This window comes from Modestobacter sp. SYSU DS0904, assembly GCF_054051115.1.
The window spans coordinates 168,137-220,142 of record NZ_JBJHAQ010000003.1 but is presented as its reverse complement, the minus strand read 5'-3'; the positions used below and the strand labels follow the sequence as shown (position 1 = coordinate 220,142).

The following is a 52,006-nucleotide window of genomic DNA, read 5'->3' as shown; positions in this document are numbered from 1 at the left end:
GGGCGCCCACCCGGCACCGGTTGTTTCCCGTCGGCCGGTCGGTGGGCAGGGGGGCGCGGGGGCCGCGGGCGGGGGGGGGGGCCCCCCCCCCCCCGCCGGGGGGGGGTGGGGCCCGGACCCCGGGGTTCGCCGTGTTTGGGCGCCGGGGGGGGGGGGGGGGGGGGGGGGGGCGGGGGGGGGCGGGGGGGGGGCGGCGGGGGGGGGGGGGGGGGGGGGGGGGGGGGCGCCCCCCGCCCCCCCCCCCCAGGGAACCCCCGCGCAGGCCACCCCGGCGCAGGCCACCCCCGCGCAGGCCACCCCCGCGCCGTCGGCCGCTGCGCCGCGACCCGGTCAGCCGGGTGCGGCCCCGGCCGGTGGTGGGATCACCGTCCCGCCGCTGCCGCCGATGCAGGGCTCGACGGGCGGCAGGGGCCAGAGCCGTCCGCTCGCCACGGACGACTTCGAGGAGGAGCTCGACATCCCCGAGTTCCTCCGCAGCCAGTAGCGCAGTGAGTCACGGTCCGGCCGCCCGGCCGGCGGTGCGCCCCCGACGGGTGGTCACCGACCGGCGGGGCGGCCGTTCCGCGTCGCCCTGGGAGTCGTTCAACCTCGGCGGTCACGTCGGTGACGACCCGTCCGACGTCGCGGCCAACCGGGAGCGGTTGGCCGCGGGCATCGGGGTGCCCGGGCGCCAGCTGGTGTGGATGACCCAGGTGCACGGCACCGGGGTCGCGATCGTCGAGGACGCCGAGGAGAACCCGGTGGCCGACGTCGACGCGCTGGTCACCGCCACGCCCGGCCTCGTGCTGTGCGTGCTGGTCGCCGACTGCGTGCCGGTGCTGCTGGCCGATCCCGTCGCCGGGGTGGTCGCCGCGGTGCACGCCGGGCGGGAAGGGGTGCGGCGCGGCGTGGTGCCGGCGGCGCTGGCGGCGATGACCCGCCTCGGCGCGCGCCCGGCAGACGTCGAGGCGCTGCTGGGTCCGGCCGTCTGCGGCGCGGACTACGAGGTGCCGGCGGCGATGCAGGCCGAGGTGGCCCGCGTCGCCCCGGCCAGTGCGGTGCGCACCCGCACCGGCACGCCGGGGCTGGACCTGCGCGCCGGCATCGCCGGGGTGCTGCGCGATGCCGGGGTCGGTCAGGTCGTCCACGATCCCCGGTGCACGGTGGAGGACCGCAACCTCTTCTCCCACCGTCGCGAGGGCGTGACCGGGCGGCAGGCAGGGCTGGTCTGGCTGGACCAGCCACCGGGTACGTCACCGGGCACGGGGTGACCGACGCCGGACGGCTGGCGGCCAACCTGGCCGCCGTGCGGCAGCGGATCGACGACGCCGCCCGGGCCGCCGGGCGGGATCCGGCCGAGGTCCGCCTGCTCGCGGTGAGCAAGACCTGGCCCGCCGACGACGTGCGGGCCCTCGCCGCCCTCGGGCAGCGCCACTTCGCCGAGAACCGGGTGCAGGAGCTCCTCGGCAAGGCCGGGGAGCTCGCCGACGACCCGGCTGTGCCGGCCCTGCACTGGCACCTCGTCGGACAGCTGCAGCGCAACAAGGCGGCGGCGGTGGCCCGGCTGGGGGCGACGGTGCACTCGGTCGACCGGGCGTCCCTGGTCCAGGCGCTGGCGCGGGCGGCCGAGCGGGCCGACCGCGTCCTCGACGTGCTGGTCCAGGTCGACCTCGGCGGCCCGGCGGGGGAGCTCGGCGCCCGCGGTGGCGCCACCGTGCCCGACGCGCCGGGGCTGGCCGACGCCGTCGCGGCGGAGCCGGCGCTGCGCCTGCGCGGTCTGATGGCGGTGGCCCCGCGCGACGCCGACCCGGCTCCGGCCTTCGCCCGGCTGGCCGAGCTCGCCGTCCGGATCCGCGGCGATCACCCTGCTGCCACGGAGCTATCGGCAGGCATGAGCCAGGACCTGGAGGCGGCTGTGACAGCTGGGGCCACCGTGGTGCGTGTCGGTACCGCGTTGTTCGGTGCTCGCGCCCTAGCCTCCGATCGGGGTGGTGACGCGGGACCCGTGTCCCGTCCCGAGTCACACCAGCACCACCCGTGACACCGCAGGACCCGAGGACATCACCGCACCAGCGCGCGCGACTCGCCCAGCGCACGAGACCAGAGGGAGACGCCGGATGGCCGGAGCCATGAGGAGGATGGGGGTCTACCTCGGCCTCGTCGAGGACGACGACACCCGCGGCGGGTACGACCGCTATGCCGCGCGGCAGTCCGACTACGACGCCGACGAGCGGCGCTACGACCGCTATGCCGCGCGGGACGAGCCCGGCTACGACGCCGAGGCGCGGTTCGCCGACGACGAGTACCCCGCCGGGGACTACGGCTACGAGTCGGAGTTCGCCGACAACTACGCCGCCGAGGAGCCCTTCGAGCCGGCGGCCCAGGCCACGCCCGAGCCGGCCGTCTCCCTGGGTCGTCGTCCGGCCGCCCGGCCGCTGAACCTGGCCGGCTCCACCGGTTCCACCAGCGCGTCCTCGCGGCTCGCCGCCGGCGCCGCGCTCACCTCGGCCGGGTCGGTGCGCAGCAGTGGCATCTCCGCCGGAGGTGGCGGTGGTGCGGGCTCCGCGGGGCTGGCCATGCGCGAGCCGGTGGCCGCGCCGGTGCTGGCGCCCGCGCCGGAACCCGCCCCGAAGCCGGACTCGTACCGGATCACCACCGTGCACCCGGCCTCCTACAACGAGGCGCGGACCATCGGCGAGCGGTTCCGCGACGGCATGCCGGTGATCATGAACCTCACCGACATGGAGCACGCCGACGCGAAGCGACTGGTGGACTTCGCCATCGGTCTGACGTTCGGGCTGCACGGTAGTATCGAGCGGGTCACGGCCAAGGTGTTCCTGCTCAGCCCGCAGGACGTCGACGTGACCGCGGAGGACAAGGCCCGGATCCGCGAGGGCGGGTTCTTCAACCAGTCCTGACCAGTCCGCCTCCCGGCCTCGCGGCCGTGGGGTGACCCGAACGAGCGAGGACCGTGTCACTTCTCCTGCAGATCGTCTCGTCGATCCTGCTCGTCTTCCTGATCCTGCTCTTCGCCCGGTTCGTCGTGGACTGGGTGATGGTGCTGGCCCGCAGCTGGCGTCCGCAGGGTGCGGTCGCCGCGGGGCTCGAGGTCGTCTACGCCGCCACCGACCCGCCGCTCAAGGCGGTGCGCAAGGTGATCCCGCCGCTGAACCTGGGGTCCATCCGCCTGGACCTCGGGTTTATGGTCCTGCTGATCGCGGTGATCCTGCTGCGCAGCCTGATCGAGAGCCTGGCCTACTCCTACGCATGACCCGATCCACCGAGCCGGCGAGGGGCGTGGGCCGCAGGCGGCCCGCCGCCGGTCGGCACCCGTCCTCGTTCCTCCCGTCCGACCTGAGGTGAGCCGTATGCCACTGACTCCCGCCGACGTGCACAACGTCGTCTTCAAGAAGCCGCCGATCGGCAAGCGTGGCTACGACGAGGACGAGGTCGACGCCTTCCTCGACGTCGTCGAGGCCGAGCTGGCCCGCCTGATCGAGGAGAACAACGACCTGCGTGCCACCGGCGGGTCGGCCGGGCGCGACGAGCGCGCCGAGTCCGCGCCGATGGCGGTCACCGCACCGCCGCCCCCGCCGCAGACGGCCCCTCCGCAGTCGACCCCGCAGTCGCGGGAGGACGAGGCGGTGCGGGCGTCCCGCATGCTGGCGCTGGCCACCGAGACGGCCGAGCGGCACGTCAACGAGGCGAAGGCCCAGGCCGACCAGATGGTCGGCAGCGCCAAGAGCACCAGCGAGCGGATGCTCTCCGAGGCCCGCACCAAGAGCGAGCAGATGGTCGGTGAGGCCAAGCAGCGCGCCGACTCGATGCTCGGCGACGCCCGTACCCGGGCGGACACCATGGAGCGCGAGGCGCGCGCCAAGGCCACCGCCCTGCAGCAGGACGCCGAGCGCAAGCACGTCGAGGCGATGGGCTCGCTGGAGGAGAAGCGCGCGAGCCTGGAGCGCAAGGTCGACGAGCTGCGCACGTTCGAGCGCGAGTACCGCACCCGGCTGCGCTCCTACCTGGAGTCGCACCTGCGTGACCTGGACAGCCGCGGCTCCGCCGAGCCGTCGTCCAACGCCCGCCAGAACCAGCACGTCAGCGCCTGAGGAACGGCCCCTCCGCCCCCACCGCCCGCCTGCGCGTGGGCGGGTCCCGGCGGAGGGGCCCTCCCAGCGGCGACGGAGCCCCTCCGGACCTCGGTCCGGAGGGGCTCCGTCGTCGTCGGGGGGCAGGCGCGCGGCCGCCGGTGCCGGATAGCATCCGGGGGTGGTCCTGGTCGCGGCGTTGCTGGTCCTGGTCGCCGTCGGGCTGCTCGTCGCCGGGGTGGCCCAGGGCTCCCCGGCGCTGCAGTGGAGCTCCTTCGCGGTCAGCGCACTGGCCACCGCGTTGATCGGGATCGGGGCGCTGCGCCGCCGGGTGCCCAGGGAGCGGCCGGCCGAGACCCGCACGCCGTACCACCCGCAGGAACCGTCGGCGGAGCCCACGCCCCCCGTCGACCCGCCCCCGGTCCGTGGGTCGCGGCCCGGCAGCTCACTGGCCGGCCTGGCGCGGCCGGGGGAGGACGAGGTCGTGCGGCGGGTGTCCCCACCCCCGGTGCCGCCCAGCTCCCCGATGCTGCCCCGGGTGAGCGGCTCGACGCGCTGGGGGGACGGGCCGCCCCCGGCCGCCCCCGCTGAGCAGGTCCCCGGGCCGGGTGAACCCCCCGTGGAGGAGGTCGAGTTCTCCGACCTGCTGCTGATCATGGACCTGACCGACGAGGTGCTCGTCGTCGATGAGCACCCGCGCTACCACCTGTCGCACTGCCCCCGGGTGGCCGGCGTGGCGACGATCCCGATCCCGATGCTGCAGGCGCGCACCGACGGGTTCACCCCGTGCGGCGTGTGCACCCCGGACCGCGAGATGGCCGAGCGCGAGCGCGCGCGCCGCGGCTGAGGGCGGACCCCCCGCCGGGGCAGGGGGTCCGGCCGCTCAGGCCTCGGCCTTGGCGATCCAGAACCGGGAGCCGGCCGGGCCCTCGAGGCCCGCGCCGGTGCCGGCGGTCTGCGGGTGCACCGCGGTGGCCAGCACCTCGCCGGCCCACGTCCCGCCGGACTCGGTCAGCGCCTCGGCCAGGCCGTCCTCCCCGGTCCACCAGACCTCGATCCGGTCGCTGACGGCCAGACCGCTGGACTTGCGGGCCTCCTGCACCAGGCGGACCACCTCCCGCACCAGCCCGGCCCGTTCCAGCTCCGGGGTCAGCGTGAGGTCCAGAGCGACGGTGAGGCCACCGGCCGCCGCGACCGTCCACCCCTCGCGCGGGGTCTCGGTCACCACCAGGTCGCCCTCGGCGAGAGCCACCTCGGCGCCGTCGACCGGGACGGTCGCGGTGCCGGCGCGGTAGGCGGCGACCAGCTCGGCGGCGTCGGCCGCGGCGACCGCCTGTGCCACCGCCTGCACCTGCTTGCCCAGCCGGCGCCCGACGGCGCGGAAGTCGACCTTCACCGAGAGGTCGACCAGCTCGCTGCCCACGGCGCCGGAGAGCTCTGCCACGTCGACGACGTTGAGCTCCTCGGCCACCTCGGCGACCAGGTCCCGGGGCAGCTGCGACCAGCCGGGGGCGGAGACGAGCGCCCGGGCCAGCGGCTGGCGGGTGCGGACCTTCGACGCCGTGCGCGCCGACCGGCCCAGCTCCACCAGCCGGCGCACCAGGGTGACCTGCTCGACCAGGGCGTCGTCGCGGGCGTCGGCGTCCACCGCCGGCCAGGAGGCCAGGTGCACCGAGTCCGGCGCCGCGTCGTCGGCCCGACCGCCCAGACCGGGCAGCACCGCGCTGCGCCACACCCGCTCGGTGATGAACGGGGTGAACGGCGCCATCAGCCGGGTCAGCCCGTCGAGCACCTCGTGCAGGGTGCCCAGCGCCGCCGGGTCGCCCTCCCAGAAGCGCCGCCGGCTGCGCCGCACGTACCAGTTGGACAGGTCGTCGACGAAGGTCGCGAGCAGCCGCCCGGCGGTCTGGGTGTCGAACTGCTCCAGCGCGTCGGTGACCCCGGCGGTGACCGAGGCCAGCTCGGCGAGCGCCCAGCGGTCCAGCAGCGGCCGCTGGTCGCGGGGCGGCGCCGGCGTCGCGGTCGCGTCCCAGCCGTTCGTCTCGGCGTAGAGGGTGAAGAAGCTGGCGGTGTTCCAGTAGGTCAGCAGGACCTTGCGGACCACCTCGGACAGCGTCTCGTGACCGACCCGACGGGCCGCCCACGGCGAGCCGCCGGCGAGCATGAACCAGCGGACGGCGTCGGCACCGTGCCGGTCCATCAGGGGCATCGGCTCGAGGATGTTGCCCAGGTGCTTGCTCATCTTCCGGCCGTCCTCGGCCAGGATGTGCCCCAGGCACAGCACGTTCTCGTAGGAGCTCTGCTCGAACACCAGCGTGCCGACCGCCATCAGCGTGTAGAACCAGCCGCGGGTCTGGTCGATCGCCTCGGCGATGAACTGCGCCGGGTAGGCCGCCTGGAACTCCGCCTCGTTCCGGTGCGGCGCGCCCCACTGGGCGAAGGGCATCGAGCCGGAGTCGTACCAGGCGTCGATGACCTGGCGGACCCGGCGGTAGGTGCCCTCCTCGCCGGGCACGGTGAAGGTCACCTCGTCGATGAACGGGCGGTGCGGGTCCAGGTCGGACAGGTCGGTGCCGGTCAGCTCCGACAGCTCGGCCAGCGAGCCGACGACGACCATCCGGGACGGGTCGGCGTCGTTGCGCCAGATCGGCAGCGGCGTGCCCCAGTACCGGTCGCGGGACAGCGCCCAGTCGACGTTGTTGTTCAGCCAGTCGCCGAAGCGGCCTTCCTTGATGTTCTCCGGGTACCAGTTCGTGCGCTCGTTCTGCGCCAGCAGCTGGCCCTTGATCTCGCTGGTGCGGATGTACCAGGAGGGCTGCGCGTAGTACATCAGCGGCGTGTGGCAGCGCCAGCAGTGCGGGTAGCTGTGCTCGTACCGCAGCTCCCGGTACAGCACGCCCCGGTCCTGCAGGTCCTGCACCAGCGTCGGGTCGGCGGCCTTGAAGAAGTGCCCACCGACCAGCGGGACGTCGGCGGTGAAGTGCCCGGTCGGGTCGATCGGGTTGACCACCGGCAGGCCGTACTCGCGGCAGACGGCGAAGTCCTCGGCGCCGAACGCGGGGGACTGGTGGACCAGCCCGGTGCCGTCGTCGGTGGTGACGTAGTCGGCCAGCAGCACGTAGTGCGCGTCGCCCTCGGGGAACTCGACGAGCTCGAACGGACGCTGGTAGTGCACCCGCTCCCAGTCGCGCCCCGTGGTGCGCGCCAGCACCTCCGCCTCCTCGCCCAGCACCGCGGTCAGCAGCGGCTCGGCCACGACGAACGTGCCGGCGTCCGTGCGGGCCACCACGTAGGTGACCTCGGGGTGCACCGCGACGGCGGTGTTGGACGGCAGCGTCCACGGCGTCGTCGTCCAGATCAGCAGGTCGGCCTTGCCGGCCCACTCGCCGCTGGTCACCGGCAGCCGAACGTAGACCGAGGGGTCGGTCAGCGTCTCGTAGCCCTGGGCCACCTCGTGGTCGGAGAGGCCGGTGCCGCACCGCGGGCAGTACGGCGCCACGCGGTGGTCCTCGACCAGCAGGCCCTTGCCGAACACCTGCTTGAGCGACCACCAGACGCTCTCGATGTAGCCGGCGTCCATCGTCCGGTAGGCGGTCGACATGTCGACCCAGTAGCCCATCCGGTGGGTCAGCTCGGCGAAGGCGTCCACGTGCCGCTCGACGGACTCCCGGCACTTCGCGTTGAACTCCGCGATGCCGAACCGCTCGATGTCCGGCTTGCCGGCGAACCCCAGCTCCTGCTCCACGGCGATCTCCACCGGCAGGCCGTGGCAGTCCCAGCCGGCGCGACGGGGCACGGAGAAGCCCTGCATCGTCTTGAACCGCGGGAAGACGTCCTTGAACGCACGCGCCTCGATGTGGTGCGTGCCGGGGCGGCCGTTCGCCGTCGGCGGGCCCTCGTAGAAGACCCACTGCGGCCTGTCCGCCGTGTTCTCCATCGACCGGGCGAAGACCTTGTCGGCCTGCCACTGCTCCAGCACCTCGTGTTCGAGGGCCGGCAGGTCGACCTGGGGGGGAAGGGCCCGGAAGGGCCCGGAAGGCGCACTCACGTCACCAGTGTCTCAGTTCCGGGACGCGGTCCACCGACAGCGGCTGCACGGCCCGGTGCACCCCGTACGGGAGACTGCCCGCATGGGGGCGCGCCGATGAACACGACGGTCACCGTCGCGCTGGCCGTCGGTGCCCTGGTGGTGCTCGTCGCGGCGGTCGCCCTGCGCCTGGCCGACCGGATCGGCCTGCCCTCGCTGCTGCTGTACCTCGCGCTGGGTGTGGCGCTGGGGGAGAGCGGCGTCGGCATCCAGTTCGAGGACATCGCGCTGACCCAGACCCTCGGCGTCGCCGCCCTCGTGGTCATCCTGGCCGAGGGCGGTCTCACCACCCGGTGGAGCGACGTCCGGCGGGCGATCGGCCCCGGACTCACGCTGGCGACCGTCGGCGTGGCCATCAGCGTGTCGCTGACCGCGGCGATCGTGGTGTGGCTGCTCGGCTACGAGTGGGGCTTCGCGCTGCTGCTGGCCGCGGTGATCAGCTCCACCGACGCCGCGGCCGTGTTCGCCACGCTGCGCCGGCTGCCGCTGCCGCGGCGGCTGGCCGCCTCGCTGGAGTCCGAGAGCGGCCTCAACGACGCCCCGGTCATCCTGCTGGTGCTGGCGCTGTCCGAGGCGCTCACCGGTGGGCCGGTGAACCCCTGGTACCTGGTGCTGGCCGAGGTGGTCGGGCAGCTCATCGGCGGCGCCGCGATCGGCCTGGCGATCGGTTTCGGCGGTGCCTGGCTGCTCAAGCGGGTGGCGCTGCCGCTGGCCGGCTTCTACCCGCTGGCGACCCTCGCGCTGTGCGTGCTGGCCTACTCCGCCGCCACGCTCGCCCTGACCTCCGGGATCGTCGCGGTGTACCTGTGCGGGCTGGTGCTGGGCAACTCCGCGCTGCCGCACCGCGCGGCGAGCATCGGGTTCGCCGAGGGCATGGCCTCGCTGGCCCAGATCGGGCTGTTCGTGCTGCTCGGGCTGCTCGTCTCCCCGTCCCGGCTGCCCGAGGCGGTGCTGCCGGCGCTGCTGGTGGGCGGGGCGCTGCTGCTGGTGGCCCGGCCGGTGTCGGTGCTGCTGAGCCTCAGCTGGTTCCGGATGCCGCTGCGGCAGCAGGCGTTCATCTCCTGGGCCGGGCTGCGCGGCGCCGTCCCCATCGTGCTGGCGACCTTCCCCGTCGCCGCCGGCGTGCCCCGGGCGGCCGGGCTGTTCGACACCGTCTTCGTGCTCGTCGTGGTCTTCACCGTCATCCAGGGGTGGGGGCTGCCCACCGTGGCCCGGTTGCTCCGGATCGCGGCCCCGGTCACCCCGCGGGACGTCGACGTGGAGTCCGCGCCGCTGGAGGAGTTCGACGCCGAGCTGATGCAGCTGCGGGTCTCGGACACCTCGCGGCTGCACGGCGTCTACCTGCCCGAGCTCCGGCTCCCCGAGGACGCCGCGGTGGTGCTCGTGGTCCGCGAGGGCCGGCCGTTCGTGCCCGACCGGTCGACCCGGCTGATGCACGGGGACCAGGCGCTGCTCGTCTCCGCCCGCGGCTCCCGCGAGGAGGCCGAGCGGCGGCTGCGCGCGGTCAGCCGGGCCGGGCGGCTCGCCACCTGGCGCGGCGAGCAGGGCGCGCCCAACGAAGCCGATTAGATCGCGACCCTCCGGGCCGCACCGCGGCCAGGAGCCGTCCCCGTCTCTTGCTGAGCCGCTGCGGGTCCTCCGGTCGGGAGCCTCCGGCCCCGCGACGGGAGGACCCAGCGGCCCTCCGGGCCGCACGTGCCCGCTTCGGCGCGCCTTCGAGCGCCCCGGTCGGGAGCCCTCCGGGCCCCGCGACCGGGGCGCTCAGCCCTGCAGCTCCAGGGTCTTCGTCGTGTCGGCGCGCACCTGGGCCAGCAGCTCCGGCTCGTCGGACAGCTTCCGCCCGTAGGACGGGATCGCCTCCTGCAGCTTCGGTCGCCAACCGTCGATCCGGTCGGGGAAGCAGCGCTCGAGCAGGGTGAGCATCGCCGAGGTCGCGGTCGAGGCGCCGGGGGAGGCCCCCAGCAGCCCGGCGATCGAGCCGTCCGCGCCGACGATGAGCTCGGTGCCGAACTGCAGCACGCCGCGGCCGGTCTCGTCCTGCTTGATGACCTGCACCCGCTGGCCGGCGGTGATCAGCTCCCAGTCGTCGGAGTCTGCGGTCGGCACGAACTCCTCCAGCGCGCGGAAGCGGGCCTTCTCCGACTGCAGCACCTGGCCGATGAGGTACCGGGTGAGCGGGATGTTGGCCCAGCCGGCGCCGAGCATCGAGCCGAGGTTGCCGGCCCGCACCGAGCGCGGCAGGTCCCACATCGACCCGGCCTTGAGGAACTTGGGCGAGAAGCCGGCGTAGGGGCCGAACAGCAGCGCCTGCTCCCCGTCGATGAGCCGCAGGTCCAGGTGCGGGACCGACATCGGCGGGGCGCCGACCTTCGCCTGGCCGTAGACCTTGGCCTGGTGCCGGGCGACCAGCTCGGGGTTGCGGGTGCGCAGGAACTGCCCGCTCACCGGGAACCCGCCGAAGCCGCGGATCTCCGGGATGCCGGCGCTCTGCAGCAGCGGCAGGGCGCCACCACCGGCACCGACGAACAGGAAGCGGCTGCGCACCGTGCGCTTGCGGCCGGTGGTCAGGTCCTTGACCGTGGTGGCCCAGCGCCCCGCGGAGTCGCGGCGGACCCGCTGCACCCGGTGCTGCAGGTGCAGCTGCACGCCCCGGGAGACCCCGTTCTCGACCAGCAGCCGGGTCAGCGCCCCGAAGTTGACGTCGGTGCCGGCCAGCGAGCGGGTCGCGGCGACGGGCTCACCGGGGGAGCGCTGCGCCATCATCAGCGGCACCCAGGAGTCCAGCTCGGCCGGGTCGTCGGAGAACTCCAGCCCGGCGAACAGCGGCTGCGGGGCCAGCGCGTCGTAGCGGTTGCGCATGTACCGGTGGCCGTCGGCGCCGGTGACGAAGCTGATGTGCGGCACCGAGGTGATGAACGTCTTGGGCGAGTCGGTCAGCCCGCTGCGCACCAGGTGCGACCAGAACTGCCGGGACACCTGGAACTGCTCGTTGATGCCGACGGCCTTGGCCGGGTCGACGGTGCCGTCGGGCCGGGCCGGGGTGTAGTTCAGCTCGCACAGCGCCGCGTGCCCGGTGCCGGCGTTGTTCCACGGGCCCGAGCTCTCCCCGGCCACCTCGCTGCCGGCCTCGAAGACCTCGACGGTCCAGTCGGGGGCGACGATGCCCAGCAGTGCGGCGAGCGTGGCGCTCATGATGCCGCCGCCGACGAGGACGACGTCGGGGTTCGCGGGACCGTCCGTGCTCAAGGTCTTCCTCCGTGCAGTTCGGGCGTGCAGTTCGAGCGTGTGGTTCGAGCGTGTGGTTCGGGCCTGTGGTTCGGGCACCGTGCAGATCGGGGCGTTCGGACCCCATCGTCGTCCGCTGTCGCCGGGTGGACGGCCCGAGGGGGGCGTTCCCCCCGAACTGAGGGCGAGAGATGTCTCACATCCGGGGTTGGGACGCCGTCGGCGGGGACCCGGACGTCCGCTGAGCCTGACAGACGGCACCGCATGGCCGGAGGGGTGCCGGGACGCCGCTATCGTCGTGGGGGACGTGGCCGCCCGGGCCGCGACCGGGAGGACGGCGACGGTGTCCGAGCAGCCCGACCGGCCGACGGCCGACCCCGCCGCGACGCAGCCGCCGGGCGCGAGCGCGGCGGGCACCCCGCCCCGGCGGTCCCGCGCCCGGCTGCTGCTGGCGCTGGCCGCGGCCGTCTTCGTCCTCGACCTGGCGACGAAGCTGCTGGTGGTCGCGACGCTCTCGGACCGGGAGCCGCTGCGGCTGCTCGGCGGGGCGCTCTACCTCACCGAGGCCCGTAACACCGGGGCGGCGTTCTCCCTCGCCGAGGGCGCCACCATCGTGTTCACGCTGATCGCCGCGGTGGTCGTGGTCGTCATCGTGCGCGTCGCCCGCAAGCTGTACTCGACCGCCTGGGCGGTCGCGCTCGCGCTGGTGCTGGGCGGTGCGCTGGGCAACCTGGTCGACCGGGTGTTCCGCGACCCGGGCTTCCTCCGGGGCGGCGTCGTCGACTTCGTCTCGCTGTTCGACCCCTACGGCCAGGTCTGGCCGATCTTCAACGTGGCCGACTCCGCGATCGTCTGCGGTGGCGTGCTCGGCGCGGTGCTGGCCTTCCGCGGCGTCGAGTTCGACGGCCGGCGGAGCGACGAGCCGCCCGTGGAGCGCACCGACGGCACCCCGGGCTGAGCGTGCTGCCGCCGGACCGTCGGCGGCAGCGGTCACAATGGACGCCGTGACCAGCAGCCCCTCCCCGGCGCCCCGGGGCGAGATCCGCGCGCTGCCGGTGCCCGACGGGCTCGAGGGCCAGCGGGTCGACCAGGCCCTGTCCCGGCTGTTCGGGGTGTCCCGCGCCGTCGCCGCCGACCTCGCCGACGCCGGCTCCGTGCTGGTCGACGGCCGCCCCCGCGGCAAGGGCGACCGCCTCGTCGCGGGCAGCTGGCTGGAGGTCGAGCTGCCCCCGCCGCCGGGTGAGCCGGTGGCGCCGCGGCCGGTCGCCGGGCTGACGGTCGTGCACGACGACGACGACGTCGTGGTCGTCGACAAGCCGGTCGGCGTCGCCGCGCACGGCAGCCCCGGCTGGGACGGGCCGACGGTCACCGGCGGGCTGGCGGCGGCGGGCTACCGGATCAGCACCAGCGGCGCCGCCGAGCGGCAGGGGGTCGTCCACCGGCTCGACGCCGCGACCACCGGGTTGATGGTGGTGGCCAAGAGCGAGCGGGCCTACACGCGGCTCAAGGCCGCGTTCAAGGAGCGCACCGTCGACAAGGGCTACCACGCCCTGGTCCAGGGCCACCCCGATCCGTCCAAGGGCACCATCGACGCCCCGATCGACCGGCACCCCAAGCACGACTGGCGCTTCGCCGTCGTCTCCGGCGGCCGCCCGTCGGTCACCCACTACGAGGTGGTGGAGGCCTTCCCGGCCGCCAGCCTGGTCGACATCCACCTGGAGACCGGGCGCACCCACCAGATCCGGGTGCACTTCTCCGCGCTGCGCCACCCCTGCGTCGGGGACATGACCTACGGCGCCGACCCGACGCTCGCCGCCCGGCTGGGGGTCTCCCGGCAGTGGCTGCACGCGCGGCGCCTCGGCTTCGCCCACCCGGCCGACGGCCGTTGGGTCGAGTTCACCAGCGACTACCCGGCCGACCTCGCCGGCGCCCTGGCGCTCCTGCGCGCGGAGAACTGAGCGGTCCCGCGTGCCGAGAACCGAGCTGCCGCGCCCGTGACGACGGTGCCCGACCTCCCCGACGCCTTCGCCGACCTGGGTCCGGCGCAGTTGGCGTCGGCCATCATCGCCGTCTACCTGGTGGTGGGCGAGCCGTTCGTGGGCTGGGTGCTGCACCGGAGGTTCGAGAGCCGGTTGCGCACCGACCCGGCCGCCCGCCGCTCCTTCTACCGGCGGCTGCTGGTCCTGGAGTGGGGGCTCGCGCTCGTCGCCGCGGTCGTGTGGCTGGCCGCCCCCGGCGTCGGCGCGGCCGCGGTGGGGCTGGTCTGGCCGCAGCGCTGGCCGGGCCCGGTCACCTGGCTGGCGGTCCTGGCGCTCGCCGCGCTGATGGTGGTCTCGGTCCGGGCGCTGCGCGCCGGTGCGCTGGTCGGGCCGCCGCCGGAGGTCGTCCGGCCGCACGTCCCCGGCACCCCGCGGCACGCCGAGCCGACCGGGGAGGGCACGGGGCAGGCGACGGTCGCCCTGCTGCCGCGCAGCCGGTCGGAGCGGCGGCTGTTCGCGCTGGTCGGCGTCTCCGCCGGGCTGTGCGAGGAGTGGCTGTACCGGGGGTTCTTCCTGGCGGTGGTCGCCGCGGCGCTGCCCGGGCTGCCGTTCGTCCTGCTCGTGCTGGTCGCCGCGGTCGCCTTCGGCCTGGCCCACGCCTACCAGGGGGTGCCCGGGGTGCTCACCACCGGCGTGCTCGGCGGTGTGCTGGCCGCGGTGTACCTGGAGACCGGGTCGCTGCTGCTGCCGGTGCTGCTGCACGCGCTGATCGACCTGCGGTTCCTGCTCGTGCCGGCGTCCGCGCTGCCGCCCGGCCCGGCGGTGGTGACCCGGTGAGCCGCCCGGTCGCCTCGCTGGCCACCCCGGCCGACCTGGCCGAGATCGGTGACCTGCGGCACCGGGTCTTCGTCCTCGAGCAGGGGGTGCCGGCCGAGCTGGAACGCGACGCCGCCGACGCCACCGCGGTGCACGCGCTCAGCCGGGACGGCGCCGGCCGCGTCGTCGCCACCGGCCGCCTGCTGCTGGACGCCGCGGGCCCCGGCCGGGCGGTGATCGGCCGGATGGCCGCCGACGCCGGGGTCCGCGGCCGCGGGCACGGCGCCGCGGTGCTCTCGGCGCTGCACCGCGCGGCCGCCGAGCGCGGGCAGACGGAGGTCGAGCTGCACGCGCAGCTGACCGCGCGGCGGTTCTACGAACGGGCCGGCTACGCCGCCGTCGGCGAGGAGTACCGGGAGGCCGGGATCGCCCACGTGACGATGCGCCGGGGCCTGGTCGCGGCGGACGCGACACCGGCGTGACGGAGTGGTCCGGATCGCGGAGACACGTCCTGTCGGACCCTCGGCGTAGGACTGTCGAGGTGCGAGGATCAGGTCGCCGGTCCGCGCGCCGGAGCCGCGTCCAGAGCAGCAGTTCCTGAGAGCACCAGTTACTGAGCAGTACCGAACGGCCTTCCCCGCCGGTCACACCAGATCGACCCGCCGCCCCTGCCCACCCGCTGGTGGACAGGCGGCCGCACGACCCGTGAGGAGCACCCCGCACCGTGAGCAGCGCCCCGTCAGAGAACTTCGTGCACCTGCACGTGCACACCGAGTACTCGATGCTCGACGGGGCCGCGAAGCTCGGCGAGGTGACCACCGCTGCCGCCGAGGAGGGCATGCCGGCGCTGGCGATGACCGACCACGGCAACGTCTTCGGCGCCTACGACTTCTACAAGCAGGCGAAGTCCGCCGGGGTGAAGCCGATCATCGGCATGGAGGGCTACTACACGCCCGGCTCCCGGTTCGACCGCGCCCCGTTCGACTTCGGCGACAAGCTGATCGACGAGGAGGGCGACGGCGGGTCCAACCGCGGCAAGGCCGCCTACACCCACATGACCCTGCTGGCCCGCACCACCGAGGGCATGCACAACCTCTTCCGGATCTCCTCGCTGGCCAGCCTCGAGGGGCAGTACCGCAAGCCGCGCTTCGACCGCGACCTGCTGGAGAAGTACGGCACCGGCCTGATCGCCACCACCGGCTGCCCGTCCGGCGAGGTCAACATGTGGCTGCGCGCCGGCAAGGTCGACCGGGCCCGCCAGGCCGCCGCGGACTTCCAGGACATCTTCGGGCGGGAGAACTTCTACGCCGAGATCATGGACCACGGGCTGTCCATCGAGAAGAAGACCAAGCCGGCGCTGCTGGAGATCGCCAAGGACCTCGGGATCCCGCTGCTGGGCACCAACGACCTGCACTACACCCGCCGGGAGGACTCCCAGGCGCACGACGCGCTGCTGTGCATCCAGACCGGTTCGCGGCTCAACGAGCCCAACCGCTTCAAGTTCAACGGCGACGGCTACTACCTGAAGTCCGCCGCCGAGATGCGCGCGCTGTTCCGCGAGCACCCCGAGGCCTGCGACAACACCCTGCTCGTCGCCGAGCAGTGCGAGGTGCACTTCACCGAGGGCGCCGACCTGCTGCCGCGCTTCCCGCTGCCGGAGGGGGAGGACGAGACCTCCTGGTTCGTCAAGGAGGTCGAGCGGGGGCTGCACAAGCGCTACCCCGGCGGCATCCCCGACCACGTGCGCAAGCAGGCCGACTACGAGGTCGGGATCATCACGCAGATGGGCTTCCCGGGGTACTTCCTCGTGGTCGCCGACTTCATCAACTGGGCCAAGGACAACGGCATCCGGGTCGGCCCCGGCCGTGGCTCGGCCGCCGGCTCGCTGGCCGCCTACGCGATGGGGATCACCGACCTCGACCCGCTGGCACACGGGCTGATCTTCGAGCGGTTCCTCAACCCCGAGCGCGTCTCCATGCCCGACGTCGACATCGACTTCGACGACCGCCGCCGCGGCGAGGTCATCCAGTACGTCTCGCAGAAGTACGGCGAGGACCGGGTCAGCCAGATCGTCACCTACGGCACCATCAAGGCCAAGGCCGCGATCAAGGACGCCGCCCGGGTGCTCGACCGGCCGTACTCGGTGGGCGACGAGCTGACCAAGCTGATGCCCCCCGGCGTCATGGGCAAGGACATCCCGCTGTCGGGGATCTTCGACCCCAAGCACGAGCGGTACAAGGAGGCGACGGAGTTCCGCGCCCGCTACGAGTCCGACCCGGGCGCGGCCGAGGTGGTCGACCAGGCGCGCAAGCTCGAGGGCCTGAAGCGGCAGTGGGGCGTGCACGCGGCCGGGGTGATCATCGGCCGCTACCCGCTGATCGACAGCATCCCGATCATGCGCCGGGAGGCCGACGGCGCGGTCATCACGCAGTTCGACTACCCGACCTGCGAGACGCTCGGCCTGCTCAAGATGGACTTCCTGGGCCTGCGCAACCTCACCGTGATCGACGACGCGCTGCGCAACATCGTGATCAACGGCAAGGAACCGGTCGACCTCGACGAGATCAGCAAGGACCTCACCGACCCGGCCACCTACGCCCTGCTGTCCCGCGGGGACACCCTGGGCGTCTTCCAGTTCGACGGCGGGCCGATGCGCTCGCTGCTGCGGCTGATGCGCCCGGACAACTTCGAGGACATCTCCGCGGTCGGTGCGCTCTACCGGCCCGGCCCGATGGGTGCGAACTCGCACACCAACTACGCGCTGCGCAAGAACGGCCAGCAGGAGATCACCCCGATCCACCCGGAGCTGGCCGAGCCGCTCTCGGAGATCCTGGGCCAGACCTACGGCCTGATCGTGTACCAGGAGCAGGTCATGGCGATCGCGCAGAAGGTCGCCGGGTACTCCCTCGGCAAGGCCGACCTGCTGCGCCGGGCCATGGGCAAGAAGAAGAAGTCGGTGCTGGACGCCGAGTACGTCGGCTTCGAGGCCGGCATGAAGGCCAACGGCTACTCCGCCGCCGCGGTCAAGACGCTCTGGGACATCCTGGTGCCCTTCGCCGACTACGCCTTCAACAAGGCGCACTCGGCCGCCTACGGCCTGGTCTCGTACTGGACGGCCTACCTCAAGGCCAACTACCCGGCCGAGTACATGGCCGGGCTGCTCACCAGCGTGGGCGACGACAAGGACCGCCGCCCGATCTACCTGGCCGAGTGCCGCCGGATGGGCATCAAGGTGCTCCCCCCGGACGTCAACGAGTCCTCCTGGGACTTCACCGCGGTCGGCAACGACGTCCGCTTCGGGCTGGCCTCGGTGCGCAACGTCGGGCACAACGTCGTCGACTCGATCGTGCGGGCGCGGGAGGAGAAGGGCGCGTTCAAGGACTTCGCCGACTTCATGCGCAAGATCGACACGGTGGCCTGCAACAAGAAGGTCATCGAGTCCCTGGCCAAGGCCGGGGGCTTCGACTCGCTGGGCCACTCCCGGCAGGGCATCGCCGCGATCCACGTGCAGGCCGTCGACTCCGCGATGAGCCTCAAGCGCAAGGAGGCCGAGGGGCAGTTCGACCTGTTCGGCAGCTTCGGCGACGGCGACGGTGACGTCGCCGACCCGCTGAGCGCCGCGCTGGACATCCCGATCCCCACCGCCGACTGGTCCAAGGCCGAGCGGCTGGTGTTCGAGCGGGACATGCTCGGCCTCTACGTCTCCGACCACCCGCTGCACGGGGTCGAGCACGTGCTCACCTCGCACGCCGACACCCCGATCGCCGAGATCGTCGGCGGCGGGGTCGAGGACGGCGCGAACGTCACCATCGCCGGCATCCTCACCGCGGTCGGGCCGCGCACCAACAAGCAGGGTGCGCCGTGGGCCATCGCCACGCTGGAGGACCTGGAGTCCGGCATCGAGGTGCTGTTCTTCCCCAAGACCTGGGCGGAGGTGTCGGACAAGGTCGTCCGCGACCAGATCGTCGTGGTGAAGGGGCGGATCAGCCGCCGCGACGAGACGCCCTCGCTCTTCGGCTCCGAGGTGACCATCCCCGAGCTCACCGAGGGGCCGCGTGGTCCGGTGCTGGTCTCCATGCCGGCCGCCCGGTGCACCCCGCCGGTGGTCGAGCGGCTGCGGGAGGTGCTGGGCAGCCACCCCGGCACCACCGAGGTGCAGCTGAAGCTGCTCAACGGCGGCCGGGAGACGGTGCTGCGCCTGGACCAGGGGCTTCGGGTCCGCCCCAGCACCGCGCTCATGGGGGACATCAAGGCGCTGCTGGGGCCGACGAGCGTCGCCCTGCTGTGACGAAGGACCCCCGTGGCCCCCACCACTCGCGAGTTGGCGGCGGGACCCTGCACGGGGGCCGCCGGCCGCGGGTGAGGATGGTGGGGTGACCGCCTCCACCCCGGGCCCCGTGCCACCGTCGTCGTGGGCACCGCCGGCGGGGCCCGGCGTCTCGCTGGCCCCCCGCCGGGCCGGGGTCCCCGGGCTGCGCGGCAGCCGCGCCGACCTGCCCGGCGCGCTCGTCGTCGTCGGTGTGCTGACGGTCGCCGGGCTGCTGGTCGGCGGGTTGTGGCTGTGGCTGGCCCCGCGCGCGGAGTTCCGGGTCACCGAGACCCAGGTGGTGCCGGTCGGTCAGGCGCCCTCGAACGAGCTGCTCATGGCCGACGACGGCGTCCTCGTCCTGCTGCTCGCCGGTCTCGGCCTGGTCGCCGGGATCGCCGGCTGGCTGTGGCGGCGCCGGCGGGGCGTGATGCTGCTGGCCGGCCTGGCCACCGGCACGCTCAGCGCGGGCGTGGTCGCCTGGCAGCTGGGGGAGGGGCTGGCGCCGGGGCCGACCGAGGAGCAGCTGGGCCAGGTGGGCACGACGGTGACCACCGGCCTCGAGCTCGGGGCGACCGCGGCGCTCGCGGTGGGCCCGTTCCTCGCCGTGCTCGCCTACCTGGTGGCCACCGCGCTCACCCCGCGCGACGACCTGGGCCGCGACGAGCCGGCCGAGCAGCCCGTGGTCGGGCTCCCGCCGGGCGGCCGGCCGCCGCTGCCCCCGGTCCCGCCGCCACGCCCGCGCGGCTGACCTGTCACCGGCCCCGTCCCGAGGGTCGCCCCGAGCGTGCGAGGGGTGCGGAGGACGGGCTCCTTCGTCAGTTGGGGGTCATCGGGCTGGAGAACTGCGCCAGCGGCACGGGCACCGCGCCGAGGGTGCGCAGCAGCGTGAGCTCGCGGCGCAGCAACCGGGACTCCATGGTCAGCCGGCGCCGGGTCGCCGACTCCGCCAGCAGCGCCTGGCGGTCCTCGGTGGTGAGCAGGGCCGCCGAGGCGACCAGCCAGGACAGCCCCCGGGCGTCGTCGCTGACCTCGCGGAGGGCCGCCGCGGTCGGCTCGAGGTCGTCGTCCTCGTCGTCGTCGGCGTCACCGGTCAGTGCGTCCAGCACGTCCTCCGGGAGCGCGCCGACCCCGCCGCCCTGGCGCACCGCGACGTCGGCGACGTAGCGGGCGAACAGCTCCCGGACGTTGCCGGCCAGCAGGTCCAGCGAGCCGCGGACCACGTCGGTGACCACGTCGTCCGCGGGGTCGTCGCCGTGGTCGTCGGTCGGGGCGACGGCGGCCAGGGCCGACGCGAACCCGTCGCCGGCGGCCTCGGAGTCCCCGGCCGCCTCCTCGGCGGCCTCCTCCTCGACCAGCCACTCGACCTCGGCCCGCAGGTACGGCGGCTCGCCGCTGTCCGGGTCGGGGAGCAGCACGTCGAGCAGTCGGAAGCGCTCACCGCCCACGGCCACCACCCGGTAGCCGCCGTCGGGCCGCGGGGAGATGAGCCGGACGACCGCGGTGCAGCCGACGTCGAACAGGGCCTCGGCCGGCGCCACCTGCTCGACCTCCCAGCCCTGCCGGATCGCGACCACGCCGAACCGCCGGTCGGGACCCTCGGGCAGCGTGGCCAGCTCGGCGATCAGCCGGCGGTACCGCGGCTCGAAGATCTGCAGCGGCAGCACCACACCGGGGAACAGCGGGGTCCCCAGCGGGAACAGCGGGATCACCGCACGGCTCGGCACCCTCTCACCCACACCCGGGAGCCTAGGGGCACGACCGCCCGGACACCCCGTGGTGCCCACCGGCGCCGCCGCGGGCGGGCGCCGACCGGCTCCGCCGGGGGTGTCCGACCCGCCGACTACCCTCGACCCGACGTCCACCGCTCCCGGAGGTGCTCCGTGCTCGCCCGCATCGACCTGCGTGGGTCCGCTCTGCCCGGGCCACGCGAGCTCGCGGCCCTGCTGCCCCGGGCCACCACCGACATCGACTCGGTGCTGGCCGTCGTCCGCCCGATCTGCGACGACGTGCGCCTGCGCGGCGCGCAGGCCGTCCGGGAGATCACCGCCCGGTTCGACGGGGTCGACGCCGAGGACTTCACCGTCCCGCAGGCCGCCCTCGACGAGGCGCTGGCCACGATCGACCCCACGCTGCGCGCCGCGCTGGAGGAGTCGATCGCCCGGGTCCGCACGGTGCACGCCGACCAGCGCCGCACCGACGTGACCACCGACGTGGTCCGCGGCGGCACGGTCACCGAGCGCTGGGTGCCGGTGCGCCGGGTCGGGCTGTACGTGCCCGGCGGGCTCGCGCCGCTGCTGAGCTCGGTGGTGATGAACGTCGTCCCGGCGCAGATCGCCGGTGTGCAGTCGATCGCGGTGGCCACCCCGCCGCAGCGGGACAACGGCGGCCTGCCCGACCCGGGCGTGCTGGCCGCGTGCGCGCTGCTGGGGGTCACCGAGGTGTACGCCGTGGGCGGGGCCCAGGCGATCGCCGTGTTCGGCTACGGCGCGGGCAACTGCGCGCCGGTCGACCTGGTCACCGGACCGGGGAACGTCTACACGACCGCGGCCAAGCGGCTGCTGCGCGGGCTGATCGGCATCGACTCGGAGGCCGGCCCGACCGAGGTCGCCGTCCTGGCCGACGACACCGCCGACCCGGTGCACGTCGCGGCCGACCTGATCAGCCAGGCCGAGCACGACCCGCTGGCCGGCGCGGTGCTGGTCACCACCAGCGAGGAGCTCGCCGACGCCGTCGTCGGCCTGCTGCCCGGGCAGGTGGCCGCGACCAAGCACAGCGACCGGATCACCACGGCCCTGGGCGGCAGCCAGTCCGGCGTCGTCCTCGTCGACGACCTCGACGCCGGCCTGGCCGTGGTCGACGCCTACGCCGCCGAGCACCTGGAGATCCAGACCCGCGACGCCCGTGCCGTGGCGATGCGCGTCCGCAACGCGGGCGCGGTCTTCGTCGGGCCGTGGGCGCCGGTGTCGCTGGGCGACTACGCCGCCGGTTCCAACCACGTGCTGCCCACCGGTGGCTGCGCGCGGCACTCCAGCGGGCTCAGCGTGCAGACCTTCCTGCGCGGCATCCACCTCATCGAGTACGACGAGCAGGCGCTGGCCGAGGTGGCCGGGCACATCGACGCCCTGGCCAACGCCGAGGACCTCCCGGCGCACGCGGCCGCCGTCCGGGCCCGCGGCCGATGACGTCCCTGGACGACCTGCCGCTGCGTCCCGAGCTCCGCGGCCGCACGCCCTACGGCGCGCCGCAGCTGCCCGTGCGGTACGCGCTGAACACCAACGAGAATCCGTACCCGCTGCCCGCGCCGCTGCTGGCCGACCTGGCCACCGCACTCGCCGAGGCGGCGCCCGGGCTCAACCGCTACCCCGACCGGGACGCCACGGCGCTGCGGGCCGACCTCGCCACCTACCTGACCCGCACCAGCGGCGTCCCGGTCGACCCGGCGCAGGTGTGGGCGGCCAACGGCTCCAACGAGGTGCTCCAGCAGCTGCTGCAGACCTTCGGGGGCAGCGGGCGGACGGCGGTGGGGTTCACCCCCTCGTACTCGATGCACCCGATCATCAGCGCCGGCACCGCGACCCGCTGGGTCGACGGGCACCGCCGGGCCGACTTCACCATCGACCCGGCGCGGGCCGCGGCCCAGGTGCGCGAGGTGGCCGCCGACGTCGTCTTCGTGACCAGCCCGAACAACCCCACCGGCACCGCGGTGGAGCTGGACACCGTCGCCGAGCTGTACGAGGCGACCAGTGGGGTGCTGGTGGTCGACGAGGCCTACACCGAGTTCGCCCGCGCCGGCACCCCGTCGGCGCTCACCCTGCTGGCCGGGCGGCCGCGGCTGGTGGTCAGCCGCACGATGAGCAAGGCCTTCGGCATGGCCGGGCTGCGGCTGGGCTACCTGGCCGCCGACCCCGCGGTCGTGGACGCCGTCCAACTGGTCCGGCTGCCCTACCACCTGAGCTCGCTCACCCAGACCGCCGCCCGGACGGCGCTGGCGCACACCGACGCCCTGCTGGCCACCGTCGACGCGGTGAAGGCCGAGCGCGACCGGATCGTCGCGGCGCTGGCCGGCCTCGGCCTGACCAGCGTGCCCAGCGACGCGAACTTCGTGCTCTTCGGCCGGTTCGCCGACGCGCCCGCGGCCTGGCGGGCGCTGCTGGACCGGGACGTGCTGGTCCGCGACGTCGGGCTGCCCGGCTGGCTGCGGGTCACCGCCGGCACGCCCGAGGAGACCGACGCGTTCCTCACCGCGCTGGGTGAGATCGCCGCCGACCACCGCACCACTGAGGGAGACTCGAGCTCATGAGCCGCACTGCACGCGTCGAGCGGGCCACCAGCGAGACCAAGCTCGTCGTCGAGCTGGACCTGGACGGCACCGGCACGTCCGACATCGCCACCGGGGTCGGGTTCTACGACCACATGCTCACCGCGCTGTCCAAGCACAGCGGCATCGACCTGACCGTGCGGGCCGACGGCGACCTGCACATCGACGCCCACCACACCGTCGAGGACGTCGCGATCGCGCTGGGCCAGGCCTTCGCCGAGGCGCTGGGCGACAAGCGGGGGATCACCCGCTACGGCGACGCGACCATCCCGATGGACGAGGTGCTGGTGCAGGCCGCGGTCGACCTGTCCGGCCGGCCGTACTTCGTGCACGCCGAGCCCGAGAACATGACGCCGATGATCGGGCCGGACTACCCGACGTCGCTCACCAAGCACGTGCTGGAGTCCTTCGCGTTCAACGCCCGGATCAGCCTGCACGTGCGGGTGCTCTACGCCGGCCGCGACGCCCACCACATCGTGGAGGGGCAGTTCAAGGCCCTGGCGCGGGCGCTGCGCACCGCCGTGGCGCTGGACCCGCGGGTCGGCGACGTGCCCTCCACCAAGGGCGCGCTGTAACCGGATGAACTTCGGGATCGTGCTGATGATCGTCGGCGGCTTCCTGCTCGGCGGCGCCTACAGCATCTTCAAGGCCGACTCCGACACCGACGGGCGGACCGGCGTGCAGATGGGGTTCGCCGGGCTGCTGCTGCTCGCCGCCGTGCTGGCGACGGCGGCCGGCGTCCTCCGCCTGGTCTGAGCCGTTGCCTGACGGCGAGGCCCGCTTCCTGGAGCTGGTGCCGGCCAACCCGACCGTGGCGACGGTGCTCGATCGCGCTCCCAGGCTGGGGCTGGGGGAGTGACGAAGGACCCTCGTGCCCCCCAGCCCTCGCCCGCTCGGGCCGGGGCCCTGCACGAGGGCCGGTCCGGGACGCCGACCTGTTCTGCTTCGACCCGGACACCTCGTGGGCGGGCGAGGATGCGGTCATCCGGCGCGGTGCCGAGCTCTTCGCCGACCTGCCGGTGCCGGTGGAGATCCGCAACGAGGCGCGGGTGCACCTCTGGTACGCCGACAAGTTCGGGGGGCCGGCACCGGCGCCGTTCCGGAGCTGCACGGACGCGATCGACGCCTTCGCGGCGGTCTGCTGCATGGTCGGTGTCACCGTCGGGCGGGACGGTGGGCTGCGGGTCCACGCGCCGTCCGGGTGGGACGACCTGTTCGGGATGGTGGTCCGGCCCAATCCGCGGCTCGCGCCCCCGCACGTCTACGAGACCAAGGCCGCGCGCTGGGCGTCGGAGTGGCCGCAGCTCACAGTGCTCCCCTGGAATGCCGGCGGGGGCCGGAGGGCTGGTGGGTAGCGTGGCTGCTGTGAAGAACGTCGTCGTGCTCGACTACGGGTCGGGCAACCTCCGCTCGGCGGAGCGGGCGCTGTCCCGCGTCGGTGCCGACGTCACGGTGACCGCCGACCCGCAGGCGGCGCTGGACGCCGACGGGCTCGTCGTCCCCGGCGTCGGTGCGTTCGCCGCGTGCATGGACGGGCTGCGTGCCGTCGACGGCCCCAAGGTGATCGGCCGGCGGCTGGCCGGCGGCCGGCCGGTGCTCGGCATCTGCGTCGGCATGCAGATCCTCTTCGAGCGCGGCGTCGAGCACGGTCAGGACGCCGACGGCTGCGGCGAGTGGCCCGGTGTGGTCGAGCCGCTGCAGGCCCCGGTGCTGCCGCACATGGGCTGGAACACCGTCCAGGCGCCGGAGGGCTCCACGCTCTTCGCCGGCCTCGAGGACCAGCGCTTCTACTTCGTGCACTCCTACGGCGTCCGCGAGTTCCCGCTCGCCGAGGCCGGGGTCACCGGGCGGCTCACCCCGCCGGCGGTCACCTGGGCCGAGCACGGCGACCGGTTCGTCGCCGGGGTGGAGAACGGCCCGCTCTCGGCCACCCAGTTCCACCCGGAGAAGAGCGGCGACGCCGGCGCCCAGCTGCTGACCAACTGGCTCGCCAGCCTCGACTGAGGCGCTGTGGGAGGCGCTGGCCGGCTCACCCCTAGGGTGATCCGGCCCACGTCTGCCGGAGGTGTCCCGTGCGGTCCGCCCGCCTGCTCGGCCTGGTCGTCCTGCTGCTGCTCGGTGCCCTGGCCGCGCTGAGCATCGCGGTCCTGCAACCACCGGACCCCGCGCCGGCGGACGCGCCCGCCGGTGAGTTCAGCGCGGCGCGGGCGTTCGAGCACGTCGAGACGGTCGCCGCCGAGACCCACGTGACCGGCAGCCCGGCGAACGACCGGGTGCGCGACCACCTGGTGGACACCCTCACCGACCTGGGGCTCGACCCCCGGGTGCAGGACGCGGTGGGGGCGAACCCCGGCGGCCCGGGAGAGCTCGAGGTCGCCCGGGTGCGCAACGTGGTCGGCGTCCTGCCCGGTACCGACCCCACCGGCCGGCTGTTCCTGGTCGCCCACTACGACTCGGTCGAGAACGGGCCGGGCGGCAACGACGATGCGGCCGGGGTCTCCACCGTGCTGGAGACGGTCCGGGCGCTCACCGTCGGGCCCCGGCTGCGCAACGACGTCGTGGTCGTGTTGACCGACGCCGAGGAGGCCTGCCTCTGCGGCGCCGAGGCCTTCGTCCGGGACCACCCGCTGGCCGAGGACGGTGGGGTGGTGCTGAACCTGGAGGCGCGGGGCACCGGCGGCCCGCCGGTGATGTTCGAGACGGCCACGGGCAACGCCGCGCTGGCCGGGGTGTTCGCCGACGCCGTGCCGCACCCGGTGGCGACCAGCTTCGCCGTGGAGGTCTACCGGCTGCTGCCCAACGACACCGACTTCAGCCCGTTCCTGGACAGCGGCCGCTTCACCGGGCTGAACACCGCCTACATCGACGGGTCGGCGGTCTACCACACGCCGCAGGACACGCCGTCCCGGATGAACCGCGGCAGCCTGCAGGCGATGGGTGACAACACCCTGGCGCTGACCCGCGAGCTGGGGGAGGCCGAGCTGGGGGAGCTGGCGCGGCCGGCGGCGGGGGACGCGACCTACTTCCCGGTGCTGGGCGGGCTGCTGCGGGTGCCCGGCTGGACGGTGTGGCCGGTCGCGCTCCTCGCCGTCGGCGCGGTCGGCGCGCTCGCCGTCGTGCTGCGGCAGCGCGCCGGCACGCCGCTGCGGCGCACCGTCGCCGGGTTCGCGCTCGCCGCGATCCCGGTGGTCGCCGCGCCGCTGGCCGCTCAGGGGGTGTGGGCGCTGCTGGTGGCGCTGCGCCCCGGGTACGGCGGGATGTCCGACCCGTGGCGGCCGGGCTGGTACCGGCTGGCCGTGGTGGTGCTCGTGCTCGCCGTCGTCCTGGCCTGGTACGCGCTGCTGCGCCGGCGGGTGGGCGCCGGCGCGCTGGCCACCGGCGGGCTCGGCTGGTTGGCCGTGCTGGGCGTGGTGCTGGCGGTGGTGGCCCCCGGTGGCTCCTACCTGGCCGCCGTCCCGGCGCTCGCGGGGGCGCTGGTCGGCGTCGTCGCGGTGCTGGCCCGGCCGGGCTGGGTGCGGCCGGTGGCGGCCGTGGTGGCCGGTGCGGTCGCCGTGCTGGTGCTCGCCCCGACGATCGCGCTGTTCTTCCCGGCGCTGGGCCTGGCCACCGGTGCGGCACCGGCGGTGTTCACCGTGCTGCTCGTCCTCGTGCTGCTGCCGGTGTTCGAGCTGCTGTTCCCCGTGGGTCCGGCCCGCCGGCGCAGCGCTGCACTGGTGCCCGGGGTGGCCGTGGTGCTGGCCGTGGCCCTGCTGGTCACCGGGTTGGTGGTCGACCGGTTCGACGCCGCGCACCCGGCGCCGACCCAGCTGATGTACGCCCTGGACGCCGACTCCGGGGACGCCTGGTGGATCAGCACCGAGGACGACCCGGTGCCCTGGACGGCGGGGTACGTCGCCGGGCCGGACGCCGACCCGGACGAGCTGACCGAGGTCTTCCCGGTGTTCTCCGGCGACGTCGCCACCGGTCCCGCCGACGCCGCCGGTCTGCCCGCACCCGACCTGACGGCCACCAGCACGCCGGCGGCCGGCGGGCGGGAGGTGTCCGTGCAGGTGACCTCCCAGCGCGACGCGCGGCTGCTGGTGCTCGACGTCTCCGGCGCGGAGGTGACCGGCGGCGGGGTGCTCGGGCGGCGCTTCCCGGAGGGCGTGCTGGGGGAGCAGCGGCTGACCGTGACGGTGCACGCGCCACCCGCCGACGGGGTCACCGCCACCTTCCGGGTGACCGGCGACGGTCCGGTGACGGTCCGCGCGCTGGACGGCACCGACGGGCTGGCCGAGGTGCCCGGTTTCGCCGGCCGACCGGACGACGTCGGCATCGCCGGCACGCACACCTCGGACCTGCTGGTGGTGTCGACCTCCGAGCAGCTGTGACGCTCAGCTGCGCAGGTAGCTGGCGCCGTTGACGTCGATGATCGTGCCGGTGGAGAACCGCGCCCCCGGAGAGGCCAGCCAGAGGACCGCGGAGGCGACCTCCTCCGGGCGGGCCACCCGGCCGTAGGGCGACTGGGCACGCACGGCGTCCCCGCCCGGGCCGTCGAGCACCTCGCGGGCCATCTCGGTCTGCACGAAGCCGGGCGCGACGGTGCCCACCGAGATGCCGTGCGGCGCCAGGGCGAGTGCCATCGACTGGCCGAAGGCGTTCAGTCCGGCCTTCGACGCGCCGTACGCGGGGGTGTTCGGCTCGCCGCGGAAGGCGCCCCGGCTGGAGACGTTGACCACGGCGCCGCCGCCGGCGGCGATCAGGTGCGGCAGCGCGCGGAAGGTGGCGTTGGCCGGACCGAGCAGGTTGACCGCCAGGGTGCGCTCCCAGGCCTGCTGCCACTGCGCGTAGTCGACCTCCAGCGGCGGGTGGGCGGCGAAGACCGCCGCGTTGTTCACCAGCACGTGCAGCCCGCCGAGCGCCACGGCGGCCTCGTCGACGGCGCGGCCGATCGCCTCGGCGTCGGCGACGTCGGCGGTGACCACGGTGTGCCCGTCGCCGGGCAGCTCGGCGCGGACCGCCTCGGCCTGCTCGCGCGAGGTGTTGGCGTGCACCGCCACCCGGTCGCCCTGCGCGGCGAAGGCCAGCGCGATGGCGCGGCCGATGCCGCGGGAGGCACCGGTCACCAGGACCGCGCGGGAGGTCGTGGGCTGCTCGGTCTCGGTCACGCGGCGAGTCAACCAGTCACCACTGCCCGCGGTGCACCACCTCGTCGAGTCCACGCCGGCCGCGCTTCAGCGACGGTGACCGCTTGTCCTCCCCGCCCGGCCAGCCGATGGACAGGCAGCCGACCGGGGTGTGGGTGTCGGGCACCCCGAACGCCGCGCGCAGGGCGGTGACCCGCTCGGGCGGCACCCCGAAGAAGCAGGCGCCCAGGCCCTCGTCGACCGCGGTGAGCAGCATCAGCAGCGAGGCCATCCCGGTGTCGACGTGCCAGTAGGGCACCGGCCAACGGGCCTCGTCCCGGTCGGTCCAGCCCTTGTCCGGCTCGGCGTAGCGGTCGAGGTAGGCCTCCTTGGACGAGAACGGCACCACCAGCAGCGGGGCCCGGCGCATCCGGGTGAGCCAGCCGTCGGGGGTCCCCCCGTCGGTGGTGGCGGCCCAGAAGCGGTCGCGCTCCTCGGCGGACTCCAGCACCAGGAAGGCCCAGCCCTGGCTGAACCCGGCCGACGGGGCACGGATCGCGTGCTCGAGCAGCCGGTCGCGCACGTCGGGCGGCACCGGCCGGTCGGGGTCGTAGTCGCGCACCATGCGCCGCCGGCGGACGACGTCAGCGAACTCCACCGGAAACACCTCCCCGGGACTCCATGCACGTCACCCTGCCGCAGTGGTCCGACAGGACCGTCGGCGGCGTTCCCTAGGCTGGGCCCGTGCCGAAGCTGGAGCTGCTCCCCGCCGTCGACGTCGCCGACGGCCTCGCCGTCCGTCTGGTCCAGGGGGAGGCCGGGAGCGAGACCTCCTACGGCGACCCCCTCGAGGCCGCGCTGGCCTGGCAGCGCGACGGTGCCGAGTGGGTGCACCTGGTCGACCTGGACGCCGCCTTCGGGCGCGGCTCCAACCGCGAGCTGCTGGCCCGGGTGGTCGGTCAGCTGGACGTCGACGTGGAGCTCTCCGGCGGCATCCGGGACGACGAGTCGCTGGCCGCCGCGCTGGCCACCGGCTGCCGGCGGGTCAACCTGGGCACCGCGGCGCTGGAGTCACCGGAGTGGTGCGCCCGGGCCATCGCCGAGCACGGCGACCGGATCGCCGTGGGCCTCGACGTCCGCGGCACCCGGCTGGCCGCCCGCGGCTGGACCAAGGAGGGCGGCGAGCTCTACGAGACCCTCGCCCGGCTCGACGAGGAGGGCTGTGCCCGCTACGTCGTCACCGACATCACCAAGGACGGCACGTTGCGCGGCCCCAACCTCGACCTGCTGCGCGAGGTGTGCGCGGCCACCCCGCGCCCGGTGATCGCCTCCGGTGGCGTCAGCTCGCTGGCCGACATCCGCGCCCTGGCCGGGCTGACCGAGATCGGCGTCGAGGGCGCGATCGTCGGCAAGGCGCTGTACGCGGGGGCGTTCACGTTGCCCGAGGCGCTCGCGGTGACCGCCGAGTGAGCGACGCGCGGATGGGTGCACGGCGGATCGGCTCCGGTGCGCCGTGGGAGGACGTCGTCGGCTACAGCCGGGTCGTCGTGCACGGCGAGACCGCCTGGGTGAGCGGGACCACGGCCACGGTCGAGGGCGCCGTGGCCCACCCCGGGGACGCCGCCGGTCAGACGCGGGTGGCCCTCACCGGCATCCAGCGGGCACTCGGCGAGGCCGGGTTCGCGCTCGGCGACGTCGTCCGCACCCGGATGTACGTCACCGACATCAGCCGCTGGGAGGAGGTCGGGCGGGTGCACGGGGAGTTCTTCCGCGACGTCCGGCCGGCCACCGCGATGGTGCAGGTCGCCGCGCTGATCGACCCGGCGATGCTGGTGGAGATCGAGGCCGATGCCGTTCGGGGTGCAGCGGTGCGGGGTGCGGCATGAGCCTCGCGGTGCGGGTGATCCCGTGCCTGGACGTCGACGCCGGGCGGGTCGTCAAGGGGGTCAACTTCGTCGACCTCGTCGACGCCGGTGACCCGGTCGAGATGGCCCGGGTCTACGACGCCGAGGGCGCCGACGAGCTCACCTTCCTCGACATCACGGCCAGCTCCGGTGACCGGGAGACCACCTACGACGTGGTCCGGCGGACCGCGGAGAGCGTCTTCATCCCGCTCACCGTCGGCGGGGGCGTGCGCAGCGTCGGCGACGTCGACAAGCTGCTGCGCGCCGGGGCGGACAAGGTCGCGGTGAACACCGCCGCTGTCGCGCGGCCGGAGCTGATCGCCGAGATCGCCGACCGGTTCGGCAACCAGGTGCTGGTGCTGTCGCTGGACGCCCGTCGGGTGCGCGACGGCGCGGTGACCGACTCGGGCTTCGAGATCACCACGCACGGCGGGCGCCGGGGCACCGGCCGGGACGCCGTGGAGTGGGTCGTGCAGGCCGCGCAGCTCGGGGTCGGCGAGGTGCTGCTGAACTCGATGGACGCCGACGGCACGCGCGCCGGGTTCGATACCGACCTGATCCGCGCGGTGCGCCGCGAGGTGAGCGTGCCGCTGATCGCCAGCGGGGGAGCGGGGGCGGTCGACCACTTCCCGCCCGCGGTCGAGGCCGGCGCCGACGCGGTGCTCGCGGCCAGCGTCTTCCACTTCGGGCAGCTGCGGGTCGGCGACGTGAAGGCCGGGCTGGCCGCCGCCGGCGTGCCGATCCGCCAGGAGACCGACCACCCGCTGGGCTGAGCGGGAGTTCTCCACAGGCGCACTCCGACCGCTCGTGGACCGGGCGCACCGCCGGTATCATCGAACACATGTTCGAACAGCTGCTCCGGCTCTTCGAGGAGCGGGACGACTCGCTCGTCGAAGCCGAGCTGCGCCGGCTGTTCGACGACGTCGTCTTCGAGGTGGACGGCGAACGGCACGGCACGCGCCGGCGCCCGCTGGCCGTCGAACCCGAGCCCGCCGAACCCGAGCCCGCCGAACCCGAGCACGCCGAACCCGAGCCCGTCGAAGCCGAGCCCGCCGAGGCAGCGACCGGCTGTCCGCTGGAGGGGAACGCCGAGCGGCTCGACCGGTTGGTCACCGCCGGGCATGCCCATCTCGACGCCGCGCGGGGTGCCCAGCGGCAGCAGGCCCGCGCGGCTGCCGAGCAGGCGCGGGCGCTCGCCGCGTTCGCGCGGACCCGCCCGTCGTCACTCGATCGGCCCGACACGGAGATCGGCGCGGCGGCGGCGCAGACGCGGGCAGCCAGGCACTCGGCGCTCGCATCGGTCAGCGAGTGGGCCGTCGACGAGGTGATGGTCGGGCTCGGGCTCACCACGGATGCGGCAACCTGCCTGCTGGTCGACTCGCTGCTCCTGGTCGACCGGCTCCCGGCGACGCTCGATGCGCTGTCGGACGGCCGGATCACCTGGGCGCACGCCCAGGTGATGACCGACCTGATCGCGCCGTTGCCGGACGACGTGCGTGCGGCGGCCGAGGAGCGACTGCTCGCGAAGGTCGACGGCCGGACCCGGACGCAGCTGCGGGCCGCCGCCCGCCGGATGGTGCAGAAGCTGGACGCTTCCGCGGTGGCCCGGCGGGTCACCGAGGCGGTCCGCGACCGGCGGGTCACCGTCCACGCCGGTGACGACGGGATGGCCACCCTGGGCGCCACGCTCCCCGCGCCGGTGGCCCGAGCGGTGCAGGACGCGCTGGGCCGGTACGCGGATGCCGCAGCCGTCGAGGGGGACGAGCGCACCCGGCAGCAGCGCATGGTCGACTGCCTGGTCGACCTCGTGCTGCGGCCCGGAGAGCACGGGCTGGCGCCGGTGCAGGCGCAGATCACCCTGGTCGCCGCGGTCGAGACCCTGCTGGGCGGCAGCGAGCCGGGTGAGGTCGACGGCGACCTGGTGCCCGCTGAGATGGTCCGCGAGCTCGCGATCGCACTCGGGCTGATGCCCCGCCTGGAGGCGGATGCCCCCGAAGTGGGCGCAGAGGGGCCGGCAGAACCAGAGGCGGCCGGGGCGTCGGTGGACGCTGGCGACCACAGTGCCGGTGACGACTGCCCCGGCGGCGACGACGTTGCCGATACCGCTCGGGCGGATGGCCGCCGAGCCGCGCTGGCCGACCTGCTCACCACCCGCGCGGTGCGCGGCACCGCGCTGGCGCACCGGCCGCACATCACGCTGGTCGACGAGCTCAGCGGACAGCTGGTCGCGCTCACCGACGCCTTCGCGCTGCGCGCCGGCGGGGCGCTCGGCCCGCCACCGGAGTCGCCCGGCTACTCGCCGGGTGCCGAGCTCGACCGGTTCGTCCGGCTACGCGACCGACGCTGCCGGTTCCCGGGCTGCCGGGCCCGGCCGATCCGCTGCGACCTCGACCACACGGTTCCGTGGCCGCTCGGCCCGACGTCCCACGACAACCTCTGCAGCCTGTGCCGGCACCACCACCGGCTGAGCCACCAGGCGCCCGGGTGGCACATGCGCGGGCTGCCCGGCGGTGGGCTGGAGTGGACGACGCCCTCGGGCCAGGTGGTCACCACCCACCCGATCCGGTTCGGCGCGGACGACTGGCTCGACCACCCGCCGCCGGAGAGCTCCCCGGCGGCGGACCCACCGCCCGCCGATCCACGACCACCGGATGCCCCGCCCGATGACCCGCCACCGTTCTGAGCGCGGGTCCGGCTGGGACGGCGATCAGGAACGGGCGATCGAGGACTGGGGCGGCAGCCGAGCGACCTGTCCGAGGCAGCTGGCCCCGCCCGAGGCAGCTGGCCCCGCCCGAGTCGCCCGAGAGCGGTCCGACTCACCCAAGCCGTCCGGGTCGTCCGAGCCGTCCGACTCACCCGAGCCGGCGGGCCCGTCCGGGGCACCCGGCGGTGGCGCTCACCCGGCGGTGATGCTCACCTGACGGGGGGGGGCTCACTCGACGGTCAGGTCCACGCAGGCGACGTCCTGGCGGCCACTCACCCAGAGGAGCACCTCCAGCGGGGCGCCCACCACCGTGGTGGTCGGCGTGCCCTTGCGCAGTCGCCGCTCGCTGCCCGGAGCGCCGTCGGCGACGTCGCTGCGCCGCACCATCAGCCCACCGTCGGGGCGGGCGGCCTCCCGGCCGCGGGCCAGGAACGGGACGGCCTTCCACAGCTGGTCCTGCACGTCGCCCGGCAGGTCCCGCGGTGACCAGTCCGGCTGGGCGCGCCGCACGTCCTCGTGGTGGATCACCATCTCCGTGCTGTTCAGCAGCCGGTCGACCACCGGCCAGGACCCGGGCAGCCACGCCGGGGGGCCCGCGCGCAGCGCGGCCACCAGCTCTGGCCAGTCTCGGGCGGCACCGGTCCGCTGCTGCACCCGCTGGGTCCACCCCGCGAACGGCCCGCCGAGCGCCAGCCCGGGCATCGAGTCCGGGCGACGGTCGCGGACCACCAGATGCGCGGCGAGGTCGCGGGTGGTCCACCCGGCGCACCGGGTCGGCTGGTCGGGACCCAGCTGCTCGAGCAGGTCCGCCAGCGCCGCTCGCTCCGACCGGGACACGGGCACGGCAGAGGTGGGCACACGTCGAGGCTATGCCAGCTCGGCGCCCGGCGGGGCCGGCAGCGAGACGACCCCGCCCGCAAATCGATTAGGCCGGTTAAGCAACCCGGGTAGGCTGCGGACACCGCCCGCACCATCGACTGGAGGCACCGTGCCGCGCCGCAGAGACGCCGTGGTCCGCCGCGGCGTCCGTCACATCGGGCGCGCCATCGCCGGGCAGCCGGGCATCTTCGCCCTCGCCTTCCTGGGCAGCAGCCTCTACGGCGGGATGACCGTCGCCAGCGCCTACGTCATCGGCGGGATCACCGAGCGGGTGCTGCTGCCCGCCTTCGACGAGGGCGACACCACCGCCGGCGCGCTCGGCCTGGCCGCGCTGGCCATCGTCGTCGTCGCGCTGCTGAAGATCGTCGGCATCCTCGGCCGCCGGCTCTTCGCCGGCATCATGAGCTACCGGCTGCAGGCCGAGTACCGCCGCCGGGTCACCGGCCAGTACCTGCGCCTGCCGCTGTCCTGGCACCAGCGCCACCCCACCGGGCAACTGCTGTCCAACGCCAACTCCGACGTCGAGGCCGCCTGGTTCTTCGTCTCCCCGCTGCCCTTCGCCTGCGGCGCGCTGGTCATGATCGCGATCACCATCACCGCGCTGGTGCTCACCGACCCGCTGCTCGCCGTCGTCGGCTTCGTCGTCTTCCCGCTGGTCTTCGTGCTCAACGCCGTCTACAGCCGGGTGATGAGCCCGCGGATGGCCCGCGCCCAGCAGCTGCGCGCCGAGGTCAGCGAGATCGCCCACGAGAGCTTCGACGCCGCCCTGGTGGTGAAGACCCTCGGCCGGGAGACCGACGAGACCGCCCGGTTCGGCGCCCGCGCCGACGAGCTGCGCGACGGCCTGATCGCCGTCGGCCGCGTCCGCGGGCTGTTCGACCCGATCATGGAGACGCTGCCCAACCTGGGCACCCTCGCCGTGCTGCTGATCGGCGCCGAGCGCGTCGCCGCCGGCGTCACCGGCGCCGGTGACCTGGTCTCCATCGCCTACCTGTTCACCCTGCTGGCGCTGCCGATCCGCGCGATCGGCTGGGTGCTGGCCGACCTGCCGCGTGCGCTGGCCGGCTGGGACCGGGTCACCCCGGTGCTGGAGGCCACCGGCGAGATCCCGCACGGCCCGGACGCAGCCCCCGGCGGCGACCGCGGCGCCGCAGTCGGCCTGCGCGGCGTGGGCTTCGGCTACGCGGATGCCGCCCGGCCCACCCTGGAGGACGTCACCTTCGACGTGCCCGCCGGCCGCACCCTGGCCGTCGTCGGCCCCACCGGCGCCGGCAAGTCGACCCTCGCCGGGCTGCTCGTGCGCCTGGTCGACCCGCAGCGCGGGGACGTGCTGCTCGACGACGTCGACCTGCGCACCCTCCGTGAGGGCGAGGTCAGCGACCAGGTCGCGTTCGTGGCCCAGTCGACCTTCCTCTTCGACGACACGGTGCGCGACAACATCACCCTGGGCGGCGACTTCACCGACGAGCAGGTGCACCAGGCGCTGCGGATCGCCGCCGCCGACGACTTCGTCGCCCGGCTCCCGCACGGCCTGGACACCCGGGTCGGGGAGCGCGGGGCCAGCCTCTCCGGCGGCCAGCGCCAGCGCCTCGCCCTGGCCCGCGCCGTCGTCCGCCGGCCCCGGCTGCTCATCCTCGACGACGCCACCAGCGCCGTCGACCCCTCCGTGGAGGCCCGGATCCTCGACGCCCTGCGCGCCGCCGACCGCCCGGCCACGGTCGTCGTCGTCGCCTACCGCCAGGCCACCATCGCCCTCGCCGACGAGGTCGTCTGGCTGGAGCGCGGCCGCCTGGTCGCCCGCGGCACCCACGCCGAACTGCTCGCCCAGGTGCCCGGCTACGCCCGGCTGGTGCGCGCCTACCAGCTCCCCGACGCCGGCCCGCTCAACGCCGGATCGGCCGACCGGGCGCCCGTGGAGGCCCAGGCATGAGCAGGGTGGACCGAGCGTGAGCACCATGGACACCGTCGGCGACGGTGACGTCGTCCTGGCCGCCGACCGCCGGCCGGAGAGCGCCACCGCCACGCTGCGTCGCGGCCTGCGGATGATGCCCGAGTTCCGCCAGGGCCTGCCGGTCACGTTCCTGCTCGCGCTGATCGCCACCGCCGGCCGGGTGGTCGTGCCGATCGCCGTCCAGCAGGTGCTCGACCGCGGGCTCGGCGCCCCCGGCGGCCCGGACATCCCGCTGGTCCGGGAGCTGGTGCTGATCTCCGCCGTCGTCGTGGTCATCACCGGCGTCGCCGTCTACCGGATGAACGTCCGGCTGTTCCGCACCACCGAGACCGCGCTCGCCGGGCTGCGGGTCCGGGCGTTCCGGCACGTGCACGACCTCTCGGTGCTGCACCAGCAGGGGCAGCGACGCGGCTCACTGGTCTCCCGGGTCACCAGCGACGTCGACCAGCTGTCGGTGTTCATGCAGTGGGGCGGCGTCCTAGGCCTGGTCAGCATCGGTCAGCTCGTCGTCGCCACCGCGGTGATGGCGGTCTACTCCTGGCAGCTCACCCTGCTGGTGCTCGCCTGCTTCGTGCCGCTGGCGATCGCGGTCAAGTGGTTCGCCCAGCGGCTGGCCGCGGTCTACGGCGTGGTGCGCGAGCGGGTCGGTGACGTGCTGGCCGCCGTCGGGGAGTCCGTCGTCGGCGCCCCGACGGTGCGCGCCTACGGCATCCGCGCCCGGACGGCGGCGCGCATCGACCGCGCCATCGACCGGCACTACCGCGCGTCGGTCGACGCGCAGAAGGTCACCGCCGGGGTCTACGTCAGCGGCGAGCTCGTCGCCGCGATCGCCAACGCCGCGGTCGTGGTGGTCGGCGTGCTGCTGGGCATCGCCGGCGACATCAGCGCCGGCACCCTGGTCGCCTTCCTCTTCCTGGTCACCCTCTTCGTGGCGCCGGTGCAGACCGCCAGCGAGGTGCTCAACGAGGCGCAGAACGCCGTCGCCGGGTTCCGCCGGGTGCTCGACGTGCTCGACACCGAGCCCGACGTGCGCGACCCCGCGGCCACCGACCCCGGCCACGGCCGCGCGCTGCCCCCCGGGTCGCTGGACGTGCGGTTCGACCACGTCTCCTTCGCCTACGCCCCCGGCGCCCGCAAGGCCCTCGACGACGTCGACCTGACCATCCCCGCCCGCACCCGGGTGGCGATCGTCGGGGAGACCGGCTCGGGCAAGACCACCTTCGCCAAGCTGGTCACCCGGCTGATGGACCCGACCGAGGGACGGGTCCTGGTCGGTGGCGTGCCGTTGGACGAGGTCGCCTTCGCCTCGCTGCGCCGGCGGGTGGTGATGGTGCCCCAGGACGGCTTCCTCTTCGACGCCTCGGTCGCGGACAACGTCCGCTACGGCCGCCCCGGCATGACCGAGGCGGAGGTCGGCGCCGCGTTCGACGAGCTCGGCCTCGGCGACTGGGTGGCCGGCCTGCCCGACGGCGTGGCCAGCCCGGTCGGCCAGCGCGGGGAGTCGCTGAGCGCGGGGGAGCGGCAGCTGGTCGCCGTCGCCCGCGCCTACGTCGCCGACCCCGACCTGCTGGTGCTCGACGAGGCGACCAGCGCGGTCGACCCGGCCACCGAGATGCGGCTGACCCGGGCGCTGGACGCGCTCACCGACGGGCGGACGACGCTGACCATCGCCCACCGGCTGTCCACCGCGGAGCGGGCCGACGAGGTGCTGGTCGTCGACGCCGGCCGGGTCGTGCAGCGCGGCACGCACGCCCAGCTGGTCGACGTCGCGGGCCCCTACGCCCGGTTGCACGCCTCCTGGCGGCGCAGCTCCGGACGGCGGGAGAAGCCGGTCGGCTGACGGCGCGCCCGGGTCCGCCGGCGCGCGCGGACCCCTAGCCTGCGCGCGTGTCCGCTCCCGTCCGCCGTCTCCCGCCCCTGCCGACGGTGCTCGCCGCGCCGCTGGCCGTGCTCAGCGCGCTGGCCACGGCCGCCTTCGCCCTGCTTGCCCTGGCCTTCTCCGACGGCCGGTTCGACGGTGGCGGCTGGCTGGTCGTCGCCGTCCCCGTGGTGCTCTCGGTGTGGCTGCTCGTCGGGGCGCTGCTGCTCCTGCTGGGCCGCAGTTGGCTGGCGGTGTTCCTGCCTGCCGCGGCCCTCGTCGCGGTGCTCGGCCGGGTGCTGGTCACGGAGGGGCTGATCGCGGACTCCGACGGCCTGCTGCTGCTGATCTGGGCGCTCCCGGCCGGGACTGCGCTGCTGGCCGCGCTGCCCGGTGTCCGCGGCTGGGTGGCCGGCCGGCGTGGCGCCCGGTCGTCCGCGGGTGACCGCTGACCGGCCGGTCCGCCCAGGCTCCTCCCAGCTGACCCGGAGCTCGACTCCAGGCCGGCGGTCATACCCTGCCGGCATGCCGTCCACCTCCACCCGCCGCCGCGGAACGGAGGCTCCCCGGCACCGTCCGCGCCGTCCCATCGGCCGCGGCTTCACCGTCGCGCCCGCGGCGCCGTCCCGGCCGCAGGCCGCCCCGTTCGCGGCGGTGCTCGGCCTGCTCGTCGCGCTCGAGGACGGCTACCTGGGCTGGCTGCTGTGGGACGCCGACCCCGGCTGGGGCTGGTACCTGCTGGCGCCGGCGGCGCTGGCCGTCCTCGCCGTCCTCGGCTCGGTGCTGGTGTGGCGCGGCACCGGCCTGGGGCGGTTGCCCGGGTGGCTGGTGCTCGTGCTGGCCTGCGCGCTGCCGCTCGTCGGACTGCTGCTGCTCGCCGTCTTCTTCGGGGCGCTCGGCGGCGGCCCGGCGGTCTGGACACCGCTGCTGCTGGCCGTCGCACCGCTGGGCGGGTCGGTGCTCGCCGCGCAGCGACCGGTGCGGGAGTGGGCCCGCGCGGGTCGTCGACCGCCCTCGGTGGCGCGCGCCCGCTAGCGTCGCCGGGGTGAGCACCGACGCCGACGTCATCGTGGTGGGGGCGGGGCTGGCCGGACTGGTCGCCACCGCCGAGCTGGCCGAGGCCGGCAAGCGGGTGCTGCTGCTGGACCAGGAACCCGAGGCCTCGCTGGGCGGGCAGGCGCACTGGTCCTTCGGTGGGCTGTTCCTGGTCGACACCCCCGAGCAGCGCCGGTTGCGGGTGCAGGACTCCCTGGAGCTCGCCCGCCAGGACTGGTTCGGCACCGCCGGCTTCGACCGCGCCGAGGACCACTGGCCCCGGCAGTGGGCCGAGGCCTACCTGCAGTTCGCCGCCGGGGAGAAGCGGGCCTGGCTGCGCGCCCAGGGCGTGCGGTTCTTCCCGGTGGTCGGCTGGGCCGAGCGCGGCGGCTACACCGCCACCGGGCACGGCAACTCGGTGCCCCGCTTCCACATCACCTGGGGCACCGGCCCCGGGGTGGTCGCCCCCTTCGCGCGGCGGGTCGCCGACGCCGCCGCCCGCGGGCTGGTCGACGTCCGGTACCGGCACCGGGTCGACGGGCTGGTCGTCACCGACGGCGCGGTGACCGGGGTCCGCGGCGCGGTGCTCGAGCCCAGCGACGTCGCCCGCGGGGTGGCCAGCTCACGGGTCGAGGTGGGCGACTTCGAGCTCGCCGCAGCGGCCGTCGTCGTCACCTCCGGCGGCATCGGCGCCAACCACGAGCTGGTCCGGCGCAACTGGCCGGCCCGGCTGGGCACGCCGCCGAAGCGGCTGCTCTCCGGCGTCCCCGCGCACGTCGACGGCCGGATGCTGCAGATCACCGAGGCCGCCGGCGGCAACGTCATCAACCCCGACCGGATGTGGCACTACACCGAGGGCATCGCCAACCACTCACCCGTCTGGGAGCGGCACGGCATCCGGATCCTGCCCGGCCCCTCCTCGCTGTGGCTGGACGCCACCGGCACCCGGCTGCCGGTCCCGCTGTTCCCGGGCTTCGACACCCTGGGCACGCTCGCGCACATCGGCACGACCGGCCACGAGCACACCTGGTTCCTGCTCACCCAGAAGATCGTGGAGAAGGAGTTCACCCTCTCCGGCTCCGAGCAGAACCCCGACCTCACCGACAAGGACCTCAAGCTCCTGCTCACCCGGGTGCGCAGCGGCGCCGCGGCGCCGGTGCAGGCGTTCCTGGACCGCGGCGAGGACTTCGTCGTCGCCCCCACGCTGCCGCAGCTGGTCGCGGGGATGAACCAGCTCACCGGGGACACCCCGCACGTCGACCTGGCGACCGTCGAGCGGGAGGTCGTCGCCCGCGACCGGGAGATCACCAACCGGTTCACCAAGGACGCCCAGATCACCGCCATCCGCCAGGCCCGCACGTTCCTCGGTGACAAGCTGATCCGGGTCGCCTCCCCGCACCGGCTGCTCGACCCCGACGCCGGCCCGCTGATCGCCGTGCGGCTCAACCTGCTCACGCGCAAGACCCTCGGCGGCCTGGAGACCGACCTCTCCGGTCGGGTGCTCCGCAGCGACGGCGAGCCGTTCCCCGGCCTCTACGCCGCCGGGGAGGTCGCCGGCTTCGGTGGCGGCGGGATGCACGGCTACCGCTCGCTGGAGGGCACCTTCCTGGGCGGCTGCCTGTACTCCGGCCGGGTCGCCGGGCGGGCGCTGGCGGCCGGCCTGTGAGCGCGCCGGACTGGGACGCCGTCCCCCCGCCCGGGCAGTCGCCCCACGGCGGGCCGCCGCCCAGCGGGCAGCCGTGGGACCAGCAGCCGTGGGGGCCGCCGCCGGCGGCGCACCAGCAGTGGGGCCCGCCGCCGCAGTGGGGGCCGCCGCAGCCGCAGTGGGGTCCGCCCCCGCACCCCGGCCAGCAGCCCTACCCGGGAGCGCAGCCGTACCCCGGTCCGCAGCAGTACGCCGGCTGGGGCGGCTACGCGCCGCCCTTCGCCCGCGGCCGCCGCCGGCCCGGCGTCGTCGTCGGGGCGGCGGGGCTGGCCTTCGGATCGGCGTTGCTGACCCTCGTCGGCACCGTTTACGCGATGGCGTTCAGCGCGCTGCTGGCGGTCACCCGCGGGCCCTCGGCCGGCATCGGCCCCTGGATCGCCCTGGTGCAGCTGCTGGTCGTCGCGCTGTTCGTGGTCGGCGGGCTGACGGCGCTGTCCGGCGGCCGCCGGGAGTGGCTGTGGGCGGCGGCAGCCGGGCAGGTCTGCCTCTCGGTCTACTGGGTGGTGGTGCTGAACGGCACCACCGCGCCGATCGGGGAGGCCGTGATCGTGCTGCCGGTGGTCTACGGGGCGCTCGGCGTCGCCGCCGCCGGCCTCACCGTCCTGCCCGACGCGGTGGCCTGGTCCCGGACGGCGGCCATGGGTCGCGGACGTTGATGCGCAGGGGCTGACCGGGCGGTCGCGGCCGGGTGGGACGATCAACGGCATGCCCGCCCCCTCCGATCCCCGGCTCGACCCGGCGGTCGCCGGCCTGCTCCGCCGCGACCCCGCCGGCCTGGTCGCCGCCGTCGTCCAGCAGCACGACACCGCCGAGGTGCTCATGGTCGCCTGGATGGACGACGAGGCGCTCCGCCGCACGCTGACCACCGGCCGGGCCACCTACTGGTCGCGCAGCCGGCAGGAGTACTGGGTCAAGGGGGAGACGTCGGGTCACCGGCAGTGGGTGCGCGACGTCCGGCTGGACTGCGACGGCGACGCGCTGCTGGTGCTCGTCGACCAGGAGGGCCCGGCCTGCCACACCGGCGAGCGCAGCTGCTTCCACCGGGAGCTGGAGGTGCAGCATGCGGCTCGGTGAGACGACGCCGTCGCGGGAGGAGTTCGCGGCGCGGGTGGGCGCGGCCGGGGTCGTGGTCCCGGTCACCCGTCGCCTGCTGGCCGACAGCGAGACCGCCGTGGGCGTGTACCGCAAGCTCGCCCGCAACCGGCCCGGCACCGTGCTGCTGGAGTCCGCCGAGCAGGGCAAGCAGTGGTCGCGGTACAGCTTCGTCGGGGTGCGCAGCGCCGGCACGCTGACCGAGCGCGACGGCGCCACGGTGTGGGTGGGCGACCCGCTGCCCGGGCTCACCGACGACCTGCCCGCCGACCCGCTGGCCGCCGTCCGCACGCTGGCGCGGCGGCTGCGCTCGCCGCGCACCCCGGGGCTGCCGCCGCTCACCGGCGGCCTGGTCGGCTACCTCGGCTACGACGTCGTGCGCCGGCTGGAGCGGCTGCCGGAGACCAGCACCGACGACCTCGGCATGCCCGAGCTGGCGATGATGCTGATCACCGACCTCGCCGTGCTCGACCACACCGACGGCACCGTGCTGCTCATCGCCAACGCGCTGGCCGCCGGGGCGGACGCCCACGACGACGCCGTCGCCCGGCTCGACGCGATGGCCGCGGACCTGACCTCGGCGGTGCCGCCCTCGGTCGCGACGCTCACCACCGCGGACGCACCGCCGGTCAGCAGCAACATGGCGCCGGGGGTGTACGAGGCCGGGGTCGAACGGGTGCGCGAGCACGTCCGCGCCGGCGACGTCTTCCAGACCGTGCTCGCCCAGCGCTTCGAGCTGGCCACCGACGTCGACGCGCTCGACCTCTACCGGGTGCTGCGGGCCAGCAACCCCTCGCCGTACATGTACCTGCTGCGCTTCGCCGGCCGGGAGTCGCCGTTCGACGTCGTCGGCTCCTCGCCGGAGGCGCTGGTGACGGTGACGGGGGAGCGGGCCGTCGTGCACCCGCCGGCCGGCACCCGCCCCCGCGGCGCGACGCCGGAGGACGACGTGCGGCTCACGGAGGAACTGCTCGCCGACCCCAAGGAGCGCGCCGAGCACGTCATGCTGGTCGACCTGGCCCGCAACGACCTGGGCCGGGTCTGCGTGCCGGGCTCGGTGGAGGTCGCGGACTTCATGCGGGTGGAGCGCTACAGCCACGTCATGCACCTGGTCTCGACCGTCGCCGGGCAGGTGACGCCGGGCTGCGACGCGCTGGACGTCTTCGACGCGACCTTCCCCGCCGGCACGGTCTCCGGGGCGCCCAAGCCGCGGGCGATGGAGGTCATCGAGTCCCTCGAGCCGACCCGGCGGGCGCTCTACGCGGGCACCGTCGGCTACGTCGACGCCAGCGGCGACATGGACATGGCGATCGCCATCCGCACCGCGGTGCTGCACGACGGCCGCGCCTACGTGCAGGCCGGCGCCGGGATCGTCGCCGACAGCGACCCCGCCACCGAGGAGGCCGAGACCCGGCACAAGGCGCGGGCGGTGCTGTCGGCGATCGCGACGGCGGAGGGGCTCCGGGAGCTCCCGTGAGCAGCACCGTGGGCCCGGGGACCGGGGCGCGGCGGGAACTCACGCTGGCGGTGCTGGGCAGCGCGCTGGCCGGCGGCCTGGCGCTCTCGGCCGCCGGGCAGCCGTGGGCCGACGTCACGGTCGTCCGCGAGCCCCCGCTGCCGCCGACGACCGAGGTGCTCACCGGCGGTGAGGTGGTGCCGCTGGTCGCCGCCTGCGGGCTGCTGCTGCTCGCCGCCGCGCTGGCGCTGATCGCCGTCCGCGGGGCGGGGCGCTGGGTCGTCGGGGTGCTGGTGGCCGGCGCCGGTGGGGTGCTCGGCTGGTCCGGGGTCCAGGGGCTGACCGGGCGGTTCGGCGTGGACGCCGGCGACGTCGGTGCCTCGGTCGGGCTCGGCTCGGCCCAGGTCAGCAGCGAGGTGGTCGCCGGCTGGCCGGCGCTCACCCTGGCCGCGGGCGTGCTGGCCGTGCTCGTCGGGACGCTGGTGGTGCTGCGCGGCCGCACCTGGCCGGGGATGGGCCGCCGGTACGAGCGGACGGCCGCCGCCCCGGCCGCGCGCCCGTCGCCCGCGAGGCCGGCCCGGCCGGCCACCGACGAGGACCGCCACCAGGCGGCCTGGAAGGCGCTGGACCGGGGCGAGGACCCGACAGTGTGAACCCTCCGGTCGGGAAGCGCGCGCCCGGCCCCCGACCGGAGCGGCACGGCGCCGCCTCTACAGTGATCTCACCGACTCCGAGTGGTGGGAGTCGTTCCGGTGACACATGATGTGGGGTTCCGAGGAGGGGTGATGAGCGTCCTCGACGAGATCGTGGCGGGCGTCCGTGAGGACGTCGCCGCCCGGCAGGCCGCGTTGCCGCTCCCGGAGGTGCAGGCCGCCGCCCGCGACGCCCGGCCGGCGCTGGACGCCCTCGCGGCACTGCGCGCCCCCGGGGTCGGGGTGATCGCGGAGGTCAAGCGGAAGAGCCCGTCCAAGGGCCCGCTCGCCGAGATCAGCGACCCCGCCGCCCTCGCCGCCCAGTACGCCGCCGGCGGCGCCCGGGTGATCAGCGTGCTCACCGAGGGGCGGAAGTTCGGCGGCTCGCACGCCGACCTGGCCGCGGTCCGCGCCGCCGTCGACGTCCCGGTGCTGAACAAGGACTTCGTGGTCAGCAGCTACCAGGTGCACGAGGCCCGGGCCCACGGCGCCGACCTGGTGCTGCTGATCGTCGCCGCGCTGGAGCAGCCGGTGCTGACCGGTCTGCTGGAGCGGATCGAGTCGCTGGGCATGACGGCGCTGGTCGAGGTGCACAGCGAGGCCGAGGCCGACCGGGCGCTCGCCGCCGGCGCCTCGGTGATCGGGGTGAACGCCCGCGACCTGACCACGCTGTCGGTCGACCGCTCCACCTTCGAGCGGATCGCCCCCGGGCTGCCCAGCGAGGTGGTCAAGATCGCCGAGTCCGGCGTCCGCGGGCCGCACGACCTGATCAGCTACGCCGGGGCCGGCGCCGACGCGGTGCTCGTCGGCGAGGGCCTGGTCACCGCCGGCGACCCGCGGCAGGCCGTCGCCGACCTGGTCACCGCCGGCTCGCACCCGGCCACCCCGCGCACCTCCCGCTGAACCGACACGGGAGCCCCTGCCCGGTCGGCGGGCACACCGTGTCAAGCTGGGGACGTGACCCTCTCCGCGCACCCTCCGGCCCCTGACGTCCTCGACGCCGGTTCCCGAGACGCTGGGGCGCGCCCGGAGTGGCCGGACGCCACGGGACACTTCGGTCCCTACGGCGGCCGGTTCGTCCCCGAGGCGCTGATCGCCGCCCTCGACGAGCTCACCGAGGCCTACGAGGCGATGCGGGTCGACCCCGCCTTCCTCACCGAGTTCGCCGAGCTGCAGCGCGACTACACCGGCCGGCCCAGCCCGATCACCGCCGTCCCGAGGTTCGCCGAGCACTGCGGCGGCGCCACGGTGCTGCTCAAGCGCGAGGACCTCAACCACACCGGCTCGCACAAGATCAACAACGTGCTGGGCCAGGCGCTGCTGACCAAGCGGATCGGCAAGAGCCGGGTCATCGCCGAGACCGGCGCCGGCCAGCACGGCGTGGCCACCGCGACCGCCGCGGCGCTGATGGGGCTGTCGTGCACCATCTACATGGGCGAGGAGGACACCCGGCGCCAGGCGCTGAACGTCGCCCGGATGCGGCTGCTCGGCGCCGAGGTCGTCCCGGTCACCACCGGCTCGCGCACCCTCAAGGACGCCATCAACGAGGCGTTCCGCGACTGGGTCACCAACGTGGAGACCACCAACTACGTCTTCGGCACCGTCGCCGGCCCGCACCCCTTCCCGGCGATGGTCCGCGACTTCCAGCGGGTCATCGGCGACGAGGCGCGCGGGCAGCTGCTCGACCGGCTGGGCCGGCTGCCCGACGTGGTGCTCGCCTGCGTCGGCGGCGGCTCCAACGCGATCGGCATCTTCACCGCGTTCGTGCCCGACGCGGACGTGCGCCTGGTCGGCCTGGAGGCCGGGGGCGACGGCGTGGAGACCGGCCGGCACGCCTCCTCGATCACCGGGGGTGACCCCGGCGTGCTGCACGGCGCCCGCAGCTACCTGCTGCAGGACGCCAACGGCCAGACCATCGAGTCGCACTCGATCTCCGCGGGCCTGGACTACCCCGGGGTCGGGCCGGAGCACTCCTACCTGCACGACATCGGGCGGGCGGAGTACCGGCCGGTGACCGACGCGCAGGCGATGGAGGCCTTCGCGCTGCTGTGCCGGACCGAGGGCATCATCCCCGCGATCGAGTCCGCGCACGCCCTGGCCGGGGCGATGCAGGTCGGCCGCGAACTCGGTCCGGACGCGGTGCTGCTGGTGAACCTCTCCGGCCGCGGGGACAAGGACGTGGAGACCGCCTCGACGTGGTTCGGGCTCGGCGACCGCGAGGCGGTCGACCCCGGCCCCGGGATGGACACCGACCAGCACGCCACCGAGGGCGCGGTCAGCAACGACCAGGCTGGTCATCCGGGCCAGGTCGGCGTCGACGTCGAGCCCGACGTCACGGCCGCAGCAGAGACGCCGGGCGGCCACCGAGCGGGGGAGCAGGCATGAGCCAGCTCGCCACCCGGATCACCGCCGCCCGCGCGGAGTCGCGCGCCGCGCTGATCGCGTACCTGCCGGTCGGCTACCCCGACGTCGAGCGCTCGATCGAGGCGATGGTGGCCGCGGTCGAGGGCGGCGCCGACATCGTCGAGATCGGCGTGCCCTACTCCGACCCGGGCATGGACGGGCCGGTCATCCAGCAGGCCGTGGACGTCGCCGTCCGGGCCGGCGTCGGGATGGTCGACGTGCTGCGCGCCGTGCGGGCCGTGGCCGACGCCGGCGCCGTGCCGGTCGTGATGAGCTACTGGAACCCGATCGAGCGCTACGGCGTCGACCGGTTCGCCGACGACCTGGCCGCTGCCGGGGGAGCGGGGGCGATCACCCCCGACCTCATCCCGGACGAGGCCGGCGCCTGGATCGCCGCCACCGACCGCACCGGGGGCGACCGGGTGTTCCTGGTCGCGCCGTCGTCGACCGACGCCCGGCTGGCCGCCACCGCCGCGGCCTCCCGCGGGTTCGTCTACGCCGCCTCCACCATGGGCGTCACCGGCACCCGGGCCACCGTGGGCGACGCCGCCGAGCGGCTGGTGGCCCGCACCCGCGAGGTCGCCGAGCTGCCGGTGTGCGTGGGCCTCGGTGTCTCCGACGCCGACCAGGCCGCGGAGGTCGCCGGCTTCGCCGACGGCGTCATCGTCGGGTCGGCCTACGTCCGCCAGCTGCTCGAGGGGCACGGTCCCGACGGCGTCCGGGCGCTCTCCGCCGAGCTGGCCGAGGGCGTGCGACGACGACCGGCGGTGGTCTCGTGAGCGTGCTCGCCGCCATCCCCAGCCCGACCCAGGCCGTCTGGGAGGTCGGGCCGTTCCCGCTGCGTGCGTACGCGCTGGCGATCATCGCCGGCATCGTGCTGGCCGTCCTGATCTCCGAGCGGCGCTGGGTCGCCCGCGGTGGCGCCCCCGGGGACGTGCTGGACATCTCGGTCTGGGCGGTGCCGTTCGGCATCATCGGCGGCCGGATCTACCACGTGATCACCACGCCGCAGCCCTACTTCGGCGAGGACGGCGACCCACTGCGCGCGCTGGCCATCTGGGAGGGCGGCCTGGGCATCTGGGGGGCCATCGCCCTCGGTGGCGTCGGCGCCTGGATCGCCTGCCGCCGGCGGAACATCCCGCTGCCGGCCTACGCCGATGCGATCGCCCCCGGCATCGTCGTCGCCCAGGCGGTGGGCCGGCTGGGCAACTGGTTCAACAACGAGCTCTACGGGCGGGCCACCGACCTGCCGTGGGCGCTGACCATCCACCGCTGGGACGCCTCGGCCGGTCGCGCGCTCACCGGCCCCGAGGGTGAGCCGCTGGTGCTGGGCACCTTCCACCCGACGTTCCTCTACGAGCTGCTGTGGAACCTCGGCGTCGCGGCGCTGGTGATCTGGGCCGACCGCCGGTTCCGGCTCTCCCACGGCCGGGCCTTCGCCCTGTACGTGGCGGCCTACTGCGCCGGCCGGCTGTGGATCGAGATGCTCCGGATCGACACCGCGGAGGAGTTCCTCGGGCTGCGACTCAACGTCTTCACCTCGATCATCGTCGGGCTGCTCGCGGTGGCCTACCTGGTCTGGCAGCGCGGTCGCCCGCGCGAGGTGATCACCCGCGGCAGGGACGCCCGGGCGGCCGACGACGGCAGCCCCCCGGCCGACCAGTCCGGTGCGGGCACCGACGACCCGGCGGGGGAGGTCCCGCCGCCGGGAGCCGGCACCGGCTCCACGGCCGCGCGGGCCGGTGGGGACGAGACCCGGGGTCCGACACCGGGCTGAGACGCCGTCCGCAGGCCGGTCCGGCGTCGCCGGAAGAGAGATGTGCGACATCGGATCGACATGTCCCGCAGGTGACGGCGCTGTGTACGCTCCTTGTCGGTCGACCAGTGATCCTGGCCGGCCGGCGACGTCGGAACCGGGCCAGCGCTGCCCCGCACACGACCTCCCCGCGGACACCCGCCCGCGGGACCGCGGGTCTGCAGGCCGTCCGGACGAACCGCGTCCGCCCGACCTGCGCGGCCCCACCCGTCGGACCGCTCCGGTCCTCCCCGCAGTGATCCCCTCTGCACCACCCACACGCTCTGACCACCCGGCGGGGTCCTCGTGACCCCCCGCACCGCGCCCGGGCCCGGCTCCGCCGGACGGGCGTCGCGGCCAGCCGACGACGGGAGTGACATGTCTGACCTCGCCGCCCCCCGCAACCTCGCCGGCACCGCCCCCGGCACCGACGTCCGGACGGCCCCGGTGGCCTTCTCGGCGCTCCCCGCCGCCTCCGGCCTCTACGACCCGGCCCGCGAGCACGACGCGTGCGGCGTGGCCTTCGTGGCCGACGCCCGCGGCCGCCGTTCCCGGTCGATCGTGGCCGCCGGGTTGACCGCCCTGCACAACCTCGACCACCGCGGCGCCGCCGGCTCCGAGCCCAACTCCGGTGACGGCGCCGGGATCCTCACCCAGGTGCCCGACGCGCTGCTGCGCGCCAGCGTCGACTTCGACCTCCCGCCGCTGGGCGAGTACGCGGTCGGCATCGCCTTCCTCCCCGCCGACGAGACCGAGCGGGGCACCGTCGTCGACGGGGTCGCCGCGCTCGCCGCGGAGGAGGGGCTGACCGTCCTGGGCTGGCGCGAGCTGCCGGTCGACCCCGACGGCGCCGACCTCGGGCCCACCGCGCGCCGGGTCATGCCGTACTTCGCGCAGTTGTTCGTCGCCGAGACGATCGGCGCGCGCGCCGACGCCCAGGCGTTCGGTGGCACCGCCGCCCCGCACGGGGTCACCCGGCTGGAGCGGCGCTCGTTCGTGCTGCGCAAGCGGATCGAGCGGGCCGCCCGGGACGCCGGCACCAACTGCTACATCGCCTCGCTGTCGGCGCGCACCATCACCTACAAGGGGATGCTGACCACCGACCAGCTGCCGGCGTTCTTCCCCGACCTGCGCGACGAGCGCTACGAGTCGGCGATCGCGCTGGTGCACAGCCGCTTCTCCACCAACACCTTCCCGAGCTGGCCGCTGGCCCACCCGTTCCGGTTCATCGCGCACAACGGCGAGATCAACACGATCAAGGGCAACCGCAACCGGATGCGCGCCCGCGAGGCCAAGCTGGAGACCGAGCTGTTCGACGGTCCGGCCGGCCCGGCCGCCGAGCTCGGCCTGGACCGGATCTTCCCGGTCACCGCCAGCGACTTCAGCGACTCGGCGACCTTCGACGAGGTCCTCGAGCTGCTGCACCTGTCCGGCCGCTCGCTGCCGCACGCGGTGCTGATGATGATCCCCGAGGCGTGGGAGAACCACGCCGAGATGGACGCGGCCCGCCGGGCGTTCTACCGCTTCCACTCCTCGATCATGGAGCCCTGGGACGGGCCCGCCTGCGTGGCCTTCACCGACGGCACGCTCATCGGTGCGGTGCTCGACCGCAACGGCCTGCGCCCGGGCCGCTGGTGGCGGACCAAGGACGACATGGTCGTGCTGGCCAGCGAGGCCGGGGTGCTGGACATCCCGGCGTCCGAGGTCGTCGCCAAGGGCCGGCTGCAGCCGGGCCGGATGTTCCTGGTCGACACCGCCGCGGGCCGGATCGTCTCCGACGAGGAGGTCAAGGGCGAGCTGGCCACGGCCGAGCCCTACGGCGACTGGCTGCACGCCGGCCTGGTGCACCTGCCCCAGCTGCCCGAGCGCCGCCGCGCCCGGCCCAGCCACGAGTCCGTCGTCCGTCGTCAGCTGCTCTTCGGCTACACCGAGGAGGAGCTGCGCATCCTGGTGCAGCCGATGGCCGCCAGCGGTGCCGAGCCGATCGGCTCGATGGGCACCGACACCCCGATCGCCTCGTTGTCGGACCGCTCCCGGTCGCTGTTCGACTACTTCACCCAGCTGTTCGCGCAGGTCACCAACCCGCCGCTGGACGCGATCCGGGAGGAGCTGGTCACCAGCCTCGGGCGCACCTTCGGCCCGGAGCAGAACCTGCTCTCGGCGACCCCGGCATCCTGCCGGCAGCTGTTCCTGCCGTTCCCGGTGATCGACAACGACGAGCTCGCCAAGATCCTGCACATCGACGACGACGGCGACCTGCCCGGGTTCGCCGCCGTGCGGATCACCGGCCACTACGACGTCAACGGCGGCGGCACCGCCCTGGCCGAGGCGATCACCGAGCTGCGCACCAAGGTGAGCAAGGCGATCGCCGCCGGTGCCAGGGTCATCGTGCTGTCCGACCGCGACTGCGACGAGAACCGCGCGCCGATCCCGTCGCTGCTGATGACCGCCGCCGTCCACCACCACCTGGTGCGGGAGCGCACCCGGATGGAGGTCGGCCTGGTCATCGAGTCCGGCGACTGCCGCGAGGTGCACCACATCGCGCTGCTGCTGGGCTACGGCGCGGCCGCGGTCAACCCCTACCTGGCCTTCGAGAGCGTCGAGGACCTGATCCGGTCCGGGCAGCTCACCGGCATCCAGCCCGCGCAGGCCGTGCGCAACGTGGTCAAGGCCATGGGCAAGGGCGTGCTCAAGGTGATGAGCAAGATGGGCATCAGCACCGTCGGCTCCTACACCATGGCGCAGATCTTCGAGACCGTCGGCCTGTCCAAGGCCCTCGTCGACGAGTACTTCACCGGCACGTCGGCCACCCTCGACGGCGTCGGGCTCGACGTGCTCGCCGAGGAGGTCGCCATGCGCCACCGGCAGGCCTACCCGAGCAACCCCACCGAGCGCGCGCACCGGCGGCTGGAGACCGGCGGGGAGTACCAGTGGCGCCGCGAGGGCGAGGTGCACCTGTTCAACCCCGAGACGGTGTTCCTGCTCCAGCACGCCACCCGATCCCGGCAGTACGAGGTCTTCCAGCGCTACGCCGACACCGTGGACACCCTGTCGGCCGACGCGGCGACCCTGCGCGGGCTGTTCCGGTTCAAGACCGCCGGCCGCCCGGCGGTGCCGCTGGAGGAGGTCGAGCCGGTCAGCGAGATCGTCAAGCGCTTCCAGACCGGCGCGATGAGCTACGGCTCCATCTCGGCCGAGGCGCACGAGACGCTGGCGATCGCGATGAACCGGCTCGGTGGGCGCTCCAACACCGGTGAGGGCGGGGAGGACCCCGACCGCTTCACCGCCGACCCCAACGGCGACCTGCGCCGCAGCTCGATCAAGCAGGTGGCCAGCGGCCGGTTCGGGGTGACCAGCGAGTACCTGGTCAACGCCGACGACATCCAGATCAAGATGGCCCAGGGCGCGAAGCCCGGCGAGGGTGGCCAGCTGCCCGGCAGCAAGGTCTACCCGTGGGTGGCGCGGACCCGGCACTCCACGCCGGGCGTGGGGCTGATCAGCCCGCCGCCGCACCACGACATCTACTCGATCGAGGACCTCAAGCAGCTCATCCACGACCTCAAGAACGCGAACAACGAGGCGCGGATCCACGTCAAGCTGGTCTCCGAGACCGGCATCGGCACGGTGGCGGCTGGGGTCGCGAAGGCCAAGGCCGACGTCGTCCTGGTCTCCGGGCACGACGGCGGCACCGGCGCGGCGCCGCTGACCTCGCTCAAGCACGCGGGCACCCCGTGGGAGATCGGCCTGGCCGAGACCCAGCAGACACTGCTGGCCAACGGGCTGCGCGACCGGATCGTGGTGCAGGTCGACGGCCAGATGAAGACCGGTCGCGACGTGATCGTGGCCGCGCTGCTGGGCGCCGAGGAGTTCGGCTTCGCCACCGCCCCGCTGGTGGTCGAGGGCTGCGTGATGATGCGCGTCTGCCACCTGGACACCTGCCCGGTGGGCGTGGCCACGCAGAACCCGGAGCTGCGCAAGCGGTTCACCGGCAAGCCGGAGTTCGTGGTCACCTTCTTCGAGTTCATCGCCGAGCAGGTGCGCGAGCAGCTGGCGCAGCTGGGCTTCCGCACCCTCGACGAGGCGGTCGGCCACGCCGAGCTGCTCGAGGTGGCGCCGGCGGTCGACCACTGGAAGGCCTCCGGGATCGACCTCTCGCCGATCCTCGCCGTCCCGGAGATGCCCGCGGGCGCGGCCCGCCGGCAGGTGACCACCCAGGACCACGGCTTGGACGTCGCGCTGGACCAGACGCTGATCCAGCTCTGCGAGGGTGCGCTGCTCGACGCCCGCCCGGTGCACCTGGAGCTGCCGGTCCGAAACGTCAACCGCACCGTCGGCACGATGCTCGGCTCGATGGTGACCCGTCGCTTCGGCGGCGCGGGACTGCCCGACGGCACGATCGACCTGACCTTCACCGGGTCGGCCGGTCAGTCCTTCGGCGCCTTCCTGCCCCCGGGCATCACCATGACGCTGCTCGGCGACGCCAACGACTACGTCGGCAAGGGCCTGTCCGGCGGGCGGATCGTGGTGCGCCCCGCGCCGGAGTCCGCCTTCGCCGCCGAGGACAACGTCATCGCCGGCAACGTCATCGGCTACGGCGCGACCCAGGGGGAGCTGTTCCTCCGCGGC

Annotated in this window: 44 protein-coding genes (1 of these 44 only partly in view); 38 read left to right on the top strand and 6 right to left on the bottom strand. The window is 74.7% G+C overall.

The genetic code is table 11. The features are described from left to right. Positions 1 to 488 precede the first annotated feature (488 nt). The 6 genes from pgeF (at position 489) to ACI79U_RS03510 (ending at position 4,914) form a co-directional block, all read left to right on the top strand. Entirely contained in the window at positions 489 to 1,250 is a 762-nt protein-coding gene (gene pgeF / locus ACI79U_RS03535) for a peptidoglycan editing factor PgeF (protein ID WP_457064727.1), read from the top strand. Beyond that, complete coding sequence (locus ACI79U_RS03530; RefSeq protein ID WP_457064729.1) at positions 1,247 to 2,020, top strand: YggS family pyridoxal phosphate-dependent enzyme; 774 nt, start codon at positions 1,247 to 1,249, stop codon at positions 2,018 to 2,020. Before pgeF ends, ACI79U_RS03530 begins: the two co-directional genes overlap by 4 nt. 76 nt (positions 2,021 to 2,096) lie before the next feature. Next, entirely contained in the window at positions 2,097 to 2,897 is an 801-nt protein-coding gene (locus ACI79U_RS03525; protein WP_457064731.1) for a cell division protein SepF, read from the top strand. 53 nt (positions 2,898 to 2,950) lie between these two features. Continuing rightward, complete coding sequence (locus tag ACI79U_RS03520; RefSeq protein WP_457064733.1) at positions 2,951 to 3,250, top strand: YggT family protein; 300 nt, start codon at positions 2,951 to 2,953, stop codon at positions 3,248 to 3,250. Positions 3,251 to 3,347: 97 nt separating this feature from the next. Next, positions 3,348 to 4,088, top strand: a complete 741-nt coding sequence (wag31, locus tag ACI79U_RS03515) for a DivIVA-like cell division protein Wag31 (RefSeq protein ID WP_457064735.1) — start codon at positions 3,348 to 3,350, stop codon at positions 4,086 to 4,088. Between the two features lie 160 nt (positions 4,089 to 4,248). Beyond that, a complete protein-coding gene (locus tag ACI79U_RS03510) occupies positions 4,249 to 4,914 on the top strand; it encodes a hypothetical protein (protein ID WP_457064737.1) in 666 nt (221 codons plus the stop codon). A gap of 36 nt (positions 4,915 to 4,950) precedes the next feature. Here the strand turns inward: ACI79U_RS03510 and ileS are convergent, their stop codons facing one another. Then, positions 4,951 to 8,115, bottom strand: coding sequence for an isoleucine--tRNA ligase (gene ileS, locus ACI79U_RS03505; RefSeq protein ID WP_457064739.1), 3,165 nt, complete (start codon positions 8,113 to 8,115; stop codon positions 4,951 to 4,953). 96 nt (positions 8,116 to 8,211) lie between these two features. On the opposite strand from ileS, the gene ACI79U_RS03500 reads away from it, so the two are divergent. After that, positions 8,212 to 9,723, top strand: coding sequence for a potassium/proton antiporter (locus ACI79U_RS03500; RefSeq protein WP_457064741.1), 1,512 nt, complete (start codon positions 8,212 to 8,214; stop codon positions 9,721 to 9,723). 192 nt (positions 9,724 to 9,915) lie between these two features. Here ACI79U_RS03500 and ACI79U_RS03495 read toward each other — a convergent pair whose 3' ends face one another. Then, positions 9,916 to 11,400, bottom strand: a complete 1,485-nt coding sequence (locus tag ACI79U_RS03495; protein ID WP_457064743.1) for a malate:quinone oxidoreductase — start codon at positions 11,398 to 11,400, stop codon at positions 9,916 to 9,918. 322 nt (positions 11,401 to 11,722) lie between these two features. On the opposite strand from ACI79U_RS03495, the gene lspA reads away from it, so the two are divergent. From lspA to ACI79U_RS03465, 6 genes are all read left to right on the top strand, one after another. After that, a complete protein-coding gene (gene lspA / locus ACI79U_RS03490; RefSeq protein WP_457064745.1) occupies positions 11,723 to 12,337 on the top strand; it encodes a signal peptidase II in 615 nt (204 codons plus the stop codon). A 37-nt stretch (positions 12,338 to 12,374) separates the two neighbouring features. After that, the gene (locus ACI79U_RS03485) at positions 12,375 to 13,337 is read left to right on the top strand and encodes an RluA family pseudouridine synthase (protein ID WP_457064747.1); all 963 of its coding nucleotides are present in this window, start codon (positions 12,375 to 12,377) and stop codon (positions 13,335 to 13,337) included. A 36-nt stretch (positions 13,338 to 13,373) separates the two neighbouring features. Next, positions 13,374 to 14,195 carry a CPBP family intramembrane glutamic endopeptidase gene (locus tag ACI79U_RS03480; protein ID WP_457064749.1) on the top strand — a complete coding sequence of 274 codons (822 nt, stop codon included), beginning with the start codon at positions 13,374 to 13,376 and terminating at the stop codon, positions 14,193 to 14,195. Beyond that, the gene (locus ACI79U_RS03475; protein ID WP_457064751.1) at positions 14,192 to 14,656 is read left to right on the top strand and encodes a GNAT family N-acetyltransferase; all 465 of its coding nucleotides are present in this window, start codon (positions 14,192 to 14,194) and stop codon (positions 14,654 to 14,656) included. Before ACI79U_RS03480 ends, ACI79U_RS03475 begins: the two co-directional genes overlap by 4 nt. Positions 14,657 to 14,898: 242 nt before the next feature. Beyond that, positions 14,899 to 18,462, top strand: a complete 3,564-nt coding sequence (gene dnaE, locus ACI79U_RS03470) for a DNA polymerase III subunit alpha (RefSeq protein WP_457064753.1) — start codon at positions 14,899 to 14,901, stop codon at positions 18,460 to 18,462. A gap of 85 nt (positions 18,463 to 18,547) precedes the next feature. Continuing rightward, positions 18,548 to 19,231, top strand: coding sequence for a DUF2567 domain-containing protein (locus ACI79U_RS03465; RefSeq protein WP_457064755.1), 684 nt, complete (start codon positions 18,548 to 18,550; stop codon positions 19,229 to 19,231). A 67-nt stretch (positions 19,232 to 19,298) separates the two neighbouring features. Here the strand turns inward: ACI79U_RS03465 and ACI79U_RS03460 are convergent, their stop codons facing one another. Next, complete coding sequence (locus ACI79U_RS03460; RefSeq protein WP_457064757.1) at positions 19,299 to 20,219, bottom strand: LON peptidase substrate-binding domain-containing protein; 921 nt, start codon at positions 20,217 to 20,219, stop codon at positions 19,299 to 19,301. A 144-nt stretch (positions 20,220 to 20,363) separates the two neighbouring features. On the opposite strand from ACI79U_RS03460, the gene hisD reads away from it, so the two are divergent. The 7 genes from hisD (at position 20,364) to ACI79U_RS03425 (ending at position 27,171) form a co-directional block, all read left to right on the top strand. Then, positions 20,364 to 21,665: a histidinol dehydrogenase gene (gene hisD, locus ACI79U_RS03455; protein WP_457064759.1), complete on the top strand. Its 1,302-nt coding sequence runs from the start codon at positions 20,364 to 20,366 to the stop codon at positions 21,663 to 21,665. Next, positions 21,662 to 22,783: a histidinol-phosphate transaminase gene (locus tag ACI79U_RS03450; RefSeq protein WP_457064761.1), complete on the top strand. Its 1,122-nt coding sequence runs from the start codon at positions 21,662 to 21,664 to the stop codon at positions 22,781 to 22,783. The genes hisD and ACI79U_RS03450 overlap by 4 nt, the downstream gene beginning before the upstream one ends. Continuing rightward, entirely contained in the window at positions 22,780 to 23,376 is a 597-nt protein-coding gene (gene hisB, locus ACI79U_RS03445; protein ID WP_457064763.1) for an imidazoleglycerol-phosphate dehydratase HisB, read from the top strand. The genes ACI79U_RS03450 and hisB overlap by 4 nt, the downstream gene beginning before the upstream one ends. Before the next feature lie 4 nt (positions 23,377 to 23,380). Then, complete coding sequence (locus ACI79U_RS03440) at positions 23,381 to 23,557, top strand: hypothetical protein (protein WP_457064765.1); 177 nt, start codon at positions 23,381 to 23,383, stop codon at positions 23,555 to 23,557. 71 nt (positions 23,558 to 23,628) lie between these two features. Continuing rightward, positions 23,629 to 24,156 (top strand): nucleotidyltransferase family protein, encoded by a 528-nt coding sequence (locus tag ACI79U_RS03435; protein ID WP_457065096.1) that lies wholly within the window; start codon positions 23,629 to 23,631, stop codon positions 24,154 to 24,156. A gap of 10 nt (positions 24,157 to 24,166) precedes the next feature. Next, complete coding sequence (gene hisH / locus ACI79U_RS03430; RefSeq protein ID WP_457064767.1) at positions 24,167 to 24,805, top strand: imidazole glycerol phosphate synthase subunit HisH; 639 nt, start codon at positions 24,167 to 24,169, stop codon at positions 24,803 to 24,805. Positions 24,806 to 24,873: 68 nt separating this feature from the next. Beyond that, the gene (locus ACI79U_RS03425; protein WP_457064769.1) at positions 24,874 to 27,171 is read left to right on the top strand and encodes a M28 family peptidase; all 2,298 of its coding nucleotides are present in this window, start codon (positions 24,874 to 24,876) and stop codon (positions 27,169 to 27,171) included. Positions 27,172 to 27,174: 3 nt separating this feature from the next. On the opposite strand, the gene ACI79U_RS03420 is transcribed toward ACI79U_RS03425, so the two are convergent. Both ACI79U_RS03420 and ACI79U_RS03415 read right to left on the bottom strand, forming a co-directional pair. Next, positions 27,175 to 27,948: an SDR family NAD(P)-dependent oxidoreductase gene (locus ACI79U_RS03420; RefSeq protein WP_457064771.1), complete on the bottom strand. Its 774-nt coding sequence runs from the start codon at positions 27,946 to 27,948 to the stop codon at positions 27,175 to 27,177. A gap of 16 nt (positions 27,949 to 27,964) precedes the next feature. Continuing rightward, entirely contained in the window at positions 27,965 to 28,564 is a 600-nt protein-coding gene (locus ACI79U_RS03415; RefSeq protein WP_457064773.1) for a nitroreductase family protein, read from the bottom strand. A gap of 86 nt (positions 28,565 to 28,650) precedes the next feature. Here ACI79U_RS03415 and priA point away from each other — a divergent pair, with 86 nt between their 5' ends. The 4 genes from priA to ACI79U_RS03395 all read left to right on the top strand — a co-directional run bounded on the left by priA (position 28,651) and on the right by ACI79U_RS03395 (position 32,493). Continuing rightward, entirely contained in the window at positions 28,651 to 29,376 is a 726-nt protein-coding gene (gene priA, locus ACI79U_RS03410; RefSeq protein WP_457064775.1) for a bifunctional 1-(5-phosphoribosyl)-5-((5-phosphoribosylamino)methylideneamino)imidazole-4-carboxamide isomerase/phosphoribosylanthranilate isomerase PriA, read from the top strand. Then, entirely contained in the window at positions 29,373 to 29,792 is a 420-nt protein-coding gene (locus ACI79U_RS03405) for a RidA family protein (RefSeq protein WP_457064777.1), read from the top strand. Before priA ends, ACI79U_RS03405 begins: the two co-directional genes overlap by 4 nt. Then, entirely contained in the window at positions 29,789 to 30,583 is a 795-nt protein-coding gene (hisF, locus tag ACI79U_RS03400) for an imidazole glycerol phosphate synthase subunit HisF (RefSeq protein WP_457064779.1), read from the top strand. Before ACI79U_RS03405 ends, hisF begins: the two co-directional genes overlap by 4 nt. Positions 30,584 to 30,651: 68 nt before the next feature. After that, positions 30,652 to 32,493 carry a DUF222 domain-containing protein gene (locus ACI79U_RS03395; RefSeq protein WP_457064781.1) on the top strand — a complete coding sequence of 614 codons (1,842 nt, stop codon included), beginning with the start codon at positions 30,652 to 30,654 and terminating at the stop codon, positions 32,491 to 32,493. A gap of 249 nt (positions 32,494 to 32,742) precedes the next feature. Here the strand turns inward: ACI79U_RS03395 and ACI79U_RS03390 are convergent, their stop codons facing one another. Beyond that, positions 32,743 to 33,372, bottom strand: a complete 630-nt coding sequence (locus tag ACI79U_RS03390) for a TIGR03085 family metal-binding protein (protein ID WP_457064783.1) — start codon at positions 33,370 to 33,372, stop codon at positions 32,743 to 32,745. A gap of 130 nt (positions 33,373 to 33,502) precedes the next feature. Between ACI79U_RS03390 and ACI79U_RS03385 the strand changes: the two genes are divergently transcribed. The 14 genes from ACI79U_RS03385 to gltB all read left to right on the top strand — a co-directional run. After that, positions 33,503 to 35,323 carry an ABC transporter ATP-binding protein gene (locus tag ACI79U_RS03385; protein WP_457064785.1) on the top strand — a complete coding sequence of 607 codons (1,821 nt, stop codon included), beginning with the start codon at positions 33,503 to 33,505 and terminating at the stop codon, positions 35,321 to 35,323. A 25-nt stretch (positions 35,324 to 35,348) separates the two neighbouring features. Next, positions 35,349 to 37,184 (top strand): ABC transporter ATP-binding protein, encoded by a 1,836-nt coding sequence (locus ACI79U_RS03380; protein ID WP_457065097.1) that lies wholly within the window; start codon positions 35,349 to 35,351, stop codon positions 37,182 to 37,184. 47 nt (positions 37,185 to 37,231) lie between these two features. Then, positions 37,232 to 37,654: a hypothetical protein gene (locus tag ACI79U_RS03375; RefSeq protein WP_457064787.1), complete on the top strand. Its 423-nt coding sequence runs from the start codon at positions 37,232 to 37,234 to the stop codon at positions 37,652 to 37,654. 73 nt (positions 37,655 to 37,727) lie between these two features. Then, positions 37,728 to 38,237, top strand: a complete 510-nt coding sequence (locus ACI79U_RS03370; RefSeq protein WP_457064789.1) for a hypothetical protein — start codon at positions 37,728 to 37,730, stop codon at positions 38,235 to 38,237. Positions 38,238 to 38,247: 10 nt separating this feature from the next. Beyond that, positions 38,248 to 39,903, top strand: coding sequence for an FAD-binding dehydrogenase (locus ACI79U_RS03365; protein ID WP_457064791.1), 1,656 nt, complete (start codon positions 38,248 to 38,250; stop codon positions 39,901 to 39,903). Next, positions 39,900 to 40,598, top strand: coding sequence for a hypothetical protein (locus tag ACI79U_RS03360; protein ID WP_457064793.1), 699 nt, complete (start codon positions 39,900 to 39,902; stop codon positions 40,596 to 40,598). The genes ACI79U_RS03365 and ACI79U_RS03360 overlap by 4 nt, the downstream gene beginning before the upstream one ends. Positions 40,599 to 40,647: 49 nt before the next feature. Next, positions 40,648 to 41,016 (top strand): phosphoribosyl-AMP cyclohydrolase, encoded by a 369-nt coding sequence (hisI, locus tag ACI79U_RS03355; RefSeq protein ID WP_457064795.1) that lies wholly within the window; start codon positions 40,648 to 40,650, stop codon positions 41,014 to 41,016. Further along, positions 41,003 to 42,511 carry an anthranilate synthase component I gene (locus tag ACI79U_RS03350; protein WP_457064797.1) on the top strand — a complete coding sequence of 503 codons (1,509 nt, stop codon included), beginning with the start codon at positions 41,003 to 41,005 and terminating at the stop codon, positions 42,509 to 42,511. Before hisI ends, ACI79U_RS03350 begins: the two co-directional genes overlap by 14 nt. Then, positions 42,508 to 43,143 carry a TIGR02234 family membrane protein gene (locus ACI79U_RS03345; RefSeq protein WP_457064799.1) on the top strand — a complete coding sequence of 212 codons (636 nt, stop codon included), beginning with the start codon at positions 42,508 to 42,510 and terminating at the stop codon, positions 43,141 to 43,143. Before ACI79U_RS03350 ends, ACI79U_RS03345 begins: the two co-directional genes overlap by 4 nt. A 132-nt stretch (positions 43,144 to 43,275) precedes the next feature. Then, positions 43,276 to 44,085, top strand: coding sequence for an indole-3-glycerol phosphate synthase TrpC (gene trpC, locus ACI79U_RS03340; RefSeq protein WP_457064801.1), 810 nt, complete (start codon positions 43,276 to 43,278; stop codon positions 44,083 to 44,085). A gap of 54 nt (positions 44,086 to 44,139) precedes the next feature. Next, positions 44,140 to 45,567: a tryptophan synthase subunit beta gene (gene trpB / locus ACI79U_RS03335; protein WP_457064803.1), complete on the top strand. Its 1,428-nt coding sequence runs from the start codon at positions 44,140 to 44,142 to the stop codon at positions 45,565 to 45,567. Further along, on the top strand, positions 45,564 to 46,364 hold the full coding sequence (gene trpA, locus ACI79U_RS03330) for a tryptophan synthase subunit alpha (protein ID WP_457064805.1): 801 nt from the start codon (positions 45,564 to 45,566) through the stop codon (positions 46,362 to 46,364). Before trpB ends, trpA begins: the two co-directional genes overlap by 4 nt. Beyond that, a complete protein-coding gene (lgt, locus tag ACI79U_RS03325) occupies positions 46,361 to 47,362 on the top strand; it encodes a prolipoprotein diacylglyceryl transferase (RefSeq protein WP_457064807.1) in 1,002 nt (333 codons plus the stop codon). Before trpA ends, lgt begins: the two co-directional genes overlap by 4 nt. A 396-nt stretch (positions 47,363 to 47,758) precedes the next feature. Continuing rightward, positions 47,759 to 52,006: the 5' portion of a glutamate synthase large subunit gene (gene gltB, locus ACI79U_RS03320; protein ID WP_457064809.1), read on the top strand. It continues 438 nt past the right edge of the window; 4,248 of the gene's 4,686 nt are visible here — the first part of the coding sequence; the start codon lies at positions 47,759 to 47,761; its stop codon lies off the right edge, out of view.

Excerpts from the sequence above, each read along its gene's own strand:
- ACI79U_RS03500 (WP_457064741.1), top strand. The coding sequence starts at position 8,212 with ATGAACACGACGGTCACCGTCGCGCTGGCCGTCGGTGCCCTGGTGGTG.
- hisI (WP_457064795.1), top strand. The coding sequence starts at position 40,648 with ATGCCCGCCCCCTCCGATCCCCGGCTCGACCCGGCGGTCGCCGGCCTG.
- trpC (WP_457064801.1), top strand. The coding sequence starts at position 43,276 with ATGAGCGTCCTCGACGAGATCGTGGCGGGCGTCCGTGAGGACGTCGCC.
- ACI79U_RS03440 (WP_457064765.1), top strand. The coding sequence starts at position 23,381 with ATGAACTTCGGGATCGTGCTGATGATCGTCGGCGGCTTCCTGCTCGGC.
- hisF (WP_457064779.1), top strand. The coding sequence starts at position 29,789 with ATGAGCCTCGCGGTGCGGGTGATCCCGTGCCTGGACGTCGACGCCGGG.
- ACI79U_RS03350 (WP_457064797.1), top strand. The coding sequence starts at position 41,003 with ATGCGGCTCGGTGAGACGACGCCGTCGCGGGAGGAGTTCGCGGCGCGG.
- ACI79U_RS03525 (WP_457064731.1), top strand. The coding sequence starts at position 2,097 with ATGGCCGGAGCCATGAGGAGGATGGGGGTCTACCTCGGCCTCGTCGAG.
- ACI79U_RS03485 (WP_457064747.1), top strand. The coding sequence starts at position 12,375 with ATGGACGCCGTGACCAGCAGCCCCTCCCCGGCGCCCCGGGGCGAGATC.
- ACI79U_RS03380 (WP_457065097.1), top strand. The coding sequence starts at position 35,349 with ATGGACACCGTCGGCGACGGTGACGTCGTCCTGGCCGCCGACCGCCGG.
- hisB (WP_457064763.1), top strand. The coding sequence starts at position 22,780 with ATGAGCCGCACTGCACGCGTCGAGCGGGCCACCAGCGAGACCAAGCTC.
- ACI79U_RS03370 (WP_457064789.1), top strand. The coding sequence starts at position 37,728 with ATGCCGTCCACCTCCACCCGCCGCCGCGGAACGGAGGCTCCCCGGCAC.
- ACI79U_RS03450 (WP_457064761.1), top strand. The coding sequence starts at position 21,662 with ATGACGTCCCTGGACGACCTGCCGCTGCGTCCCGAGCTCCGCGGCCGC.
- wag31 (WP_457064735.1), top strand. The coding sequence starts at position 3,348 with ATGCCACTGACTCCCGCCGACGTGCACAACGTCGTCTTCAAGAAGCCG.
- ACI79U_RS03395 (WP_457064781.1), top strand. The coding sequence starts at position 30,652 with ATGTTCGAACAGCTGCTCCGGCTCTTCGAGGAGCGGGACGACTCGCTC.
- trpA (WP_457064805.1), top strand. The coding sequence starts at position 45,564 with ATGAGCCAGCTCGCCACCCGGATCACCGCCGCCCGCGCGGAGTCGCGC.